This window comes from Synechococcus sp. MU1617, assembly GCF_020514235.1.
Classification (GTDB): domain Bacteria; phylum Cyanobacteriota; class Cyanobacteriia; order PCC-6307; family Cyanobiaceae; genus Parasynechococcus.
Genome location: NZ_VTLB01000002.1, coordinates 166,440 through 220,917, shown reverse-complemented (window position 1 = coordinate 220,917; position 54,478 = coordinate 166,440). Strand labels below are relative to the sequence as shown.

Here is a 54,478-nt window from a genome sequence, read left to right as displayed (position 1 = left end):
TTGGGGGGGGTCGCCTGGATGAGTGTGCCGATGGTGACGGGCTCCATTGGCCTGGTGGCCCTGGCACGTGAGTTGCCTCTCGAGCAGGTGAACATGGTGTTCCCCGTGATGGCAGCCGATCTGCTCGGGGCCGGCGGCGCGGCTCTCGTGTTTGTGGTGGTGTTTGCTTCGCTCACCTCCACCCTGGACTCGCTGCTGGCGTCCACCGCCGATCTGTTGGCGGAGGATGTGTACTTCCGCCTGTTGCGGCCCCAGGCCAGTGACTTGCAGCTCAAGCAGGCGGCGCGGCTGATGGTGGTGGGCTTGGCGGTTGTCACCCTGGCGCTGTCCTGGCCGCGGCTGGATTCGCTGGCGTCGGTGCTGTTCTTCACCGGTGCACTGGTGGCCTCCACGGTCTGGCCTGTGGCCTGCGGCCTGTACTGGCGCACGGCCAATCGCAGGGCTGCCATTGCGGCCATGCTCGCCGGCAGCGTTGTTGGCCTGCTCGCTTATGTGCTGATCGCGCCCTACTGCGCCGCTGTGTTTTCGGCGGCCGTGTCAGCAGTCGTGATGCTGATCGGCAGTCGCACTTGGCCGGAACGGTTTGACTTCACTTTGTTGCAGGAGGAGGGATGATTCAAAGTCTTCCTTTGACGGCCAGCGTTGTTGGCCTGTCTGGCTTTCAGTTTCTTCTGGTGGTCAGTCAGCTCGCTTTGGTGCTGTCTGTGCTCGTGTTGCTGCTGATTTGGTGGGTTGAGTGGAGGAATGGTCGAGTGTGGTGACGGCTGCAGTTGTTAGTAACGGTCTGAACATTTTTTCCGGATCTTTGCTTAAGAAGCTGTTTCTTCGTGGACGCAGGAGTGTGGTTGTTGTTACCGGTAAAAGATGTAGTTCCTGGCTTTAGCACTCGGTTTGGCAAACAGAGTGTTGATCCGATCCCGCTATGGCACAGGCCAATTCAGCAGTCGTGGACGCGACGTCGGTACAGATTCGGTTTCAGCCGATGGGTCCCGATGTCTACGGGCAGAACCAACCCCAGGAGCTGCTGGCCGCGATTGTCGAGGACGGAGAGCCGTTGCTGGATCTGGTGAATCAGCATGTGGTGTCGATCCAACCGTTTCGACCTGAGGCCTTGTTGCAGGTGTTCCGCTTGGCGGCGAAGTTCGAGAGCAATCCAGATCGGTATTGCCGCCACAACACGCCGCTGACGGGAAAGATTCTGATCAACGCGTTCTACGAGCCGAGCACCCGCACCCGCCTGTCATTTGACAGTGCTTGGCATCGTCTTGGCGGCAGTTCGATCAACATCACCGACAGGGCTACCACGGGGATTGCCAAGGGCGAGTCCCTTGAAGATGTCGCCCACATGTTCAACAACTACGGCGATTGCGTGGTGCTACGGGACAGCGATCCCGGTGCTGTTTATGCGATGACGTCAACCCTGCGGATTCCCATCATCAATGCGGGCAACGGCATTGATGAACATCCGACGCAGGCGATGGCGGATCTGTACACGATCTTCAAGTGGCGGCCCAAGCTCACTGAAGTTGAGGTGGCTCCGGCTGATCGCATCCGCATTGGAATCGTCGGAATTCCGTCGCGGATGCGAACGGTACGCTCACTGCTGAGGATCCTGGCCAAATTCCCCCAGACCGTGGATGAGGTGGTGGTGATTCACGCCCCCGGACTGGAGCCGGATCAGCCGCTATTCGACCCAGGGCAGTTGGAGGAGCTCGAAGCTTGTGGAATGAAGGTGCGCTGCAGCACCGATCTGCAGGCTGAAGTGCCCGATCTCGATGTCGTTTACATCAATGCCATCGCCTGGGTGGGCGACTCTTATGAAGTGCATGGCGGCGGATTTCGCCTCACCCGCGACATGCCGTTCAAGCCGGAAGCGATCGTGCTTCACCCCTTGGCGCGGGGAGCGGAACTGAGCACCTGCTTGGATGACACGCCCCACAACTGGTACTTCAGCCAGGCCAGGGGTGCCGTGTTCCTGCGGATGGCGCTGCTCACCTGCATGGTGAACCGGGCCGAACGCGTGATGGATGTGATCTGAGGCGGGCTGATGTGTGGAATCGGAGGTGTTTTCAACGCAGACCGTCATCAGACGGTGGACCGCCAGCTGCTGGTCAACATGGCGGCGATTCAGGCCCATCGCGGGCCCGACGGCTTCGGCGTCGAGGTGCTGGATCAGGCCGGGGTCGGCTTCTGCCATGCCCGCCTTTCGATCATTGATTTGAACGAGTCACGGGCCCGGCAGCCCTTCCTCACCGATGACGGTGAGGTGCTGATGGCGCACAACGGTGAGTTCTACGACTTTCAGCGCATCAGGGCGGACCTCACCGCCCAAGGGGTGCGATTTAGCAGCAAGAGCGATTCCGAGATCCTGCTGCGGCTGTACCAGCGCCAGGGATTGGAGGCGACTCTGCCCTTGTTGCGCGGTGAGTTCGCCTTCGCCTTGTTTGATCGAGCCGAAGACTGCCTTTACCTGGTGCGGGATCGCTTCGGCATCAAACCGCAGTACTGGGCGATGACGCCCGAGGGTCTGGTGTTCGGTTCCGAGTTGAAGGTGCTCTTCGCCCATCCGGCGGTGGAGCGACGCTTTACCTCGGAGGGCCTCTTTCACCAGTTGATGCAGACCATGGTTCCCGGCACCACGGCTTTTGCTGGGGTGCACCAGGTGAAGCCCGGCCATGTGCTGAAGGTGCAACGGGTGAGTGGGCGGCTGGAGGTGTCGGAGTCGACCTACTGGGATGTCGACTTTCCGCGTAAAGACGAGCGGGACTCCAACCGAACTGAGGCCGAGCACATCGCTGCCGTTCGTGCCGCGTTGCTGGAGGCCGTTGAGCTGCGCATGGTGGCCGACGTGCCCGTGGGTTGTTACCTCTCCGGCGGCATCGACAGCTGTTCGATCCTCGGCTTGGCGTCAGCCGTCAGCCAGGCACCGGTGAAGGCGTTCACGATCGGATTTGATGACGCCCGTTACGACGAGTCGCCGATCGCCCGGGAGATGGCCGAGGCCACGGGTGCTGAGCAGGATCTGATGCGTCTTTCGGGCCAGGAGCTCTATGGCCACATGGAGCGCACCATCTGGCACGCCGAGAGAACGATCTACAACACCTTGGCGGTCGCGAAGTTCTTGATGAGCCGCCATGTCAACGACGTGGACTACAAAGTTGTGATGACCGGTGAAGGCTCAGATGAGCTGTTCGGCGGCTATCCCGCCTTTCGCCGGGACATGTTCCTCCACGGTCTTGATGACCTGCCGCAGCAGGAGCGCGCCAGCTGGGAAAGCTTGCTGCAGCAGTCCAATGCCTTGGTGAAGGGGGCGATGTTGGCTGAAAACCAAGTGGATGACCCCGATCTCGACGCTGTGATCGGCTTCACCCCCAGTTGTCTGCAGCCGTGGCTGGCCTGCGCGCCCTTGGTGCCGGAGCTTTTGTCGGAGTCCCACGCTGCAGCCCTGAAGGGTTACTCCCCGGGCAAGGCGATTGCCGAGCAACTGGATGCGGATCAACTGGACGGGCGCCATGCCCTGGACAAGGCCCAGTACGTCTGGATCAAGACCATGCTGGAGGGCCAGATCCTCACCTGGGGTGGCGACCGGGTCGACATGGCCAATTCCATGGAGGCGCGACCGGCCTTCCTGGATCACCATCTGGCCGCGGTTGCGGTGCAGGTGCCGCCCGAACTTCGGATCAAGGGAAAAACCGAGAAATACGTGCTGCGGGAGGCCATGGCGGGCCTGTTGCCGGATGTGTTGTACCGGCGTGAGAAGTTCGCCTTCATGGCGCCGCCAGCCCATACGGAGCCTGAGAAGTGGGAGCAGATGAAGCAGCTCGCCGATGATTACCTCAGTGATGAGGCGATCGACGCCGCTGGTTTGTTGAGCAAGGCCGGCGTTCGCGCCTTGTTTGCGCGTCACGAGGACCCGGCCACCACCGATGCAGAGCGTGTGCAGATGGATGCGGTGATCAACCACCTGCTGGGTGTGCAGATGCTGCACCGCATGTTTGTGGCCGAAGACGTGCCCGCGTTGGCCCGCCGGGAGGCGGACCGACTGGGCTGGCGGGTGCTGATGCCCGTTTGAATTCTTTGGTCAGGATTAAATCGTTGCGCTAGCTACAAGGTTCCACGGGTTTTCGGGTGAGTATTGACCTCCGTTTGAAATGAAGGTCACGGCATTGCCCACGCTCATCTCGGCTTCTCCGACCACCCCTACCGGGATCGAGCCAAGCAAAGTTGTCGCACGTCCGAACCGTGACCGGCTGATCGGAACGATTGAACAGTTGGCCAGCATTGGCGCCAAGCCCGATGGCAGCGTCTGTCGACGTGGGTTTTCGCCTGAGGATGTGCAGGGTCGTGAGTTGCTGGCCCACTGGATGAAGCAGCTCGGCATGCAGGTGCGTGTTGATGCCGCTGGCAACTTGATCGGACGCCTGGAAGGCCTCGATCCCCACCGTCCTGCCTTGGTGACCGGGTCGCACCTCGACACGGTTCCCACCGGTGGACGCTTTGACGGTGCTCTGGGGGTGTTGGCCGGCCTGGAAGCTTGCCGTGCGCTTCAAGACCAGAGCATCCGCCTGCGGCATGGCATCGAGTTGATCGCCTTTGCCGACGAGGAGTCGACGATGGTGGGTTGCAAGGGTTTGACGGGGACGGCATCCGATTCCCCGGAGAGTTATGCCACTAGCAATGGCCAGCCGATTCAGGACAACCTGGCGCGCATCGGCGGGCATTGGCCGTCTTTGGCTTCGGCCCGACGCTCAGATGAGGCCTATGCCGCCTTCCTGGAATTGCATGTTGAGCAGGGCGGTGTTCTCGAGCAACGCGGTGATGCCATTGGTGTTGTGGAGGGTGTTGTCGGTCAGCGTCGGTTCAGCATCAAGGTGCAGGGCCAGGCCAACCACGCCGGCACGACACCGATGGGGCTGCGACAGGACGCCCTCGTGGCGGCCTCGCGTCTTGTTCTTGCCGTCGAGGCCATGGCCGCCCGTCATCCCGGAGATCCGGTGGCGACCGTGGGTCGACTGGAGGTTTGGCCCAATGCCGCCAACGTTGTTCCTGGCGCTGTCGCCCTAACGGTTGACCTGAGGGATGTGGATCCGACCGTTCTTGATCAGTTGGTGGAGGAGTTGATGCAGCAGGTGGAACGCATCGGTGCTGAAACGGGCTGTCCGATTGCGGTGGATCCTCAGTTCAGCGTTGATCCCACCCCTGCTGATGCTTTGGTGATGGCCACGATCACTGAGGCCGCAGCCGATCTCGGCCTGTCCCACAGCCATCTCCCCAGCCGAGCCAGCCACGATGCCCAGGAGGTCGGCCGTCGCTGGCCGATGGGCATGATTTTTGTGCCCAGCCGGGGTGGCTTGAGTCATTCCGCTGCAGAGTTCACCAGCGATGAGCAGTGCTGGGCGGGCACTGCGGTCCTGCTGGAAACGTTGCTGCGGCTCGACCGTCAGCTGCCGTGACCTTTTCGATCCTGGCCCGGGACCCCAGCAACGGTCGCTTTGGTGTGGCTGTGGCTACCTGTCATCTGGCTGTTGGATCCACCGTGCCCCACATCCGCGCAGGGGTTGGTGCTGTCGCCACCCAGGCCCACACCAATCCCTATCTGGGGATTTGTGGTTTGGAGCGCCTAGAGCAGAGTTCGGATGCTGAGAGCGTTCTGGCCAGCCTGCTTGCCGATGATCAGCACCGTGACCGGCGTCAGTTTCACCTGATTGACCTGGACGGTCGCACCGCCTGTTGGACGGGGCAGGATTGCGGCCCTTGGGCAGGGCATCGCCATCAGCGTGACCTGTCCGTTGCTGGCAATTGCTTGGTGGATGAGGCCGTGTTGGCGGCGATGGAGCAGGCCTTTCTCACCAGCGACCCCAGCTTGAAACTGGGCCGCCGCCTGATGATGGCTCTTCAAGCCGGGGAAGCGGCTGGCGGTGATCACCGTTCCAATCTCTGTACCTCAGCGGCGGTGCAGGTGAGCGGTGAAGCCGCCTTTCCACTGCTAGATCTGCGCGTTGATTTCCACGAGCGCGCCGTGGAGCAGTTGATGGAGGTGTACGAGCGCAGTCAGGACCTTTGGGCCCAGGAGTGGAGGGATGAACTGTCGGAATTGCCCATGCTCAACCGCTTGGTGGCTTGAGCATTCACATTCGCCAACGCCATTAAAGAAGCCCCGCACACACCGGTGTTGCAGGGCTTCTTTGAATTCAGTGGATTTCAGCTGGGGACGGAAGCTTCCCACTCCACCTTCAGGCCAGCCTGACGGGCGTCAGTGATCAGATCGTCGATGCAATCCATGCCAAAAGCGGCTTGTCCAGACAGCAGGGCATCCCATTCCTGAGCTGGAAAGTGCGTTTGCAGCCAGAACACGCCATGCACGCTGGAGGGGTTTACCTGCACGAGACCTTGGTCGAGGCGAGTAGTGATGAGATCCAACGTCATTGCTGAAGCTGGATCTATTACGCCCCAATCCGTGCAAATGGAATGTTCGAGTTGCTACGGATTGAGAAGTTGCCCTAGCGCGTGTAGCCCACACCGCGGTACACGAGTTGCACCGGAGCCCTATGGCCGTTGATCTGGCGGGCTTGGTACACGTTGCGGCGGTAGACCAGCTGCACTGAAGGCTTGCCCTCAGTGGCGTTGTTTTGCTGGTACTGATGCCCGCGATAAAGAAGGGTGGTCATTGGATGGTCCTCGAAGCAAGCTCAGGTCCCCGTTCCATGGCCTGAGACGAACTGCGCTTCGCGCGATGCGAAGTGAACGATCGGTAGCTGTTGCTACAGAAGTATTGAAGCCCCTGCAAATGCCTAAGTGGTGTTCGGGCGGATACTTGTTCAGAAAAGTTTTCGGTTTTGTTTATTTTTATCCGTAGGAATTAGTGGGCCTGGCTGATGTCAATCAGCTGATCAAGTGCAGCATTAAAGAAGCGTCGGCCTTGTTCCTGGAGCGTGGCGCCAAGCCTGTGCCAGTCCAGGCTCAGGCGATCGGGCCCTTGGGGCCCAAGGGCACTCACCACATAGTCGTGGTCATTGACGATCCAGTGCTGCAGCGCATCACCGTCGACCTCGAAGTGGCATTGCAGGCCAATGGCGTGGGCTCCAATCCGAAACACCTGTTCCGCACAGTGCAGCGAGGAACCCAGCAGCGTTGCATCAGCCGGCAGGTGGATGCGATCGCCATGCCAATGCAGCACCAAGCTGCTGCTTTGTTGCCCCTGCAACAGGGTCTCATCGCTCGGATCCGCGACCCAGTGGATCGCGCCGAGGCCCAATTCCTTCAGATGCTGTGGTGGTGCTCCAACTTGCAGGGGTTTCACGCAGCCCCCTCCAGCAACAGCCAGGAGCTGAGCCCCCAGGCAGATGCCCAGCACCGGCCGGCGCTGCTGGTGCCAGGCCGTCAACCAGTCCAGTTCCTTCCGCAACCAGTCCATGCCCGGTTGGTCGTGATCGTTCACGCTCATCGGTCCCCCCAGCACCAGCGCAATGCTGTTCGCATCCGTCCTGGGGTCCGGCAGGGGGTCGCCCCGGTCGGGCCTCAGGGTCTGGAGGGTCAGGCCCCGTTGCCGCGCCAGTTCTCCCACCAGTGCGGCGTCTTCGTGGTCAACGTGTTGGACCACCAACAGCGTGGGGCTCAAAGCAGCAGATAGCGCTGGGCCAGGGGCAGCACCTCGGCGGGCTCACAGGTGAGCAGTTCACCGTCGGCGAACACCTCATAGGTCTGCGGGTCCACGCTCACCTTGGGCAGTGCTGAATTCAGCTTGAGGGCGCTCTTGCCGACGCTGCGGGTCTCCTTCACCGCCATGCATGTGCGCTCCAGCCCTAGCTGGCGTTGGATGTCGGCGTCCATCGCTGCTTCGCTCACGAAGGTGAGGCAACTTGGGGCGAGGGCTTTGCCGAAGGCGCCAAACATCGGCCGGCCGTGCACGGGGCCAGGGGTGGGAATTGAGGCGTTGGCGTCGCCCATCTGGGCCCAGATGATGGAACCGCCCTTCACCACCAGTTCCGGGCGAATGCCGAAGAAGCCTGGCTTCCACAGCACGAGATCGGCGAGCTTGCCGGTTTCGATCGACCCCACTTCGGTGCTGATGCCGTGGGCCAACGCTGGGTTGATCGTCACCTTGGCGATGTAGCGCTTGAGGCGATGGTTGTCGTTGCGAGTGGAGTCTTCCGGCAGGGCACCACGCTGCACCTTCATCTTGTGGGCGGTCTGAAAGGTGCGGGTGATCACTTCGCCCACGCGGCCCATGGCCTGGGAGTCGCTGGCGATGATCGAGAAGGCACCCAGGTCGTGAAGGATGTCTTCGGCGGCGATCGTTTCGCGCCGGATCCGAGATTCGGCGAAGGCCACGTCCTCGGGGATCTTCGGATCGAGGTGGTGGCACACCATCAGCATGTCGAGGTGCTCCTCGAGCGTGTTGCGGGTGTAAGGCCGGGTGGGGTTGGTGCTGCTCGGCAGCACGTTGGCCTCGCCGCAGATCTTGATGATGTCCGGGGCATGGCCGCCGCCGGCACCTTCGGTGTGGAAGGTGTGAATCGTGCGTCCCTTGATGGCGGCGATCGTGTCTTCCACGAAGCCGGCCTCATTCAGGGTGTCGGTGTGGATGCACACCTGCACATCCATCCGATCGGCCACCGATAGACAGGCATCGATCGTGGCTGGCGTGGTGCCCCAGTCTTCATGCAGCTTCAGGCCGCAGGCGCCGGCGCGCACCTGTTCTTCCAGTGCTTCCGGGGTGCTGGCATTGCCCTTGCCGAAAAAGCCCAGGTTCACCGGCAGGCCTTCAGCGGCCTGGAGCATCCGCCCGATGTGGAAGGCGCCGGGGGTGCAGGTGGTGGCATTTGTGCCGGTGGCTGGTCCGGTGCCGCCGCCCATCAGCGTGGTGACGCCGCTGGCCAGAGCCGTTTCGATCTGCTGGGGGCAGATGAAGTGGATATGCGTGTCGATGCCACCGGCCGTGAGGATGTGTCCTTCCCCGGCGATGGCTTCGGTGCCTGGACCCACCACGATTGTCACCCCTTCTTGGGTGTCGGGGTTACCGGCTTTGCCGATGCCGACGATCCGGCCGTCCTTGAGGCCGACATCGGCTTTGACGATGCCCCACCAGTCGAGGATCAGGGCATTGGTGATCACCGTGTCGACGGCGCCCTCGGCTCGAGGGGTCTGGGATTGGCCCATGCCGTCGCGGATCACCTTGCCACCGCCGAACTTCACCTCATCGCCGTAGACGGTGTAGTCCTTCTCGACTTCCAGGATCAGATCGGTGTCGGCCAGACGAACCCGGTCGCCTGTGGTGGGTCCGTAGGTCTCGGCGTAGGCCTGGCGGGAGATGCGGTAGGGCATGGGTCAGGCGTCGAGGGGTCCGTTGATCTGGCCGTTGAAGCCGATGACGCGTCTCGCACCGGCGAAGGGAATCAGGTGCACGTCACGGCTGTCGCCGGGTTCGAAGCGGATGGCGGTGCCGGCGGGGATGTCGAGCCGTTGACCGCGGGCTGCGGCCCGGTCGAACTGCAGGGCGGCGTTGGCTTCGGCGAAATGGAAATGGGAGCCCACCTGCACCGGCCGGTCGCCGCTGTTGGAGACGCTCAGCGTGGTGACGGGTCGGCCTGCATTCAGCTCCAGTTCACCCGGTTCGGGAAGCAGTTCGCCTGGAATGAGAGGTGCCATGGGTTCTGCCTCAGCGAATCGGGTCGTGCAGGGTGACGAGCTTTGTGCCATCGGGGAAGACGGCTTCGATCTGCACCTCATGGATGAGCTCAGGCACGCCTTCCATCACCTGGTCCTGACGCAGCCAGGTGGTGCCTTCCTGCATCAGCTCCGCCACGCTCTTGCCGTCACGGGCGCCTTCCAACACCAGAAAACTGAGCCAGGCCACTGCTTCGGGATGGTTGAGCTTGAGGCCACGGTTCAAGCGCCGCTCGGCAAGCAGTGCCGCGGTCACGATCAGGAGCTTGTCCTTTTCCTGGGGACTGAGATGCATGGCGAAGCTCGGTCTCCTTCAGTGTGTCTCCGCAGCAGCCCTGAAAGCGTTCACAGTGGACGTTTGTCGGCGCAGAGGCTCTTCCTGCAGGGGCCAGAACCTGGGGATGCGAGGCCGTTTCAGCCCCCGGAGCATTCGCGTTCGCTCCCAGATTCGACTGAACCAGAAGCGGGCATCACGGCTCGATTCGCCGGAATAGCGGGCGATCAGGCCCTGATTGAGGGCACCGCAGCGCATCGTCCCCGTCAGTCCCTCTCGGTCGGCCCGCGCTCCCTCCAGCAGCGTTGCTGTTGTTTCGGTGCCCATGGTCATCGGCGCCGCCCAAACCAGTGTTCCGAACACCGGGGCTCCTCCCAACCCGTGCGGGCTGTCCAGGCTGGCGTCGCCGAGTTCCACACGATCCGCCAGCTCCCAGGTTGAGCTGCTGGCCGCGAGGCGCTGAATGGTGAGGCTCGACCGCCAACGTCCCTGCTGCAGGGTTTCAGCAGCGGCGGTTCGGCCCAAGCGCACGATCTCTGCACTGAGGAAGGAGGCGTCTTGGGGCAGGGTCACCGTCAGCTGCTGCTCGAACAAGGCATCGGCGTACAACACCAGTTCCTGCGGCAGCCATTCGAGATCACTGCCGCTGGCCAGCGAGCAGCGCACCTGTTGATGGGCAAAGCAACCCTCGGGTTGCAGGCGGCTGCGGCCGATGGATCCATAAACCTTTTGCGCCGCCACGCTGGTGATTAGGCAGCGGCTGTTGGCTTCAAGCTTGATATCCAGGCTGAGTTGATCGCCGCCCACCAGGCCTCCAGCGGTGTGTAGCACCGGCAGCTCACAGCGTCCGTCATCACCGCGTTCACTGCGGAGCAACTTGAATGGAGCTGTGCAGCCCCCCTGGTGTTTGGTGCTGCCGTTGGTGGCATGAAACTGCAGGTTGCAGTGGCCGTGCCAAGGATCAAGACGTTGCATGGCCTCACGCTCCGCCGCCATCGGCTTCAACTCTGTAGCAATGCACACCAAAGTGCTGGTGATTGATCGGCACGCTTTCGTTATGGATCTGGAGAGGAGGTGCTCGTGACGGATGCGATGGTCGTGCTGGAGCAGCGCCTGCAGAACAGCAGTGCCACGGCAACCCTGCAGTTGCCGTTGACGGCCGAAGAGCGCACGGTGCTGCGTGGTCGTCGCACCACTTCCTGCGGTTGTCCGGTGCTGCTTCAGTTGCCTCGTGTGGGATCGCTGCAGCCGGGTGATCTGCTAGGGGATCAGTCTGGGTCGACCGTTGTGGAGGTGACGGCAGCGCCGGAGGCGTTGCTGCGGGTGCAGGGCTCGCATCCCTTGGAGCTGTTGCAGGCGGCTTATCACCTGGGCAATCGACATGTCGCCCTGGAGCTGCATGAGCAGGAGCTGTTGCTGCCTGAGGATTCCGTGCTCGCCACGATGCTGGAAGGGCGTGGATTGACGGTCAGCCGCTGTCTGCAGCCGTTTGCCCCTGAGGGCGGCGCCTACGGAGGCCATCAGCACGGATGACCTCCCTGGCGTTGTTGCAATTGGTCAGCCCGGCCCTGCCCGTGGGTGCCTTCAGCTATTCAGAGGGCCTGGAGGTGTTGATTCAGGCGGGATCCATCGCCGATGAGCAGGCCATTCAGGCTTGGTTGGAGGCTGAACTGCAACGGGGCGCGGTGCGGCTGGAAGCCGCGGCGTTAAGGCCGTTTGCGGAGGTTTTGGTGGGGTGGTCCACTCAGGCCGATGCGGCGGCCAAGGTGCGCCTGATCGATCTGGATGGTTGGCTGTTGGCCACCCGTGAAGCAGCGGAGCTGCGAGCCCAGCAGCGTCAGATGGGGATGTCGCTGCTGCAGTTGATGTCTGACATGGGGCACGACTTGCCTGAACCCGTTGCCCTTAGCTGGCCAGCGGCCTGGGCCTGGGCCGCTGTGTGCTTGTCGGTTTCAGCAGGAGACATGGTTGAGGGATACCTCTACGGCTGGGTTGCCAATCAGCTCAGTGCTTCGGTCCGGCTGCTGCCGTTGGGTCCGTCCCGAGCACAGGTGCTGCAACAACGGCTGTTGCCGCTGATTGCCTCGCAAGCGCAGCTGCTTCAGGCGGCCGATCCGCAGCAGCTCTGGAGCAGCGGTGTGGGTGCGGGCATGGCGCAGCTTGCCCATGCTGAGCTGTATTCACGCCTGTTTCGAAGCTGATGAGCAGCAAACTGCGCCTGGGGGTGGCGGGTCCTGTGGGATCCGGCAAGACCGCACTGGTGGAGGCGCTCTGTCGCCGCTTGCGCGACGACCTGCAGCTCGCGGTGGTCACCAATGACATCTATACCCAGGAGGATGCCCAGTTCCTCACCCGTGCCGGTGCCCTGGATCCAGAGCGGATCCGTGGAGTGGAGACGGGTGGTTGCCCCCACACGGCGATCCGCGAAGACTGCTCGATCAATAGAGCCGCTGTGGCAGAGCTGGAGGCGCAATTCCCTGACCTGGATCTTGTTCTGGTTGAAAGCGGTGGCGACAACCTGGCGGCGAGCTTCAGTCCTGAACTGGTGGATCTCTGCATCTATGTGATCGACGTGGCAGCTGGCGACAAGATTCCCCGTAAAGGGGGGCCTGGCATCACCCGCTCTGATCTGCTGGTGATCAACAAGATTGATCTGGCTCCCCAGGTTGGTGCCGATCTTTCGGTGATGGAACAGGACACCCTGCGAATGCGTGGAGACCGGCCCTGGTGTTTCACCAATCTCCACAGCGGCGAAGGTTTGGAGCAGGTGGTGGGCTTCTTGTTGCAACAGCTACCGAATCGTTGATCCGCAGCCGCTGGTCTCGCCATTTGGTTCTGATTGATACCAAAGCAAGGGCGTGCTGATTCGTACCTTCCGTCAGCTGCCGTCAGGCACATCCCTGTGTTGTGGAACACCATGAGCTCTTCACTTTCTAAGCGTCTGTTTGCCGGCATGGCCGCGGCGTCGCTGGGTCTTGCCGTGACCGCTTGCGGTGGCGATGACAAGGCTGCCAACGTTGATTACGACGACAGCGTCACCGTCGGCATCCTGCACTCGCTGACCGGCACCATGGCCATCTCCGAGTCCACCCTGGTGGACACCGAGAAAATGGCGATCGATGAGATCAATGCCGCCGGTGGCGTCGAGGTTGACGGTAAGAAGTACAAGATCGAGTACATCGTCGAGGACGGTGCCTCCGACTGGCCCACCTTCGCTGAGAAGTCCAAGAAGCTGATCGACCAGGATCAGGTGCCCGTCGTCTTCGGTGGTTGGACCTCCGCCAGCCGCAAGGCGATGCTGCCTGTGTACGAGTCGAAGGACGCCTTCCTCTACTACCCGATTCAGTACGAGGGTCAGGAGTGTTCCAACAACATCTTCTACACCGGTGCAACTCCGAACCAGCAGTCGGAGCCTGCCACCAAGTTCATGTATGAGAAGTCGCCTGCTGCTGGCAAGCCCTTCTTCCTCGTGGGTTCGGACTACGTCTTCCCCCGCACCTCCAACACCATCACCAAGGAACAGCTCAAGTCCCTGGGTGGCGAAGTGGTCGGTGAGGACTATCTGCCCCTGGGCAACACCGAGGTTGCTCCGATCATCGCCAAGATCAAGAAGGCCCTGCCTGACGGCGGTGTGATCATCAACACCCTGAACGGTGACCAGAACGTTGCCTTCTTCAAGCAGATCCAGGACGCCGGCATCACCCCCGATAACGGCTACTACGTGATGAGCTACTCCATTGCGGAAGAGGAGATCAGCACCATCGGTTCTGAGTTCCTTGAGGGCCACTACGGCGCTTGGAACTACATGATGTCGATCGACACCCCGGCATCCAAGAAGTTCGCTGCTGACTTCAAGGCCAAGTACGGCGCCGATAGGCAGGTCGCTGACCCTCAGGAGTCGGCTTACAACATGGTTTACCTCTGGAAGAAGGCTGTCGAGAAGGCCAACAGCTTCGACGACGACAAGGTGCGTGAGGCCCTGGTCGGCATCGAGTTCGACGCGCCTCAGGGTCCTGTGACCGTGATGCCTAACCACCACCTGTCCCAGACCGTGCGCATTGGCCAGATCACTGCTGACGGTCAGTTCGAGATCCTCGAATCCACCGATGGTCCTGTGGCGCCTCAGGCCTGGAACCAGTTCGAGCCCAGCTCCAAGGGCTTCGCTTGCGACTGGACCGATGCCGCCAAGGGCGAGAAGTACAAGCTCTGATCTTTTGATCACAGCCTGATTGCTCTCCAGGGAGGAGCCCGGTGACGGGCTCCTCCTTTCGTCGTTTCATTGAACGCTTCGTTTCACACGTCCGTGCAACTGCTTCTCGAAAGCCTGTTCAACGGTGTTGCCATCGGCTCGGTGCTGCTGATGGCCGCCCTCGGACTGGCCATTGTCTTTGGCCTCATGGGCGTGATCAACCTCGCCCATGGCGAGCTGATCATGCTTGGGGCCTACACCACCTACGTGGTGCAGCTGATCTTCAAGCTTCCTGCTCTGCAGCCGGTTTACTACGCCTACGTGCTGGTGGCGCTTCCCCTGGCCTTCATCGTCAGTGGTGTGGTCGGCATCCTGCTGGAACGCACCGTGATTCGCCGGCTCTACGGCAACCCGCTGGAGACGTTGTTGGCGACATGGGGTGTCAGCTTGATTCTTCAGCAGTTTGTGCGGAGTGTTCCCCTGGCTCATGCCGCCGGCCTGATCCTGGCGCTGGTGCTGGGCTTTGGCCTCCCGCTGCTGCTTCCCTCCTCTCTCCTGGCGGGGCCTCGAGCACGCTTGGTGCGTGCGGGGAGTTGGGCTGTTTCCGCCCTGGGAGGCGTGCTGTTGGCGGGTGGCCTGGCTTCACAAATCAGCCGCATCGCCCGAGCCACCTCCCGCAACGTGGATGTGACGGCACCCAAATGGATGCGCGGTGGGATCGAATTCATAGACATCACCTTTCCTGTGCCGCGTCTGGTGATCATCGTGATCACGATCGTTGCTGTGGTTGGGGTGACGTGGTTCCTCAACAAAAGCGTGTGGGGCATGCGTATTCGTGCCGTTACCCAGAACCGTTCGATGAGTGATTGCCTGGGGATCCCCACCGACACCGTTGATGTGCTCACCTTTGGCATCGGCTCCGGTCTGGCCGGGGTGGCGGGGGTGGCTGTTTCCCTGCTGGGTTCGGTGGGCCCCAACGTGGGCGGGTCTTACATCGTGGGCTGCTTCATGGTGGTGGTGCTCGGTGGCGTCGGAAACCTGTTGGGCACCGTGCTCGCTTCCTTTGCCATCGGCTTGCTCACCGACTTGATCGGTGCTGGCCGACTGCTGACGATCTGGCCTGACATGCCGGCTCCCCTGGCCGGTGCGGTGAATTTCTTTGCCACCACGAGCATGGCTCAAGTGATGGTGTTCGCTCTGATCGTGGTGTTCCTTCAATTCCGTCCCGCGGGTCTATTCCCGCAGAAGGGACGCATGGTGGAGGCTTGATCTGATGTTCCAAGCATTTCAACAACGTCGTTGGTCCTTGATCATCCTTTGGGTGGTGATCGTTGCGGCCATCGTTGCTGCGCCTGCTGTTCTGCCGGTGTTTCGGCTGAATTTGTTGGGTCGCTTCCTCTCCCTGGCGATCGTTGCCCTGGGCATCGACTTGATCTGGGGCTTCACCGGTTTGCTCAGCCTTGGCCAGGGCATCTTTTTTGCCCTTGGCGGCTACGTGGCAGCCATGTATCTGCAGCTGAACAGCTCGGGTGATCTTCCCAACGGCATTCCCGAGTTCTTCAGCCTCTACGGCTTGGATCGTTTGCCCGCCTTCTGGGAACCGTTCCATTCCCCGTTGTTCACCCTGGTGGCGATCTGGCTGGTTCCAGCCGTCTTGGCCGCTGTGCTCGGCAACCTGGTGTTCCGCAACCGGATCAAGGGGGTCTACTTCTCGATCCTCACCCAGGCTGCCCTGCTCGTTTTCTTCAATTTCTTCAACGGACAGCAGAAGCTGATTAATGGCACCAACGGTCTTAAAACCGATGTAACCCAGCTGTTCGGACAGATGGTGGGTTCCCCGGAGATGCAGCGGGGTTTCTTCTGGTTGACCTCTGTGGTGGTGATCCTGGCCTGGCTGTTTCTGCGCTGGGTGGTGCGGGGCCGGTTCGGTGATGTGTTGATCGCCATTCGCGATGACGAACCTCGGCTGCGCTTTGCGGGTTACAACCCAACTCTGTTCAAGACGATCGTCTTCGCCATCGCTGGTGGTTTGGCAGGAATTGGTGGTGCGCTTTACACCGTTCAGTCGGGCATCGTTTCGCCGCAGTACATGACTGTTCCCTTCTCGATTGAGATGGTGATCTGGGTTGCAGTGGGTGGTCGAGGCACGCTTGTGGGAGCCATTCTTGGCGCCGTAGTCATCAACTACGCCAAGAGTTTGGTGAGCGAAGCGCTCCCCCAGAGTTGGCTGTTCATCCAAGGGGGCCTGTTCATCCTCGTGGTGACCGCCTTGCCTGAGGGCGTCATTGGTTGGTTCCGAGGTGATGGCCCTCGCAATTGGCTCAACCGATTCGGTATTGCCCGTCGGAGTGAGACCTATCCACGTCTCGATCTTGAAGGTCAGGAAGAGGTTCAGTCATGAGTACAGCTTTATTGGAGTTGCGCCAAATCACCGTCAGTTTTGATGGCTTTTTGGCGCTCCGCGATCTCAACCTCAGCCTTCAGCCTGGGGAGCTGCGCGCTGTGATCGGTCCGAATGGCGCCGGCAAGACCACGTTCCTCGATGTGATTACCGGCAAGACCGCTCCCACTGAAGGGGATGTGGTGTTCAAGGGACGCTCTCTGGTGGGAAAACGGGAGCACCGCATCGCGCGCTTCGGCATCGGCCGCAAGTTTCAGAGCCCTCGTGTTTTTGAGAAGCTCAGCGTTCAGGAGAACTTGGCTCTGGCGGTGAGCCAGCCGAAGCAGCCCTGGTCATTGCTGGTGAGGGGCCTGAATGGGCAGCAGCGAGACCGTGTTCATCACTTGATGAGCATTGTCAATCTGCAGAACCGTGCCGATTGGGCTGCTGGGTCGTTGTCCCATGGCCAGAAACAGTGGCTTGAGATCGCCATGCTGGTGGGCCAGGATCCCGACCTGTTGCTGGTGGATGAGCCGGTGGCTGGGCTCACGGACGAGGAGACCGATTTGACGGCGGATCTGCTCAAGTCGTTGGCGGGGGATCACACCGTGTTGGTGATTGAGCACGACATGGAATTCATTCGACGACTTGAAAGTCCGGTGACGGTGCTGCACCAGGGTCATGTTCTTTGTGAGGGCACGATGGATCAGGTGCAGGCCGATCCCCGGGTGATTGAGGTTTATCTCGGCACCACTGAGGAGGAGACGCCATGACGAATTTGCTGGAGATCCAAGGCCTCAACACTTTTTACGGTGAAAGTCACATTCTTCGGGATGTTGATCTCAGCGTGAAATCGGGCGAGATGGTGTGTTTGATCGGTCGCAATGGTGTGGGTAAAACCACCCTGTTGAAATCACTGATCGGTCTGTTGCGCCCTCGCTCCGGAACCATGGCGCTCGACGGTTCTCAACTGGATCGTCAGGCTCCCCATCAGCGCGCTCGGGCCGGGATTGGCTACGTGCCGCAAGGTCGCGAGATCATTCCCCAGCTCACAGTGGAAGAAAACTTGCTTTTGGGGATGGAGGCGTTGCCGGGTGGATTGGCGCGGAATCGCCACATCGATCCATTCGTATATGAGCTGTTTCCGATTCTTCAGGAGTTTCTACCGCGCAAGGGCGGGGATTTGAGTGGGGGTCAGCAACAACAATTGGCCATTGCCCGTGCGTTGCTCGGCAAGCCAAAGTTGCTGCTGTTGGATGAGCCCACCGAGGGCATTCAGCCCAACATTGTTCAAGACATTGAAGCTGCTGTTCGGCGAATCATCGCCGACACTGGGATTGGGGTGTTGCTGGTGGAGCAACATCTCCATTTCGTTCGCCAGGCTGACCGCTACTACGCCATGCAACGTGGCGGCATTGTTGCTAGTGGTTCAACCAGCGAACTCAGTCAGACGGTTGTTGACCAGTTCCTGAGCGTTTAGGGCTTCGCTCTTGATGGCTTCTCCTGGGTCAGTTCAGCTGGCCCAGAGGGATTCGGTCGCAGGCTCTTCATTCGTGGCGTAGTCGCTCACATCGGCACGAACGTGCAGCATCTGCCCTGTCATCGACATTTTCCAGATTTCCAAGCGCGCATCCTTGGGCGCTTGGAACCAAAAAACCTCCGTGGGCATCACCACCTTCTCTCGATAGAAGTGGTTGGCACCAATGCATTTCACGATCACCATCCGGCTGGTGTCGTTTTGGTAAACGCACTCAATCATTTTGAGCATCTTGAATGCTGCCAATCTCATGTCCCCTTGGCAAGTGAAGTGTTTGATTGATCACCGAATCAGGACGCCTTTAGATTTGGTACAGATGAGTTGATACAGAGTTGATTGCTTTTGTATCGATCATCACGATTCCGGTCGCCCCTTGGTGGGTTGGGTGCCGCTCAGGGTTTTGAAGATCAAACATCGCGACTCTTTCGTTTCGATTGAAACAAATCTTTTTTGCCGCTGTTTGCATGATTGTTTTGTCGATATGGGGGATTGCGGGATGGAAGAATCAGTCAGCCTGAGTGTGACTCAGCAATTCGATGTCGAGCGGATGAATCGCGCGATTGAATCAACCCTCGATCCACAACAGCTGCAAGTGTTGGCCAAACAATTGCTTCAGGCATGGCATTCCCAGCGCGCTGCAACAGCTTGGGTGACCCGCCAGCGCGATCAGTTGAGCTGAGGCTTGACGCGTTGGCTTTATGCAGCGAGCTCAGAGGTCAAACGTTGCGGGTTGTGGTTCGGCCGTTTCAGGGATGTGCGATCTGCCTGGCCTGCTGCTGCCAGATCAGCTTGAAGGGCTGAATTGCAACTGCGCAGTCGCGACCAGCTGGGCAGTTGATGGGCAATCGGCGCTTGCATCAGTTTTGCCAGGCCGGGGCGTAGGAGGCCGGCGAAGTTTTGAACAGCCAGTTCTTCGCCGTGGCGGTCGTAAGGCAACCGATTGATCGCTGAATCAAGGCCGAATTGCCGCACGCGATCCTCGCCAACTCGCCGGTAAAGCACTTCAAGTGTCGGCAGTTGATCCATCGACATCACGCAACCTTCGTGTTCCATCAGGCCGCGCAACACCGTGCCGAAAATTTCGCCTGCCATGCGTTGCAGGCCTTCGCTGGGTTGCTGACCCAGCTCCTTGTGTTTGTGGTCGAACAACCCCAGATCAACTTGAGCAATTCGGCTGGAGGCCACATGGCGATACACCTCAGACAGCAGGCCCACCTCCAGTCCCCAGTCCGACGGGATCCGCAGATTCATCGCCAGATCGGTGGTGAAGGCGAATTCGCCAGCCAGGGGATAGCGGAATGACTGGAGATACGCCAAGTAGGGCAGGGGGCCGAAAACCTGTTCCAGGCTGGCCAGCAGTGGGCCGACAAAGAGACGGGTTGCTCGGCCCTGAAGCGCTTGGGTCTCGAGGGAAAGACGGCTGTAGAACGCCTTCACGTAGGCAATGCCGTGGGATCGATCCAGCAGGGGGCGGAGCATGCGCTCTGGATATGCCGATCCAAAGGTTCTGATGTCGGCATCGAACAGGCCAACCACCTCAGCGTCTTGGCATGCCACCCCGAGCCCCTGCCAGACGGCCCAGCCCTTGCCCGGTGGTCCGGTCACGTCGAGCCCCAGTTCACCGACGGATTCGAGCAAGTCCCGGACGGCGGGGCCGTTGGTCCAGTGCACCCGAACGGGGAAGGGCATCCCTTCGAAAAACTTTTCTGCCGCTTTGACGTCTTCGGCGCTGGTGGCCGCCAACGCCACCACCAGCTCGTTGAGCCCCTTCAGACCTGAAAGTGTGTCTCGAATCAGGCCTAAGGCTGGTCGGCTGAATTCCTCCATCAGGCAGGGGATCAGCAGGGTGGTGGGTCGCTGACTCAGTTCCCGGTTGAAGGCAACCGCATCGAGATTGCCCAAGCTGTAGTCATGGACGGTGCTGATCAGGCCCTGCTGAAAATCCATGTGGTGTTCGATGCAACAACAGAGGTCAGAGTCCTGCCCCATACCTGAACGGTGTTGAGGAGGAAGGCGATGCAGCCCCCGCGCGACGAAACGCTGCGGACCCTGCTTGGCGATTTGTACCCGAATGATTCTTCCGGGGATGGCCAGGAGTTGTCGTCGCAATTGCTGCAGATCTTGAGCCAATCGTCAGGAGATGGCGATATGGCAGAACCCATGGACCGCTGGGCAGGCAGCGATGTGGTCTTGATCACCTACGCCGACACCATTGCTGACGCGGGTGTGCCTGGTCTTCAAGCGCTGAAGTCGTTTGTGAATCGCCATCTGCACCCCTTCGCAGCGGTGGTTCATGTGCTGCCGTTCATGCAATCCACCAGTGATGGTGGTTTTGCGGTGGCCAGCCACACCAAGCTCGAGCCTCGTTTCGGCGATTGGAGCGACCTCGCTGCTTTGGCGCAGGGCCGACGGCTGATGGCCGACCTCGTTCTCAATCACGTGTCGGCCTCTCACCCCTGGGTGCAGCAGTTCATGCGGGATGAACAGCCCGGCCGCTCCTGTGTGCTGGAGGCCGCGCCTGATCCGTGCTGGGCGGATGTTGTTCGTCCGCGCAGTTCCAATCTGTTCACGCAATTGAGGGGGCCTAAGGGCGCGCGCCAGGTCTGGACCACCTTTGGTCCCGATCAGGTGGATCTCAACTGGCGTTCTGCGGAGGTGCTGCTTGGCTTTGCCCGCCTGATGCAGCGCATGGCTGGGCATGGGGTGCGTTGGATCCGTCTGGATGCCGTGGGTTTCGTCTGGAAGGAACCCCACACCTCATGCATCCATCTGCCGCAGGCCCATCAACTGGTGAAGGTGCTGCGCCTGCTGCTCGATCAGGTGGGACCCGATGGCGTTGTGGTCACCGAGACCAACGTGCCGGAGCAGGAAAACCTCTCCTATTTGAGGAGTGGTGATGAAGCGCATCTGGCCTACAACTTTCCCTTGCCGCCCTTGCTGCTTGAGGCCAGCGTCAGTGGCCGTGCCGACCTTCTCAATGCCTGGCTGAGTCGTTGGCCCGACCTGCCTCCGCAAACAGGGCTGCTCAATTTCACCGCCTGTCACGACGGCATCGGCTTGAGGCCCCTGGAGGGCCTGATGCCCCAGAAGCGCTTGCTCCAGCTGTTGATCGGTTGTGAACAGCGGGGTGGACTGGTCAGCCACAGGATGCTGAGCTCCGGCGACGAAGTTCCCTACGAGATCAACATCAGCTGGTGGAGTGCCATGGCGGATGGGGGGATTGATCCCACTTATCTCCAACGGGAGCGGTTCCTGCTCACCCAACTGTTGATCCTGGCCTTGCCCGGGGTCCCCGCCTTCTATCTGCCGGCGTTGCTGGCGGCTCCCAATGATCTGACCCGCTTTCGCCGCACGGGCCATCGACGGGATCTCAATCGGCCCCAGTTCACGGCCCAAGCCTTGGAGCGACGCCTGGCGGATCCCGATGCCGATGCATCAGCCCTGCTCCCTGTGCTGAGGCGGGCTCTGGCTGAGCGGGCTGTGCATCCGGCCTTGCACCCGGATGCCCCGATGACGGTGCTGAGTGCGGATCGCAGTGATCGCGTCATCATGCAGCGTTGCCGCGGTGGGGAAACGCTGGTGGCCGTTCACAACATCACGGCAGCGCGCCTCAGCTTGCGCCTCAGTCGCTTGGGTGGCGATCTGAACCAGCCCTGGGCCGATTGCCTGAGCGGTCATGTGTTCGCACCACATCAGTTGCATTCGCTAGAGCCTTATGCGGTGCATTGGTTGGTTCAGCCATGACCGCGAGTGTGGAGACGGCGTGGTGGGTGGTGACCGATCTCGACGGCACGTTGCTGGATCACGGCTACGACTGGTCGCCGGCTAAGGATCTGATCCGCCAGCTGCAACAGCAGCGGATTCCAGTGATTCCGTGCACCAGCAAAACGGCGGAGGAAGTGCGCGGCTTTCGTGCAGAGGCGGGGCTTCATGACCCGTACATCGTTGAAAACGGTGGCGCCGTGCACGGTGAAACCCCAGCAGGGGAGCCCTGGGAGCTGCTATTGGGCCCGGAGTGGACGGAGCTCAAGCCCCAGTTGCAGCTCCTGCAGAGTGAGTTGGGCGAGCCCCTGCGTCCGTTGGATGAACTCAGTGAGGAGGAGGGTCAGCGGTTGTTGGGGCTCGGCGGCGAAGCCTTGCGCCAGGCGCAGCGGCGGTGCTGCAGCGTGCCTTTTGTTCCGCCCTCGGCGGAGGGGCGTCGCCGGCTTGAGGCCCTGGTGCAGCGGATAGGCCTGACGGTGGTGCAGGGCAACCGCATGGGTCATCTGCTGGGCCCAGGCATCAGCAAAGGCAAGGCCTTGGCCACCCTGAAGCGTCATCTGGGTGCTGAGCACGTGAAGGTCTTGGCCTTGGGGGATTCCCCCAACGATCTGCCGTTGCTCGAGGTGGCCGACATCGCTGTCGTTGTGCCCGGGCCCGACGGACCCCATTCCGAGTTGAGTTCAGGGATCGCTGCCGGGCGTTTCCAGCTGGCGGCAGCTCCCCATGCCAGCGGATGGGATGAGGCTGTGCGCCGGATTCTTCGGATCTAGGCCATCGCTGGTCTTTGGCTCAATGGAGTAAGGATTGCCAAAGTTCCACTGCAGTCGTCGTTGCCGCCATGGGCTGACCGTTGTGCGATGCGATCGGTCGACAGCTCAAACTGTTGATTAGAACGGCCTGATCATCGGCTTCGAACTCTGCTGCCAGCTCGGTTTCCACCGCGATGCCCTGGGCCAGTGCACGGCCTCGCATCACTCCTGGAAGACAGCCGCTGCTGAGAGCCGGTGTCAGCCACTGTCCGCGACGCCGGACCAGCAGATTGGCCGCCGTTCCGCAGCACAGGGACCCAGCCGTGTTCAAGAGCAGCGCGTCGTCGGCAGCTTGGCCCTGGGCTTCCCGGCGGGCCTGGATCGATTGCCCGTAGGCGAAGGTCTTGCAATGGCTCAATCGACTGGAGGCATTGCGGCGCTCATGGCGACTGGTGATGGTGGTGACGGCTGAAAACGTTGGTGCGCAGGCCTGGAGCGTGAGCCAAAAGCGGTGGTGTCCTGGGGCCGGAAGCCCGATTCCGCGCTGGGGTGTGCTGCCACGGCTCCAGTTGAGGCGCAGGGCTCCATCGGCTTCGCTCAGCTGGCTCCGCTGAATTGCGCCTTCAATCAGAGGCCCCAGTGCATCTCGCTGCGGTGGCGGGTCCATGCCCAGCAGGGCCGCACTGTCACTCCATCGCTGCAGGTGCTCCTGCAGGAGTTGCGGCTCACCGTTGTGAATCAGCACGGTTTCAAAGAGGCCATCGGCTAGGAGCAGGGCTCGGTCGTCGAGGGGAAGCTGCAGGCTTGCTGCTGTTCCCCACTGGCCGTCGATCCAGGCGACTGAGGCGGTCATGTCAGCGCCTCCAGCAACGGCTGCAGCTTCCACATCAACTCCTCCGTTTCGCCGAGGGGATCCGAGTCGGCGACAATTCCGCAGCCGGCATGGGCCCGCAGGGTGTCACCTTGGCGCAGCAAAGAGCGGATCAAGATGTTGCTGTCGAAGCTGCCATCCCAGTCGATCCGCAGCAGGGATCCGCAGTAAGGACCGCGGCTGGTGGGCTCGAGCTCATGCAGACGTTGGCAGGCCCGCAGTTTCGGTGCTCCGCTAATCGACCCCCCAGGCCAACTGGCTTCCAGGAGATCGACCCAGCTCAATCCGGCCTTCAGCTGTCCCTCCACAACCGAGGTGAGGTGATGCACGGAGGCATAACTTTCGAGTCCCACCAGTTGGGGAACCTGGATCGAACCCGGCTGGCAGGCCCGACCGAGGTCATTCCGCAGCAGGTCGACGATCATCACGTTCTCGGCCCGGTCCTTGTCACTGCACACGAGTTCCACGGCGAGGTTCGCATCCTGTTCAGGGTTGCCATGGCGCGGCCTGGTGCCTTTGATCGGCCGGGTTTGTACGGCTCCCTGGGCACTCACCTGCAGAAACCGCTCCGGGGACGATGACAGCAACGCCTCGTTCTGGTTGCTGATGATCAGCCCTGCAAAGGGAGCAGGGCAGGCATCTCTAAGGGTGAGAAACAGCTCCAAGGCACTGCTTCTCTGTGGCCAGGCTGTGCTGCAACAGGCCGTGAGATTGGCTTGGAAGAGGTCGCCTGCTGCGATCAGATCTCGGATGCGTTGCACACCTGCGGCGTATTGATCTGCTGAGGTGTGGTGATGCCAAGCCCCTAGGGGGATCGATGGGGGCTCGCCTTTGGGCTGCTCAGTGCTGGAGGCCAGCTGTTGGCTTAGGTGTTCCAGAGCAGCCGTGCTGCTGGCTTCGATCCACAGCTTGCGCTTTTGGAGATCAAAGCGAAGCACCGGATCGTGGCGAGCGATCCAAAGCGTGGCCATGCCATCGCTGGCCCAGGGGTTTCCCGGTTCCACCCAAGCAGCGGCTTCATAGCTCAGCCAGCCGCACCAATGGCCTGGGTCAAGCCCCCGCAGAGCCTCGAAGGGATTGCTGGCTCCGGGCTCACCAGGCAGGCCGCGGCAGCAGACGATCTCCTTCGGCTCGGCCGCCAGGGTGGCCCATCGCCCCAGGCTGCTGCCGTCACCATCCAGCCAGATCAGGCCTTGCTCGCCGTAGGCATGGGCCAGTTGGCGGGCGATGGCTTCCGGCTCCTGCCAGGCCAGTTCAAGCCGTTGTGGGCGGATCATGCCTGCGTGGAACTGCAGAGATCAGGCCGTCCTGCCTCGCGGAGTGCTGCATCACGGATGCGGCAGCTGTCGCAGACGCCGCAGGGGTGCGTGCCGCCGCTGTAACAGCTCCAGGTTGTTTCGATCGGAACACCCAGGCGAAGGGCTTCTTCAACGATGCGCACCTTGCTCCACTGCACCAGGGGTGCCCAGAGTTGGGCGCCATGGCCCTCACGACCGGCTTTGCTGGCCAGGTCTGCCAGGGTCTGGAAGGCGTTGAGGTAGTCGGGCCGGCAGTCGGGATAACCCGAGTAGTCGACAGCATTCACCCCCAGCACCAACCGCTCGGCCCCGCGTGCTTCCGCCAGGCTTAGGCCCACCGAGATGAACACGGTGTTGCGCCCGGGTACGTAGGTGGGAGGGATGCTGCCCTCCTCAACGCCATGGGTTGGGATTGAGATGCTGGCGTCAGTGAGGGCTGAGCCCCCCCAGCTGGCCAAATTCACGGCGATGCAGTGATGCTCTGCTACGCCAAGTTGCTGGGCGATGGCAGCGGCGGCGTCCAATTCGCGGCGATGGCGCTGGCCGTAGTCGAAGGACAGGCCGATGACGCGGTCACCTTGCTCAAGGGCAAGGGCCGCAGCGGTGGCGGAATCCAACCCGCCGGAGAGCAGCGCGATCGAAGTGCGTTGACTCATCTCAGGACCGTGAGTTCATGTAGGGCGCAGTAGTCCTGTTCATCCAGGTCGGTGCCCTTGGCTTGCTCAAGCAGGGACAGCAAACCGCTGAGCCCTTGGTCTTGGAGGCCGGCGGTTGCCGCTTCCTCCAGGAACAGACGCAGGTCTTTGCGCAGCAAGGCGGTGCTGAAGTTCGGATCGGCGTAGGTGTGATCCAGCATCCGTTGCAGCTTCTTATCGAAGGTTGGGGCGTAGAGCGCTGACGGCCGCAGGATGGCCATGAACGTCTCCACAGGAACGCCGGCCCGCTGAATCAGCTGCAGGGAGAGGGAGAAGCTGTGGGTGAGGCTGGCGATCAACTGATTGAGGGCCAGCTTGGTGGCAGCTCCACTGCCAACGGGGCCTACGAGCAGGGGCTCTTGGCAGAGATGGGAGAGGAGTGGCTGTTGTGCTTCGAAGACCTGCGCTTCACCGCCAGCCATCACCAGCAGTGATCCATTCAGCGCTTGCGGTTTGCTGCCGAGCACCGGGGCTTCCAGATAGCGTCCTCCCTGCTGAGCAGCTTGTTGGGCCAGTGCCTGACTTTCCGTGACTCCCACGGTTCCCATCGTGATCAAGGTGGAGCCATCGAGGCGGCCGATGTCTTTCAAGACGGCTGCCGTGATGGGGCCGTCGCGCAACACCGTGATCAGTCTGTCGCAACAACGGGCGGCCTCCGATGGGCTGTTCAGGGCTTGGGCGCCTGCTTCGATTAAGCCCCTGCAGCGTCCCTGGGTTCTGTTCCAGACGTAAAGCGAAACGCCTCGCTGGAGGAGGCGTTGGCCAATGGATTCACCGAGCAGTCCGGTGCCCAGCAGAGCAACGCTTGGCATTACTTATGCACTGAAGACATCAAGCTGGATCGCTTGGTCGATCTCGAAGTAATCGAAGTGGTTGTTGGCGAGCAAGGTGCGAAGCAGATCCCGTTGATCCGACCCTGGTGCGTTGTTGAAGTCCACGCTGGCGAAAAGATGATCGCGGTTGTCGAGACTGGTGAAGTCGTCGACGGCCGCAAACTTGCCTTGGTCGCGGCGAATTCTGCGGCGCATGATTTGCGTGGTTGCTTGGCGATCTTTGCTGTTGCCGCTCAAGCTTCCGATCAGCGGGTCGTCAAAGGCATCGGCACTAAGGCTGTCGATGTTCTCCAAGGTGATCACCCGTGAACCAAGTGATCTCGATCCTGCACGCGGCGTGCCGGTTGGGTTGCCTTGGGTGTTGCTTCTTCCCTGTGTCGTCCCTGTGATCAAATCCTCGATGGCGCTGCTGCTCAAACTGCTGTTTTGGCTTTTCAGCAACCCAGCAACTCCGGCGACATGGGGTGTCGCCATCGAGGTGCCGCTGTAGCGGCCATAGCGATTGCCAGGCAGGGTGGATGTGATGCCGACGCCGGGTGCGGTGACGTAATCAAGGGGGCGTGATCCAGCGCGATTGGAGAATCCCGCGATGCGCCCATCCCGTTGGACAGCCCCCACAGCGATGCCATGTTCGATGGCATGGGCACCCGGGTATTCCGGTGAGGCGCCTCCCGCGTTCCCTGCGGCCATCACCACGACGGTGCCGCGGCGGGAGGCATGGCGGATTGCATCGGCCATGGCTTGGCTGTAGCCCGTTCCGCCGAGGGAGAGGTTGATCACATCGGCGCCATTGTTCGTGGCCCAGCGAACGCCTCGAATCGCATCGGAGAGATACCCCGCTCCGTTCTCATCGAGGACGCGGATGGGCATGATCGTTGCCTCGTGCGCGACTCCGGTGATGCCGCGGCCGTCATTCGACGCAGCGATTGTGCCAGCCACATGGGTTCCATGTCCGTTGGCGTCTTCGGCGATCGAATCGCCATCGACGAAGTCGTAGCCAGCCCGAATGCGCCCTTTGAATTCGCTGTGGCTGTAGTCGATGCCGGTGTCGACCACGGCGATGGTCACGCCCTTGCCGGTCGTGCTGCGTCCGTTGCTGTTGGTCGCCCAGGCCTCTGGCGCGCCAATCATGTCGAGGTTCCAGAGCTCGCCTCCGAGGGAAGCTTGATCGTTAAGGGGGCGATTCAGCAGGGCCTCAAAGGCACCTTTGGCATTCACCTGGCCATAGCCATCCACACGGCTGAATTTGCGCTGGAGTTGAGCTTGAGGCCTGGGTTCTGCAGGTCTTAAGAGTTGGGCGGAGAGGGTGTAACTCCCCCGAAAAGTTCCCTGGGCACTGCCCACATCGAGGTAAAAGCGTCCGCCTTGCAAGACTTTGAACTGGACGCTCGGGTCGAGGCTGGTGGGGGTGTCGTCGATCTCCGCCAGGGTTCGCCCACGGCTATCCCGCAGCCGCAGGTGTGGGTCCAGCAGCGATTGCCCCTTCAGATCAACCCGGTAACTGCTTCCGCTGTCCAGGTTGATGCCAAACCAATCGCGATCACCGTGCCTTTCCAGAGTCCCTTGGCTGCGGCCACCAACATTCAGCTGGCCTGACCGATCAGGGGTTGCACCAAAATCATCCTGCCAGCGACGGCGGCGGAAGTTGCGTCTGCGGCGGATGGAGGAGGACATGGCTGAGGAGTTAAACGAACAACTCCAGGAGCGGCAAGGGATGATCCCCACCACCCTATGAATTCATTGTGGCTCAGGTGCCGCGAGGCTTGCCAAGTGAAGGCTGTGGGCTGACTGAGCGTTTTCTGGGCGTTCTGGCGGTGATCACCTCACCCCCAGCCATTTGTGGGCTTGCAGACTCAGGCGCCAGGCGGGGTTATGGCGCACGTGCTCAATCGCGAGTTGCTGGCCTTCCGGGTTGCCCCAGCCGGGTTGGAGATACTGCAGAGCCTCGACCTGGCCAGCCTGCGCCATCGCATCAGCGAACTGCAGATCTTCAGGAGCATGCACAACCACCTTCAGTTCCTGCATGCGGTCCAGCAGCTCCTGACGCGGGGGCTGGTGTCGCTTGGGCGAGAGGGTGATCCAGTCGAAGCGTCCGCTCAGTGGATCCACCCCACTGGTTTCCAGGTGGAGGGGGAGGCCACATCGCGCATCGAGGGCCTGGGTGAGGGGCTGCAGATCGTGATGCAACGGCTCTCCACCGGTGATCACAACGAAGCTGGCCCCGGCTTTGGCAGCCATCTGGGCAGCGTCAGCCAAGGCATCGATGGGCTGCTCAGGGTGCCCCTGGCTGGGCCATGAGTGCTTCGTGTCGCACCAGGAACAACCCACCGTGCAGCCGGCGAGGCGAATGAAAAAGGCACTGCGTCCGGCATGGTGGCCTTCTCCCTGCAGGGAATGGAACGTTTCCACCACCGGGAGACGCTGGGAGTCAGCCATCGACGCGGTTCATGGGATTGCAATATCCCCCTGTTGACGCAGGGCCTGAGCCGGCGAATCGGGAAGGCGTTGTTGGGCTGCCTCGATCAATCCCCGGAACAAGGGGTGGGGTTGTCCAGGGCGGGAGAGGAATTCTGGGTGGTACTGACAGGCCGTGAAGAAGGGATGCCCTTTCAGTTCAATCAACTCCACCAGACGACCGTCCGGGGACGTGCCGCTCACCACGTATCCGGATTCCAGGAACAGATTGCGATAGGAATTGTTGAATTCGTAGCGGTGGCGGTGGCGTTCGTAGACCACCTCGTCCCCGTAAAGCCTTTGGGCCAGGGTTCCCGGCGCAATCCTGCAGGGGTAGACCCCCAGGCGCATCGTGCCGCCGAGGTCCACCACGTCCTGCTGTTCCGGCAGCAGGTGAATCACGGGATGCGGCGTGTTTTCGTTCAATTCAGCACTGGTGGCACCGGTAAGGCCGGCCTGGTTGCGAGCCCACTCGATCACAGCGGTTTGCATCCCAAGGCAGAGCCCCAGGAAGGGCACGCGTTGTTCCCTGGCCCAGCGAATCGCTGCAATCTTTCCATCGACGCCACGGTTGCCGAAGCCACCGGGCACGACCACGGCGTCCATCCCGCGCAGGAGTGCATCGGCACCGTCGGCTTCAATCTGTTCGGCGCAGACCCAGTGCAGGTCGAGGGAGGCATCCTGGGCAATGCAGGCATGCTGCAACGCTTCGACAACCGACAGATAGGCGTCGTTCAGTTGCACGTACTTGCCCACCAGGGCAACCTTCACCGACGGTCCGGGGTTGCGCAGCTTGTTGACCAGTTGTTCCCATGCCGCCATGTCGCTGTCATGGTCAGTCAGGTTCAGCACGTCCAGAACTTCACGGCACAGACCCTCCTGTTCGAGGATCAGCGGGACGGCATAGATGCTGTCGGCATCTAAGGAGGGAATGACGGCGCGGGTGGGCACCCCGCAGAAGCCGCCGATTTTCCGCTTGAGATCGTCGCTGATGTCGCGATCACTGCGGCAGATGAGCACATCCGGCTGAATGCCGATGGAGCGGAGTTCCTTGACTGAGTGCTGGGTTGGCTTGGTTTTGAGTTCGCCGGAGGTGCCGATGAAGGGCAGCAGGGTGACGTGGATGTAGGCCAAATCGTTGCGACCCACGTCCTCCCGGAATTCCCGGATGGCTTCAAGGAAGGGCAGTGATTCGATGTCACCGACGGTGCCGCCGATTTCGGTGATCACCACATCGGCATTGCTATTGGATGCAACGCGGTGGATGCGCTCGCGGATTTCGCCGGTGATGTGGGGAATCACCTGAACGGTGCCGCCGTTGTAGTCGCCGCGGCGTTCCTTGTTGATCACCGATTGGTAGATCGAGCCGGTGGTCACGCTGTTCAGGCGTGACATCGCGGTGTCGGTGAAGCGCTCGTAATGGCCCAGGTCGAGATCGGTTTCGGCGCCGTCTTCGGTGACAAAGACCTCACCATGCTGGAACGGGCTCATCGTCCCGGGATCCACATTCAGGTAGGGATCCAGCTTGAGGATCGAAACGTTGTAGCCCCGCGACTTCAGCAGCCGGCCGAGGCTTGCCGCCACGATCCCCTTGCCAATGCTGGACACCACACCACCGGTGATGAAGACGAATTTGGCCATGACCTGCCGGGCGATTCTTCAAATTAGCTGGCGTCGGTCATGGTCTCCAGGGCCCACGCGCGTGATGCGTTAGTTCTCAAGCAGGCTGCGCAACATCCAGGCGGTTTTTTCATGCACCTGGAGGCGTTGGGTCAAGAGGTCTGCACTGGGTTGATCATCGGCCGCATCAGCAAGGGCGAACACGCTGCGCGCTGTTCGTGCCACCGCTTCATGGCCGGCCACCAGCTCGCGCACCATGTCCAAGGCCGGAGGATGTTGCTCGGCTTCCGGGATGGAGGACAAGCCCGCCAAGGTGCTGCCGCCATGGGGGGCCATCAGGCCGAGGGCTCGGATCCTTTCGGCAATTTCATCCAGTGCGGTCCAAAGCTCGGTGTACTGCTCCATGAACATCAGGTGCAGCGTGTTGAACATCGGCCCGGTGACATTCCAGTGAAAACCGTGGGTTTTCCCGTACAGCACGTAGGTGTCCGCCAAAAGTCGCCCGAGTCCATCGGCGATGGTGTCGCGCTGCTCTTGGGAAAGACCGATGTCAATGTCCATGGCGTGGTGGGGAGAGTTGGACGGTTGGTTCAGGAATCAAGGCTCTGGATGTAATCCCGGACTTTGCTGCGTCGTTGGGGTTGTCGCAGCTTGAGCAGGGCGCGGGTTTCGATCTGACGAACGCGTTCCCTTGAAAGTTTCAGCTCTTCTCCGATCTGTGCCAGGGTCTGGGGAGTGTCGTCTTCCAAGCCGAAGCGCCTGCGCAGGACAGCGGCCTCCCGACTGGTGAGTTCATCGAGGAGATCCTCCAGATCGTTATGCAACTCGTCGTGGGTGAGGGTTTGCTCGGGGGTGGCATGGCCGTCCTCGATCAGATCTCCGAGCTGGGTGTCCTGATCGCGGCCGACGCGGGTGTCCAGAGACACTGAGCGGGGCACCCGGGCCAGGGTCTGGCGCACGGTGTCTTCACTGATCCCGAGCTCGCGCGCCAGATCCGCGATCGAGGCGATGCGCCCTTCGTTGCTCGCAATCTCCTGCTGGGCCCGTTTGATCCGGTTCAGTTTTTCGGTGACATGAACGGGCAAACGGATGGTGCGGCTCTGGGTGGCGATCGCCCGGGTGATCCCCTGACGGATCCACCAGTAGGCGTAGGTGCTGAACCGGAAACCGCGGGTGGGGTCGAACTTTTCCACGGCCCGCTCCAGCCCGAGCGTTCCTTCCTGGACCAGATCCAGGATTTCCATGCCGCGCTGTTGGTACTTCTTGGCTACCGCCACCACCAGGCGCAGGTTGGCCTGAATCATGTGATCTTTGGCCCGTCGACCGTTGCGGAGGGCCAGCTTCAGATCTTTGGCTTCAAGCTGGGCCTGTTTCGCCCAGGCCTGGTAGCCCAGGTCAATCCGCTGCTGCAACTCGGGTAAGGGCAGTCCTGCCGCTCGGGCCCATTCCTGCTTGGTTGGCCAGTGGCTGTGCTGGTTCGCTTCGCGGCGTTGCAGTTCTTCGAGACGATGCAGTTCACCGATGGCGGCATCGCTTTCGGCCAGCTCCCGTTGCTGGAGCAGTAGGGCTTCGCGGCGCTGCACCAGACGGGCCAGGGTGACCTCCTCCTCATTGGTGAGCAGGTCGACCCGGCCGATGTCCTGGAGATAAAGCCGCAGCAGATCCGTCGTACCGCTGCTGCGGCGCTCACGGGTCCCCCCAGTCCGTCGGGGCTTGCTGGGCAAAAGCTGGCCTTGGTGAAGTCCAACTTCAGGGTTCCTCGCCGTTGACCGCGGTGCGACAAATGCGCTGATTCCCTTCGGGATCTGCTCAGCTCAGCTTCTGTGGTCAGTCCTCCTGGTCGGGCTCGACCCAGGTGCTGGCCACATGCAGTTCCTCCAGCTGCTTGTCGGCCACGCCCCCTGGAGCATTGGTCATCAGGCAGCGGGCCTGCTGGGTCTTGGGGAAGGCAATGGTGTCGCGGATGGATTCCTCGCCGGCCAGCAGCATCACCATTCGGTCCACACCGAAGGCCAGGCCGCCGTGGGGAGGTGCGCCTACATCGAGAGCGTCCATCAGGAAGCCGAATTGCTCCTGGGCTTCCTCGAGGGGCAAGCCAACCGTCTGCAACACCTGGCGCTGCAGAGCGGAGTCATGGATGCGCAGGGAGCCGCCGCCGAGCTCAAGGCCATTGAGCACAAGGTCGTAGGCCTGGGCCCTGGCTCCTGGCAGGGTGTCGCCCCATTTCGACGCATCACTGCCGAGATCCTCGGCGTTGGGAGCGCAGAAGGGGTGGTGCAGGGCCTCGTAACGGTTCTCGTCGCTGTTGAACTCGAACATCGGGAAGTCCACCACCCAGAGGAAGTTCCACTGGTCGTTGTCCCGGTCGGTCTTGACCATGCCCAGCTCCTTGGCCAGGTATTGGCGCACCCGGTCGAGGGCTTTGTTCACCGTGGCGGTGTCGCCGGCGCCGAACAGCAGCAAGGTGCCGGGTTCCGCGCCGGTGCGGCTGAGCAGTTCCTGCTTCTGCTCATCGCTGAGGTTGTCCTTGATGGCGCCGATCGTGTCGATCTCACCGCCATCGCGCACGCGGATGAAGGCCAGGCCACCGGCACCGGCTTTCTGGGCTTCGCTGAACACATCTCCGCCGGGTTTGATCCGCACGTTGCTCACCGCGTCGTTGCCACCGGGGACAGCGATGCACTTCACTGCGCCGCCGGACCTCACGGCACCGCTGAACACTTTGAAGCCCATGTCCTTGACGATGTCGCTCACGTTGGTGAGCTCCATGCCGTAGCGGGTGTCGGGCCGGTCGGTGCCGTACCGCTCCATGGCGTCATGCCAGGTCATGCGGGGGAAGGGCCGCGGCAGTTCGATGCCCTTTACGGCCTTCCATATGGCGCAAATCAGGGATTCGTTCAGCTCCAGGATCTGCTCCTGATCCATGAAGCTCATCTCGATGTCCAGCTGGGTGAATTCCGGCTGGCGGTCGGCGCGCAGGTCTTCGTCGCGGAAACAGCGGGCCACCTGGTAGTAGCGCTCGATGCCGCCCACCATCAGCAGCTGCTTGAACAACTGGGGGGACTGGGGCAAGGCAAACCACTCGCCGCCGCAGACCCGGCTGGGCAGCACGTAGTCGCGGGCACCTTCCGGTGTGGAGCGAGTCAGCACTGGGGTTTCCACTTCGATGAAGCCGGCGTCCTCCAGGAAGCGACGGGCGGCCTGGATGGTTTGGGCCCGCATCCGCAGGTTGTCGTTCATGCGCTTGCGGCGCAGATCCAAATAGCGATGGCGCAGCCGCAGCTCTTCGCGGGTGTTTTCCTCGTCGTGCACCGATACGGGGAAGGGCAGGTTGCCCTTCACGCTGTTCAGCACGGTGATGCCGCTCGCGAGCACTTCCACGGCACCCGTGGCCAGCTTGTCGTTCAGCGATTCGCCAGGCCGGGCCCGCACTTTTCCCTCAACTTGCAGCACGGTTTCGCTGCGCAAATGCTCGGCGACGGCGAAGGCTTCGGCGCCCAGATCCGGATCCACCGTGATCTGCACCGTGCCGCTGCGGTCCCGCAGGTCGATGAAAATCACCCCACCGTGATCACGGCGTCGATCCACCCAGCCGCACAGTTGCACCTGCTGATCGATGTTCTGTTCGCGCAGGTCGCCGCAACCGTTGCTGCGCATGGGATGTCTCAATTGGAGAAGTGCGAGTTTCCCACAGCAGCGGTGAGCCTCAGGCTCGTTTGTAGAAGGGCTTGCGAACGACCGTTGCCGGTTGGGCCTTGCCGCGGATCTCCACGCTCAGTTCGGTGCCGAGCTTGGCAAGGGATTTGGGCACGTAGGCCAGGGCGATCGCTTCTTCCAGGGTGGGGGACCAGGTGCCGCTGGTGACGATGCCGACTGTCTCCCCGTTATGCATGACGGAATAGTCGTGGCGGGCGATGGCGCGGCCCTGCAGCTTGAGCCCCACCAGGCGTTTGGCGGGGCCGGATTCCGCCGCCTGCTCCAGTGCCTGCCGGCCGACGAAATCCATGGGCATTTCCAGGTGCACGAGCCAACCCAACCCCGCCTCGAAGGGGTTGGTTTCATCGTTCATGTCCTGGCCGTAGAGGTGCATGGCGGCCTCTAGCCGCAAGGTGTCCCGCGCCCCCAGGCCGCAGGGTGCGACACCGCGATCCAACAAAAGCTGCCAGAGCTTTTGTCCGTCGTCGGCGTTGAGCAGCAGTTCTGCACCGTCTTCGCCGGTGTAGCCCGTGCGAGCACTGAACACCGGCTGGCTCAGGCCGTTGAGGCTGAGCATCCGGTGGCCGAAACGGGGCAAGCCGCTGAGGTCTTCACCACTCAGCTCCTGCAGCAATCCCATGGCGTCAGGGCCCTGGAGAGCGAGCAGCACCCCTCCGTTTTTGATGTCGGTCACCGTTATGCCAGCGGGTTCCATCTGTGCACGGATCCAGGCGGTGTCGCTGTCGGCGCAGGCGGCATTGATCACCAGCACCAGCGCGCCCCGTTCGGCATCGATGGCACCGCAGTCGTAAACGATGAGGTCGTCGCGAATGCCGCCGCGCTCGTTCAGCAGAACGGAGTAGCAGGCTTCGCCTGGACCGATCCGGTGCAGGTCGCTGGGGATCAGCCGTTGCAGCGCATCCTTGGGATTGGCGCCTTCGAGGCGCAGCACACCCATGTGGGAGATGTCGAACATTCCGACCCGTTCGCGAACGGCCTTGTGTTCTTGGATCAGGCCGCTGAACTGAACCGGCATCTCCCAGCCCGCAAAAGGCACCATGCGGCCCCCGGCGCTGCGGCAGGACTCGAACAGGGGAGTGCGCTGCAGAGACATGGGGGCGGCGGATGGGAAGCGCATTCTTATGGAGGGCTTCACGATCCGGAAGTGAACCCGGAAATTTGCCCCTTTCCATGGTCCGTTTGGCAGACCGTCACTAGCTTGAGCCCGTTCCCGAGGCACCTGTTTGGCCACCAGCTCCTGCTGTCGCAGTTGTCAGTACTGCACCTTGCCGGCAGGTGCGAAGGGGTGGTGCCGACTGCGCCGGTTGGAGGTGCATGCCGAGCTGGCGGATCTGATGGTCTGTCACCACTGGACCCCCCGTTCTCCCAAGCTTCCGGCTCTGCACAGCAGCGGCGTTGGTGAGCGTCAGCTGGAACTGGATCGCAGCCTGACGTGAGTCTGGATCCATTCATGGCTCTGCCCTTGTTGATGGCCTCCACCGGATGATCGCGGGATACTGCAGCCAACCCACGTTGTTGCCTTGTCCGCCTCAGCTTCGCTGACTCCTCTGGAACTCATCCAGGAACAGCCTGAGGTGGATTGCCTGACCCTTCCCACCGGCACAACCTTGTTCAGCGCCGGCGAGCCGGTGCAGTTCATCCATGTGATTGAACGGGGATGGGTGGAACTGAGCAGTGGTCCGTCGAACCGCATCCGCTTTGGTCCCAGTGAGCTGTTTTTCTATGAGGATCTAATTGATCCCACCGAGTGTCACAGCCGTGATGCCACAGCGGTGACGCCCGTTTCGCTGTTCCGCCTGAGCCGCACCAATTTTTTGACGCTCATCCACCGGCACCCAACGTTGGTGCTGCAATTGCTCAGCAAACAGCACAACCGTTTGCGGCAGCAGCGCACTGATGCGCGTCACTTCTATTGATCGGCACCCAAGAGGAGGAGCAGGCTGCGGGTCACCTTGGCGGCCAGCACGGAGCTAATACCACTGGTGTCGAGTTGTGGGGCCAGTTCCACCACATCGGCCGCCACCAGGCGATGCTCCCGGAGCACCTCGATCAGGCTGGCGAAATCAGACCAGTGGTAACCACCGGGTTCAGGGGTGCCCGTACCCGGCAGAACTGACGGGTCAAACCAGTCCAGGTCGACGGTGAGATAGACGGGTTTTCCCGTCAAGGGAGCGAGGGCCTGTTGAAGGGCATCGATGCTGGGCATCAACCGGCCGCTCTCGTGCAGTTCGGTGAATTCCTCCCGCGTGCCACTGCGGATCGCGAGTTGAAACAGCGTCTGGCTGGGAAGAATTTCCAAACAGCGGCGCATGGCGCAGGCATGGCTGTGGCGGGCACCCAGCCAGCTGTCCCTAAGGTCGGCATGGGCATCCAGCTGCACCAGCACCAGGTCGGGGTGGCGTTGTGCCACGGCCTCCACGGCACCGGAGCTGATCGAATGCTCTCCGCCCAGCATCAGGGGCCTCAGACCCAGACTGAGCACAGCTTCGGTCGCCTGCTTCACCTTTGTGAGAACGGGCTCAGGGTTGCCGAAGGGAATCTCAACGGCACCGAGATCAGCAAAGTCAAGATCCTCCAGATCCAGGTTGAGTTGCGGGCAATAGGTCTCCAGCCCAGCACTCACCTCTCGAATGGCGGCGGGGCCGAAGCGCGTGCCAGGCCGAAAAGAGGTGGTTCCGTCGTACGGCACACCAAAGAGGCCAACACGGCAGTCGGCAGGGTTGCGCCGGGAGCCCATAAAAATGGTCCCGTCGCTGTCGAACAGCCCATTCGGCGGATGGATCGTCATGACTGCAACTCCCGTTCGATGAAGGCGGGGATGGCGTCCATGGCTCCCCGCTGCCAGCGCGGTGACCAGATCTCGCAGCCTGGGGCAATGGCCTTGCTGCGCTCGGGATCTGCAGTGCGGTAGCGGGGTGTTCCCATTGCGGCGAAGGTCCAGCTCCACCAGCCGCTGGGATACATCGGCACCCAGCCATAGAGCGGGTCGGCGTGGTCAAACACCTCGCGCAACAGACGCACCATGGCGATGTGGACATCGCGGAAGGCTTCGGGAGATTCGCTCTGCGTGCCGAACACTCCCCCGGGCTTGAGCAGACGTCGGCAGTTCTCGAAGAAGGCGCGGTTGAACAGGCCTTCGGCCGGTCCGGCGGGGTCAGAGCCATCCACCAAGACAACGTCGTAGCTCTGGTCGTCAGCCTCAGCTGCCCAGGCGATGCCATCTCCCACCGTGAGCTGGAACCTCGGATCGGACCAGGCGGATCCACCGATGTCGGGGAGATGCTCCCGGCTGAGCTCCACCACCCGGCCGTCAATTTCCACCATGTCCAGCTGCTGGACGTCTGGGTGGCGCAGGCATTCCCGCGCGGTGCCGCCGTCTCCACCGCCGATCACAAGGATCCGTTCGATCGCGCGGGCACTGCACAGCGCTGGGTGCACCAAGGCCTCGTGGTAGTGGCGTTCCTGCTGTTCCGCCGTCATCCAGCAGCCATCCAGCAGCAGCCCTCGCCCGTAGCGCTCACTGCGAATCACGCTGATCCGCTGGAACCGACTGGTCTCCTCGACCAGCACCTCTCCCTTCAAGCCGTAGCGGACGCCGCGGTGCTCTTCGTCAATCCAGTTGCTCATGGGGTGATGAGGCATCTATCCAGCTAAGGACCCGGGGGGCCTGTTCCCAAACACCAGATGTAGTGCCTGTGGGATTGACGAGCACAAAATGTGGCGGTTAAATGTGCTTGGTTGGGGAGCTGCCGTGGAAGAGGGCAGCTCCAAAGCCTTTGTCGTGAGATCAAGGCTTTTGTTTTACGGATAGGGCTCAGGGCTCAGGGCTCAGGGCTCAGGTGGGTGTTTTCTCTTCGAAGCGTCTGCACGGTGAGAGCATCCTGTTGCTCTTGACCCAGGAGATGTCTGGTGCAGGACCTGGTGGTTAACGAGCGGTTGATCATTCCCTCAAGGGAGCTGCGCTGGCGGTTCAGCCGTTCATCCGGTCCAGGCGGGCAGGGGGTCAACACCACTGATTCTCGTGTTGAGTTGCTTCTGGATCTGGTGAACTGCTCCTGTCTGGGGCCATTCCGTCGTGCCCGTCTGCTGGAGCATTTCCAGGCCCGGTTGGTGGAGGGTTGCCTTCGGGTTGTGGTCGCTGAAGAACGCTCCCAATGGCAGAACCGTCAGAAGGCACTGCATCGCATGGGGGAGCTGCTGCGGGAGGGCTTGCAGCCACCGCCGCGCGCTCGCAAAGCCACCCGGCCGAAACGCGGTGCGGTGAAGCGACGTTTGGACACGAAGAAAAAGCGTGGGGACCTCAAGCGTCAACGGCGCAGCCGGCCTTCCCTGGACGATTAATTGGATCCAGAGGTGGAGGAGTGTTCCGCTCGGATCGCCGCTTTGGCCTGTTTCCAGAGGGCTTCCAATTCGTTGATGCTGTGGCCCTGCAAATCCCCTTTCAGGGCGGCTTCAACGCGGGAGAAACGGTCGAGGAAGCGTTGATTCGTGCCGGCGAGGCCCTCCTCGGGTTCGATGCTGCACCAACGGGCCACATTCACCAGGGTGAACAGCAGATCGCCCAGTTCCTCCTGGGCATGGCTTTTGTCGCCGCTGGCCACCGCCTCCTTGAGTTCGTCCAGCTCCTCATGGACCTTTTCCCAGACGCCGGCCATGTCATCCCACTCGAAGCCGGCTTTGGCTGCTTTTTTTGAGATGGTCATCGCTCCAGCCAGGGCCGGCAGCCCGCGCACCTTGGTTTTGAGCCTGTCGCTCAGTGGACTGGTGGAGCCAGCCAGGGCCTCCGCCTGCTCCTCCAGCTTGATGGCGTCCCAGCTGCGTCGAACGTCGTCACTTGTCTTGGCTTCGGCGTCCCCGAACACATGTGGGTGACGGCGGATCAGCTTGTTGCTGATGCCATCGGCGATCGCATTGAGATCAAACCGTTGCTCTTCTCCAGCGATCTGGGCGTGCAGCACCACCTGCAGGAGAAGGTCGCCGAGTTCTTCCTTGAGGTGCTGGTCATCACCTTGACGGATGGCATCAGCCACTTCGTGGGCCTCTTCCAGCACGTAGGGCACCAGTGAGGCATGGGTTTGCTCCAGGTCCCAGGGACAACCCGTTGTTGGATCCCTGAGTTGTGCCACGACTTCGACCAGTCGTTGCACTGCAGCAGAAGGAGCGTTGGCCATGCCGGGGCAACAACAGGGGCAACGCCCACCTTCTCATCGCTGTCGTTTTGTCGACCATTCCTGGGGCCAGGGGTCGCCATCGAGGATCAGGTGGATCCATGCGCTGCCCTCCAAGCCCACCAGACACGCGATGAACTCCCGTGGGTGCTGCTGGATCAGCCGTTGAATCGCCGTCAGGAGCATCGCTGGCGAGAGTGCCGGAACCGCCAGGGTGACGATCAGGCCCCAGGTGAGCAGCACCCCCAGGCGCGCGGTTGTTCCCAGCAGGGGGCCATGGGACCAGAGCGAGCGATGGGGAATCAGGAGGCGGTAGGGCCACCAGAGAAAGCCGAGGGCTCCCCAGCGCCGCAGCGCATTGGAGCGGGTATCTAGGTCAGGGGATAGCCACAGACCGCCGGCCAGGCAGCTCGCTGCAGTGATCAAGGCTGCAGCCCATCCCAGCACCAAGCCGACGGCGATCCCGAGCGGGAGACTCAGGATCCAGATGCTTTGGTCGTGTCGGCGACCCGTTGCCAAGCCTTCGGAGCTTTCGTGCGCCCCCAAACTGACGCGTTAGGGCAGAATCTGCTCGGTGGGGCGATTAGCTCAGCGGTAGAGCACCTCCCTTACAAGGAGATTGTCACTGGTTCGATCCCAGTATCGCCCATCTCAAAATCCAGTGCTGCTCTGGGTTTCTTAGAGATTTCTTCTTCAGCTCGCCAACGCTTGCTCGTCAGAGCTCTCGCTTGCTGGCTGGGAACCGAACTCGCCGCGCAAGACGCCTTCCGCCTTTCGCATCATTTTGAGGCAGGTTTCCCTGTCAGCAGCGGCGTAGGCAGCGTCCATGCATTTCACGTACTGCTCCTCAGGTGTCACTAGCCGTTTGCCGTTGAGCGGAGTATCGATCCGATGCGTATGGCTTGCCGTAGCTGGAAGTACTCAACCCCAAACACGGTTTGAAGTGAGGTTTGAGACGATTTTTCAAACGCTGTGGTCTGCAGGACAGGGAGGTGTGCAAAGGTGGGAGTACGCCAAAGAGCCTGATTGAAGGCCCACTGCGCGAGAACCGATAACTCGATTCCATGAACCGAAGATCCAGCACTCCCCCTAGGGAGTGGCGAAAGGCTGGCAGCAATGCCAGCCGAATTGACCTCAGTGGCTATGCCTCGGCCCAACATCGTCGTTTTTTGAGAGAGGAAGCAGATCAGGCTCGAAGAGAGCAGATTCGCCACTGACGATTTCTCCAACAGCAGCTGCTGCTGTGTCAATCCAAATGCAGGGGTGAGGCTTCTCCTCTGTTCCCCTTAAGGGGCAGCCCTAGATCTGGATCAGATGCAGGAGGTCTCATGTTGTTTGACCTGTATGCCCTGCTGATCGTGGCGACGATCACTGTTGCGATCGTTGGTGTGATGACGTTGCTCGACGCCGAAGCCACAAGCCTCCGGCGGAAAGCATTAGCGGTTGCTTCTAACGCAGCCACTGTTGGCGAACGAGTTCAAAGGTTGCCGACCCTCCCAGGCAGGCCGCTGCAGCGATTAATCCTGCCAAGGGAGGCACAGGCAGAGGCAGCTTCAGGGCTGAGAACACAAATCCGAGTAGGAAACCGCCCGTGAGGGTAGAGATCAAGATGCCGATGGACATGACTCATGGGTGTCTGCGCGCATGTTGATGTGGTTCGTCGTTGTGCGCCGTCAACCGTTGCCGCCGTCATCCATGCCGCCTCGGATCAGGCTCTGCGTCAACCACAGCAGACCGATGAAACCGGCTGTGACGATCAGCAAATACAAGGCTCAAGCTGAGAGTCGGGAGTTAAAAACTACTCAGCGCGCGAAAGAGCCATCCTTGAACTGTTGGCCTCTGAAGGCATGTGCTGATGCAACTGCTCCTGGCTGTAGTGGTCCCTGTGGTTTTGCTGGCGGGTCTCACCGCACTTCTGTCGACCGGCCGGCTGTCTTTCTCTCGCAACGCTGCATGGTTGTTGGCACGTCAGAACAGCATTTGGATGTCTGGAATTGTTGCCCTCGCTGTCGCTGCAGCGGTGCTCGCTCTGCAGCGCTAAGCCGTCTCGCCCATACGTCTCCACAAGCTTGACCCATCCCCCAAGGACGGAGCGGGATGGGTTGCCTGTCATCAGGAGGCTTTGATCAGCGGCTGCTGGAGCGTTTACGAACGACCCGGGGGGCTTCACGCTCAGTTTTGGCATCCTCTTCAGAAACCGTCTTGTCTTCGCCGGCCGCTTCTCCCTTCTCGGGCTCGTCGTCGGGTTCCTGCGCTTCAATCACGCCGAGCACCATGGCGGCTTCCAGCTGATCGCTCATGTCACCGATGGTGAGCAGAGCTTTCAAGACCAGCTGGGCGCGAGGCGCTTTGGGCAGGCCTGGACGGAGCTTCTTGGTCGTGTTCCACAGCTCCAGGGCCACTTCCTTCAGCAGTTCCTTGTCAGCAGCCATTCGATTCGAACGTGAATCGCACCATTCTCGTCATCGGGGGGTGATCCCCCTCCCGAATCAGAAGCAGAAGGGCAGGAATTGGGTGCGGCAAGCGGCATAGCCATCCACCAGGGGGCCCAGCCCGATCTGGTGAACGATGCCTGCGCCGGTGAGCCCTTCGGTGATGATTCCGATAACGATGCCGACCATGGCGGCACGGCCGTTAAAGAGTTCGGCCTTTTTGAGCTGCTCCATGTGGATGTCGCGGGCGGCGACGCCTTGGAACCAAGAATCGTTGGCCTGCGGGGATTTCATCGAACTCAAGCTGTTGTTACAAAGCTTAATCCGAAAAATCAGTTTTTCAGCAGTATGCGTTCCCCTGGTGTTGGATCGGTCCAGCGGCAGCTGGCCGGCAGCTGGGCTCCTGTGCTGGCCACCGACCCTTTCATTTGCAGGGCCCGACTCAGGGCGCCGCCAAAGCGCACGTCGCCGCCGGAGGTGCTGGCGAGCACCGTGCTCGGTTGGAAGCGTTCCACCAGTTGCGGCACCACCGAACAGCCTTTGACAAACGCTCCAAGCGCGGGCAGCCCCAGATCCACCATCGGCGTGATCACCGCATCCAGCGGTTGCGGCTCCAGCGCTGGATCGAGAAAGCCATGGGGTTCCAGATAAAGCGAACCGGCCGGATGCTCGAGTAGATAGCCGTTTTCCACCATCGGCACCGGTGCACCAGCACTGGCGCGCACCTGTAGCCCCTGGTGGGTGGTGCTCTCTCCTGGAGAGAGGGCCTTCACGTTGGTGAAGCCCAAGCGTTCCACCACCCGTGCTGCGGCCACCGAGCCAATGACGGGGAGGTCCTTGGGCAGCAACGCCAAGGTTTCCGGATGGGCGTGGTCCGCGAGCCCCTGGGTGAGCAACAGCAGGTTCAGCTTTTCGGGCACTTTGCGCTCGTAGGGCAGCTCCCCTTTCAGCAGCCATTCACCCGGGGGGAAACTCAGGCTGCCGCGCAGCCAGGGATCCACCAGAACGCGGAGATCATCGAATTCGAGCAACCAGCCATTAGCTCCGTAGTAGGTGGCGGCCAGGGTCATGACGGGCTTTGCTGCCGCTCGCGGCAGTCGCTGCAGAGACCGAAGAATTCAAGCGTGTGAAACAGGAGATCGAAGCCTTTGCGCCCGTCCTCGGGCACCTCCAGGTCGTGAATTGGGCAGTGGTCGAGCGCTTGGGTCTTGCCGCAATCGACGCAGGTGAGGTGGTGGCGATCCCGCTCCAGCGGCGCGTAGAGCGCTTCTCCATTGGGCAGGTGGCGGCAGCGCACTAGCCCCCGTTGCTGCAGTTGCCGCAGATTGCGATACACCGTGGCCAGTCCCATGGCTTGGGAGGGCTCCAGGCTGCGGTGCAGTTGCTGACCGCTCATCTCATCACCACAGGCCTGGAGGCTCGCCAACAACATCTTTTGGCGGGCATTGATCTGGGTTGAAGGGCGAGTGGCCATGGTTTTAAAGGGCAACCAACCAGCGGCCACTCAAGCTGACCATGAGCAGCACCATGCTGCCCGTGACCCAGGCCCGGCGGTCGAGATCCAGCAATCGGCGGCTCAAAATCGCAGCACCAACCCATCCAATCCCCACCACAATGGTTTGGCAGAAGCCGATCACATGGGGGTCGGCGGACCAGTGCGGCCAACCTTGCGGCAAGACGGTGCCCGCCTCGGCCATACCAATCGGCAGATGACGAGCGAGGAGAAGAGCCCAGAGCAGCGGCAATCCGGCGTACAGCCAACGCCGGTTGAGCCACAAACCAGCGGCTGCTGGTAGAGCAAGGGCCAGCGCAGCAAAGCTGAGCCTGGCCAGGAGGGGACCTTCATGCAATGAGGACGGTGCAAGGGGCAGCCATCCCAGCAGACGTTGCCAGTGGTGCAGGCATATGCCTCCAGCCAGCACAAGGATCAGGCCCCGCTCTCCGTCCGGGGCCTGCATGGTGCGTTGCAGATCAGCGGCTGGCGGCCGCAATCGCAACTGCACGGAGCGGTTGGGACAGGCTTGGGTGCAGGTCATGCAGAGCACGCAGTTGCGGTTGTCGCTGAGGTGGGCGGGATGGGTGCCCAGGGGACAGCCTTCGCTGGCCAGTCCCTCGCCGTCGGCGGGTCCACCCTTGAAGCAGGCGTAACTGCTGCAGCTGCCACTGCAGGTGCCGGCTTCGGCGCGGAGTTCAAGGATCGAGAGCTTGGCGAACAGTCCGTTCATGCCCCCGACGGGACAGAGGTAACGGCACCAGAAGCGTTTTTCAAACACCGTTGAACCGATCACGGCGCCAGCTGTGATGAGCAACAGCAGACAGCTGCTCAGCCAGGCGGTGTTCTCGAGGTTCCAGACCTCTTCCCACAGGAGAATCGCGGCAAAACCGGCGGCGAGCAAAGGAGCCCCCCAGCGGTCTGTGTCCCCATGGGGCCAGCTTTTCTTGTGCCATGGGGTCAGCTTTTGGGCGATCTGTCCCCAGACCATGAAGGGGCAGATGGCGCACCAGAGGCGGCCCACTAGCGGGTAACTCAGCAGGATCAACGGCCACCACCAGGCCCAGAACAGGGTCAGCATCGGATTGGCTGCGCGGTCTTGCGGGCCAAGCCAGAGCGCCAGGTTCACGGCCACGAACAGCCAGCTCACTAGGCCGAACAGCAGCGTGTTCCAGAGCGCCGGTGCGCGCATCCAATCCCGCAGCTGTGGCTTCCAGCGCCAGATGTCAAAACGGGCCCGCCGTTTTTTTTCTTCGGTCCAGAAGACCTCTTCAGGGAGGAGTGGTGGCAGCTCGCCCTGGCTTTGCTGACGTGCTTGACGCAGGGCGCGATCCACCATCGCTTCCAATTCGCGCAGGTTGTTGGCGAAATCGTGGTTCTGAAGCCGTCGCACCACGCTGTCCGGCAGGGCTGGTGGTTGGCCCCAGCCAAGGCCAGGGCTCTGCAGTCTCAGCCGGTAACGCAGCCAGTCCCCCAGGTCGGTTCGGCGCACCCGCAAAGGGGGGACGCGGATGGTTCGCACCTGGCCGTCGAGAGCTGGGATGGCGGCTTCGCTGGTGAACAACACGCGTCCTTGGAACCCTGGCGCTTCGCCACGGGCCATCGCGATCAAGCGCTGTTGGACCGCATCGTCGACGCGGTCCATGCCGCTCATCAGCAGGGTGCTGGATCCGAGCTCATCAAGCAGGTTGAGGCCGCTGCCCTGCAGATCACTGGCCTCCATTCGCACCAGCAGACGGCGCCGATCCGCTGATCCGTAGTGCACCAGGGCGGCGAGATTGTCTTTTTCCAGGCCAGGTTCGCCGCTGATCAGCACCGGTTGGCGTTGCGGGTCTCTGGCGGCCTCCAGCACCTCAGTGCGCAGCCGTTGGGCGTAGCGACTGGATCCCACCACACCGCGTCGGGCCCGTCCCAGAACGAAGGGAGCCAGCCGCTGCAATCCAGCGCTGGATTCAGCCACCGATCAGCTGCTCGCTCAAGCTCCAGAGCCGCTGCCGTTCGGTGGGTTGGCTTGCTGCTGGGGCAACTCGGCAGAGCGTCGGTGCACCCCGAAATCCGCCGAACTGTTCAGGGCCGTAGTGCTCGCCACCCTGCGCCGTTGCAGCGGTGGCGGCATGCAGTTGCGGCAGAGCACCCATGCTGGCGCTTTGAAACAAGGGATCCATCAGCCGATAGGCCAGGGCCTCGAAGCGGTTGCCGACGCTGGCGATCGCGGTGGGTTGGAGTTCCGTGCGCGCGACGCCGGGATGGGCTGCCAGGGAGCGGATGGGGCTGTCCTGCTCGCGCAGGCGTGCATCCAGCTCGAGCGCAAACATCACGTTGGCGAGTTTGCTTTGGCCATAGGCCCCATAGCGGTCGTAGCCCTTGCTCCAACTTGGGTCATCCCAGCGGATCTTGCCGAAGTACTGCGCCCCGGAGGTCACCGTCACCACGCGGGGATCGGGCCGGTTCTGCAGCAGCGGCAGCAGGGCCTGGGTCAGGGCCATATGCCCCAGGTGATTCACCCCGAACTGCAGTTCATGCCCCTGGGCGGTGGTGCGGCGCGGCGGTGCCATCACACCTGCGTTGTTGATCAGCAGGTCAAGGCAGCCGTAGCGCTCGCCAACCATGGTCGCCGCCCTTTGCACGCTGGTCAGGTCCGCCAGATCCAGGTCAACCAGATCCACCGCTCCCCCGTTCCGGTCTTGCAGCAAATCCTTTTTGGCCGTCTCGGCTTTGCGGGGACTGCGGCACGCCAGCACCACAGTGGCCCCGCAGCGTTTCAAGGCGCGCGCGGTTTCCAGGCCCAAACCGCTGTTGGCCCCAGTGATCAGGGCAATGCGCCCTTGCTGGTTCGGGATGTCAGCCGCGGACCAACCCATCGCGTTATGTGAGCCGGGGCTCAGTCCTCAGGGAAGAGCAGCTCGGCCAGTTCATCGGCGTCCACGTCGTAGACGCGGGCCAGGCTGGTTTCGATGGCGCTTGTCACTTCGCCGGGCAGGAAGCGCATCGAGTTGAGGGCGTCCTCGGCGATGTCATCGGTGAGCAGCTTTTCGTCGCTGTCCAGTTTTTCGTCGTTGATCACCGCCATCACCCAGCTCTGGTAGGCGTAGACCAGATCGGAGAACTCGAGTTCGGGATCGTTCAGGTCCAGGGCCATGGTGCGAATAGCCAGTCGCCCCAGTCTGACCTTTCGCAGGAGAAGATGAACAGCATGGATTCCGCTGATGCCACTGGCCTGCAGGCCACACTGTTTGATTTCTCAATTGCTGAGTTGGTGCGGCAACACCGGGAGAGCTTCCAACCCCTGTGGACGGCAGAAAGTTGGGTGAAGCTGCTGATCTGGTTGTCGCTGAATTGCGGCAGCTCCGGAGATGAAGCCGGCATGGCCCGTTTCGTCGAGGCGCTTGGACCAAGCCTCACCACCCGGATGCGGCGGGTGTTCTTTGAGCGGGAGCTGGAGGCCCTCGATCTTCAGGTGATGGCCGATCCGGCTGAGCAGCAGGTGCTGGTGTTGCCGATGGGTCCCGGTGTCCCCCTCGATCTGGAGCGCGCTGCCACGGTGATGGAGCAGGTTCAGTTGCAAGGCCATGTGGTGGCTGACCGGGAGCGCTGGCAGCAGCTGGATGCTGTGGTGGTGATTCCTCGCTTGGAGGCTGCTGCATGAACCTGATCGGGCGCTACAGCAATCCCGGCTTCGCGTCGGTTGCTGATGCGGTGCGTGAGTTCTTCGAGCGCCGTGTGGATTTGCAGCGGCCTGGCGTGGCTTTCGGGCCCGAGGGTGAGGGGGAACCGGCGAAACAGAGCACCGACATCAGCCTGGTGGCGATAGATCGCTCGGAACCCGAATCCTTCGCCCTATCGCAACTGATCCTTCGTGGGGTGACGGCAGGTTTGGAGCGCTATCTGCAGGAGCGGCCATTGTTCCGACAGTGCTGCCCGCAGCAGAGCCTGTTTGTGAATCCGATCTTCAACCTCCAGCACTACGCCCCCGGGGAAGGGTTCAAACGTTGGCATTGCGATTGGACCATCAGCCATGAGGCCACCGAACCGGTGCACCGGGTGTTGGCTTGGATCCTTTATTGCAATGACGTTGATGAGGCCGGAACCGAGTTTCACTGGCAGGACCACCACGAACCGGCTGAGCGGGGCAAGTTAGTGATCTTTCCGGCTGGTCCGTCCCATATTCACCGCGGTCGGGTCAACGAGAGCGCCAGCAAGCTGATCGCCACTGGTTGGATCAATGCCGGACGCCAGGAGGACTACTTAAGCCGTCTTGCCAGCTGAATCGCTGTCTGCTTCGGCCTGGAGCTGATTGGTGGGGCTGCCCAGCCGGTGGGTTTGCTCTTTGGCTGGGGGCCATTCCATCGGATACACCTGGCGCTGAGGGAAGGGAATGCCAATGCCGTTCTTCTCAAAAGCCGTCCAGATGGCTTGGCGCAAGTCACTCCCTACACCAAATGCTTCAAGGGGGTTGCGCACCCAGAAGAGCAGCTTGTAGTTGATTGAGGAATCGGCGAAATCCACCGTGAACGCAGCTGGCGGCGGGTATGGCAGCACCTTCTTGTGCTGACGTGCGACCTCCTCCAACACCGCGATCACTTGACTGGGTTCGTGGTGATAAGCCGCTCCCACCACCACCACGTCGCGGCGTGAGGTTTCTTCAGCGGTGTATGACTCCGCCTCTTGGGTGAAAAAGTTTTGATTGGGGATCAGCAGTTCCGCTCCATCGCGGCCGCGGCGTAATTGGGTGGCGCGTAGCCCCAGCTTCCGCACGGTGCAGGGGTCGCCGTTGATCATCAGGATTTCGCCGGGTCGCACCGATCCCTCAAACAACAACCAGAGGCTGCTGATGAAGTTGGAGATGATCTCCTTAATTCCGAAACCGATGCCCACGGAGAGGCCCCCGGCCACCGCCACCAGGGCGGTGCCGTTGATGCCGATGTAGTACGCGACACCCATCACGCCGATGGCGATCAACGAGTAACGAAGAATCACCTCCAGCGCCACGCGGCTTTGGGGCTTCATGCCGAAGAAGCTGCCCCCGAGCCAAGAAACGAACGCTGCCGGACGGCTGGCCAGGGCGATGACCAGATAAACGATCACTAGGGCGGTGAACAATTTGCCGATGGTGAGCGTTACCCCGAACACATCACCGAGGGAAATTAGCGACAGAGATTCTCGGCTTCCCAGCATCTGAAAAAAGGTGAGGATCGAAACCACCAGCAGTACGGGCCGGAAAAGCGACTTGTCGATTTCTTCCACAGGAACTTTGGGGAAGCGGCCGAGGATCAGCTGTTTTGTGGGCTCCACGCAGCGCCACAGGACCCAGAGGAGCGCCAGATACTGCAGAAAGCCTGCTGTGATACCAGACAGGGTCAAAAGTGTGGCGATGAGCAACAACGCCGCTGGCACAATCAGATGGGTAAGACTCGCGGTTAGGGGGCTGTTGAGCTTGCGCTTAAGCCGAGATTCACTGCTATAAGCTGCAACAAATAATCCCACTTGGAGTAGCACCGATCCACGCTGCAAATAGCCCAGCCAAGTGGTTGCTTCCGATGTCAGAGCTGAAATCATGGCTCTTCTCCGCGAAGGCTTTTGATGATGTCTTTGGTGGATTCTTCCGGGGTGCGGACGTCATAAATGGTGTCCATTAGGGCCTCAGAGATCTCTCGATACCGAGCTGGATCTCGGAACACACGAGCTTTGGATTGGCCCTTTGCGGCTTTTTCTTTGATCGACTCCTGCGCGTACATCACCAACGCCGCCGTTCCGCCAGGAATTTTAGAAGCCACGATTTTTGCTGCTTTCCGATTCACCGGCAGAGAATTTCGTCCGGCAAGGGCGTAGGTCTTTTGCGCCCAGGGCTTGGTGATGAAATCAATCATCACCAGGGCTTTCTCCCGCTGCGTTCTGCTTGAGTTTCGCCCCAGCGACCACACCTGAAGTTTGGTGGCTGCTTTGAGCTTCGTTGATGGCCCTTTGGGTAGCGGCGCGAGGGCAAGTTTGTCGTTCATTTGATCGCGCAATTCCCGCAGGCTGCTGCTCCAGCAGGTGATCCAGTCGAGCTCGCCAGAGATCAGTGCCTTTCTGAGGCTGCGTTGGTTGTTCAAAAAACGGATGTTCTGCTGATAGCTCGCGGATTCCAGCCAATGAAGCCATTGGGTGACCTTGGATTGTCGATCCAGATCGGGAGGACGCTTCGCCAGAGCTGCTTCCATCGCTTCGCCAGCATCAAAGGCTTCGGCACTCCAAAACAGGTCTTTCAGTTGCAATGCCATGCCGAAGTTGGTGCTTTCGCTTTCTTGTTCCATCTCCTCCAGGGTTGCTGGAGGAACCTCCAGCCGTTCTTTGTTGAAACACGCCAATTGCACAAACTGATTCACGGGTCGACCCACAAGCTGGCCGTCTCCAGCGGTGACGAGGTCGAACAAGTAACTCGGCGTGTCAGACCGATCCTCTGGAGAGATTTTGATGGGATCGGTCAGCTTGCGCCGGTAGAGCTCCAAGGCCGTGTCGCTATCGGTAATCAACAGGTCTGGACCAAATCCGCTTTGGGTTTGATCCGCAATTTCGTCAACGAAGTTGGCTTGTGTTGACAACGTCAGCTGAGGCCTAATCGAGGAGTCGACACTTCTGATGTGATCGATCGCGTCCTCGGTGACCTCGCGCAGCCTCTCGTAATCCTGGCTGGAGATGGTCTCCGCGCTGTTTACTGTTCGAACCACTTTGATAACAACCGGTGGACGCCAGTTGCTGCAGCCTGCACTGATCACTGCCAGTGCGATGCCCATGGCCAGATGCTGGATCCGGATCGCGGCCATCCCATCCCTTCGATGGATCGATGCTAGGGACGTTGGCCATCGCGGGCAGGGCTTTGCGAGCATGGCCGGCTGAACCGCTGAGCTTTCCGTGCCCGAACTGGCCAAGACCTACGACCCGGTTGGCACGGAGGCCCGTTGGCAGCAGGCCTGGGAGGACCAGGGGGCGTTTCATCCCGACCCGAAGGCTCCCGGTGAACCGTTCTCGGTCGTGATCCCGCCGCCGAACGTGACCGGCAGCCTGCACATGGGCCATGCCTTCAACACGGCCCTGATTGACACGATCGTGCGTTATCAGCGCTTGGCAGGAAAGAACGTGCTCTGCCTTCCGGGCACCGACCACGCCTCGATCGCGGTGCAGACGATCCTCGAGAAGCAGCTGAAACAGGAGGGCAAGACCCGCCACGACCTCGGCCGCGATGCCTTTCTGGAGCGGGCTTGGGAGTGGAAGGCCGAAAGCGGTGGCCGCATCGTGGGCCAGCTGCGGCGGCTGGGGTATTCCGTTGATTGGAAGCGCCAGCGCTTCACCTTGGATGAGGGCCTGAGTGAGGCAGTGAAAGAGGCGTTCGTGCGGCTGCACGAGCAGGGGCTGATTTACCGCGGTGAGTACCTCGTGAACTGGTGCCCCGCCTCCGGTTCGGCGGTGAGTGATCTGGAGGTGGAGATGAAGGAGGTGGACGGCCACCTCTGGCATTTCCGCTACCCGCTCAGCAGCGGTGACGGCCATCTGGAGGTGGCCACCACCCGGCCCGAAACCATGTTGGGCGACACGGCGGTGGCGGTGAACCCCACCGATGACCGCTATGCCCATCTGGTGGGCCAGACCCTCACCCTGCCCTTTGTAGGGCGGGAGATTCCGATCGTGGCCGACGACCACGTGGAGAAAGATTTCGGCACCGGTTGCGTCAAGGTGACGCCGGCCCACGACCCCAACGATTTCGCCATCGGCCAGCGCCACGGTCTGCCCCAGATCACGGTGATGCGCAAAAACGGCACGATGAATAAAGAGGCCGGTCAGTTCGAGGGGCTCGATCGCTTTGAGGCCCGCAAGGCCGTGGTGGCCGGCTTGGAGGAGCTGGGCCTGCTGGTGAAGGTTGAGGACTACCGCCACAGCGTTCCCTATTCCGACCGCGGCAAGGTGCCGGTGGAGCCGCTGCTCTCCACCCAGTGGTTTGTCAAAACCGAGCCTTTGGCGGCTCGCTGCCGTGAGGCCCTCGAGAAGCAGGATCCCCGCTTCATTCCCGAGCGCTGGGAGAAGGTCTATCGCGACTGGCTCACCGACATCCGCGACTGGTGCATCAGCCGCCAGCTCTGGTGGGGCCATCGCATCCCTGCCTGGTTCGTGATCAGCGAGACCGAAGGCAAATACACCGACACCACGCCCTATGTGGTGGCCCGCAACGAAGCCGAAGCCCTGGAGAAGGCAAAGGCGGAGTACGGCGCGGCGGCGGAGATCGAGCAGGACGAAGACGTGCTCGACACCTGGTTTTCCAGTGGCTTGTGGCCCTTCTCCACCCTCGGTTGGCCTGATGCCGATAGCGCTGACCTGCAGCGCTGGTACCCCACCAGCACCCTGGTGACGGGCTTCGACATCATCTTTTTCTGGGTTGCCCGGATGACGATGATGGCCGGCGCTTTCACCGGCGAGATGCCCTTTCAGGACGTCTACATCCACGGTCTGGTGCGGGATGAGCAGAACCGCAAGATGAGCAAGAGCGCCGGTAACGGCATCGATCCGCTGCTGCTGATCGAGCGCTACGGCACCGATGCTCTGCGCTTCGCCCTGGTGCGGGAAGTGGCCGGTGCGGGGCAGGACATCCGCCTGGACTACGACCGCAAGAAAGACACCTCCGCCACGGTGGAGGCCTCGCGCAACTTCGCCAACAAGCTGTGGAACGCCACCCGCTTCGCGCTGATGAACCTGGGCGGAGAAACGCCGGCCCAACTCGGCGACCCCGATCCCTCAGCGCTGCAGCTGGCGGACCGTTGGATCCTCTCCCGCCTGGCCCGGGTGAACCGGGAGACGGCCGAGCGCTACAGCAGCTACGGCCTCGGTGAAGCGGCCAAGGGGCTTTACGAGTTCGCCTGGAACGACGTCTGCGACTGGTATCTGGAACTGAGCAAGCGCCGGCTCAACCCCAGTGAGAACCCCTCAGCCGAGGCCCTTGCTGATCAGCGGGTGGCCAAGCAGGTGCTGGCCAAGGTGATCAGCCAGATGCACCTGATGCTGCATCCGCTGATGCCCCACCTCACCGAAGAGCTCTGGCACAGCGTCACTGGCGAGCCGGAGACCACCTTCCTGGCGTTGCAGCCCTGGCCGGTTCTAGATGAAAGCGCTTTGGATGATGCGTTGGAAGCCTCCTTCGCTGAGCTGATCGGTGCCATTCGTGTGGTGCGCAATCTGCGCGCGGTGGCGGGTCTCAAGCCCTCCCAGTCGGTGCCGGTGCGTTTCGTCACCGGCCGCGGCGAGCTGGCGGCTGTGCTGAGCAAGGGCATGGCCGATATCACGGCGTTGACGCGGGCGGAGTCGGTGGCAGTGATGGCGCCGGCGGAGGCCGATGCGGCTCCGGTGGCCAAGGCACTGGCGGGAGTGAGCGGTGAGCTCCAGGTGCTGCTGCCGATCGAAGGCCTCGTTGATCTCGATGCGCTCAAGGGGCGCCTGGAAAAAGACATCGCCAAGGCCGAGAAGGAGATCAAGGGGCTGGCGGGCCGCTTGGGGAACCCCAACTTCGCCGATAAGGCTCCGCCGGAGGTGGTGGCGGAATGCCAGGCCAACCTGGATGAGAAGCAGGCCCAGGCGGATCTGGCGCGTAAGCGCCTGGCGGATCTGAGCTGATTCGGTGATTCAGGTTCAGGGGCTGAGCAAGATCTACCGGGTTGCCGAGAAGCAGCCCGGGTTGGCCGGCACCCTGCGCCATTTCGTACGCCGCCGCACCAGGGATGTGATGGCGGTGCAGGACGTCTCCTTTCGGATCGAGCCCGGCGAGATGGTGGGCTTTCTCGGCGCCAACGGCGCCGGTAAAACCACCACCTTGAAGATGCTCTGCGGCTTGATCCACCCCAGCGCCGGGGAGGTGCAGGTGGCGGGGTACCGGCCGCAGCGCCGTCAGGCGGAGTTCCTGCGGCGGATCACCCTGGTGATGGGGCAGAAGCAGCAGCTGCTCTGGGACCTGCCGCCGATGGATTCACTGCGGGTGAATGCTGCTGTGTATGGCATCCCCGATGCCGTGGCTCGGCGGCGGATCAGTGAGCTGGCCGATCTGCTGGAGCTGGGGGAGGAGCTGACCCGGCCGGTGCGCAAGCTTTCCCTGGGTCAGCGGATGAAGGCCGAATTGCTGGCGGCGCTGCTGCACGAGCCGGAGGTGCTGTTCCTCGATGAACCGACCCTGGGGCTGGATGTGAATGCCCAGGCCCGGGTGCGCCAGTTCCTGGCGGACTACAACCGCCGCACGGGGGCAACGGTGTTGCTCACCAGCCACTACATGGCTGACATCACGGCGCTGTGTCCCCGGGTGCTGCTGATTCACCAGGGGCGGTTGTTCCACGACGGCCCCCTCGAGGCGCTGGCTGATCAATTGGCGCCGGAGCGGGAGGTGCGGTTGGAGTTGGAATCCCCGGTGGAAGCTGATGCGTTGGTGGGGTTGGGGCGTCTGGAGCAGTTGGAGGGCTGTGATGTGCGGCTGTTGGTGCCCCGCGACCAGCTCACCGCCGTGGTGGCGCAGCTGCTGGACCGCTTCCCCGTGCGTGATCTGGATGTGACCGATCCGCCGATTGAAGAGTTGATCGGTGGGTTGTTCCGGCAGGGGCGCGTCTGATGCAGATCTTCGGGCTGAACCGCCGGATCATTCGGGTGTTGCTGGGCTCCCAGTACGCCCACATGCTCGAGTACCGCGCTGAGATCGCCCTCTGGGCCCTCTCCGGGGTGCTGCCGTTCATCATGCTCAGCGTCTGGAGCGGCAGCGACGCGCGCTCAGGGCTGGGGCTGGATGGTGTGGCCCTTGATCGCTATTTTCTCAGCGCTTTTCTGGTGCGCCAGTTCTCGGTGGTGTGGGTGGTCTATGCCTTCGAGGAAGACGCTCTTCTCGGCCGTCTTTCGCCCTACCTGCTGCAACCGTTGCACCCGCTCTGGCGTTATGTGGCGGCCCATCTCGGTGAGCAGCTCACCCGTCTGCCCTTCGCGGCGCTGATCGCGGCGGTGTTCTTTGCGGTGCAGCCTCAGGCCTTCTGGGTGCCGACGTTGGGGGGCTTTCTGCTGGCCTGGTTGGCCACCTGGATGGCCTTTGCCATTGCCTTCCTGTTTCAGAGCGTGATTGCGGCCCTCTGCTTCTGGAGTGAGAAGGCCAGCGCCCTGGAGCGGCTCCAGTTCATTCCCTTCCTGTTCCTTTCCGGTCTCTTGGCACCGCTCACGGCGTTTCCGCCGGCGGTGCGGGCTGTGGCCCAGTGGACGCCCTTCCCTTACCTGATCGATTTTCCGGCTCGGGTGCTGGCGGGCCAGCCGGTGGATCTGTTGGCGGGCTTCGGGGCGCAACTGGCCTGGATCG

59 protein-coding genes and 1 tRNA gene (2 of these 60 only partly in view) are annotated in these 54,478 nt (G+C 61.7%); 26 read left to right on the top strand and 34 right to left on the bottom strand.

Translation table 11 applies throughout. The features are described 5' to 3' along the window. The 5 genes from FZZ90_RS05005 to FZZ90_RS04985 all read left to right on the top strand — a co-directional run. Positions 1-615, top strand: partial view of a sodium:solute symporter family protein gene (locus tag FZZ90_RS05005; protein ID WP_226424650.1) — the 3' portion only. Its footprint begins 816 nt before the window's first position; only the last 615 of its 1,431 coding nucleotides appear in the window; its start codon lies beyond the left edge, outside the window; the stop codon is at positions 613-615. Positions 616-922: 307 nt separating this feature from the next. Continuing rightward, a complete protein-coding gene (locus FZZ90_RS05000; RefSeq protein ID WP_226424649.1) occupies positions 923-2,038 on the top strand; it encodes an aspartate carbamoyltransferase in 1,116 nt (371 codons plus the stop codon). Between the two features lie 9 nt (positions 2,039-2,047). Next, complete coding sequence (gene asnB / locus FZZ90_RS04995; protein ID WP_226424648.1) at positions 2,048-4,072, top strand: asparagine synthase (glutamine-hydrolyzing); 2,025 nt, start codon at positions 2,048-2,050, stop codon at positions 4,070-4,072. Between the two features lie 79 nt (positions 4,073-4,151). Next, positions 4,152-5,453, top strand: coding sequence for a Zn-dependent hydrolase (locus tag FZZ90_RS04990; RefSeq protein WP_226424647.1), 1,302 nt, complete (start codon positions 4,152-4,154; stop codon positions 5,451-5,453). Continuing rightward, positions 5,450-6,124 (top strand): DUF1028 domain-containing protein, encoded by a 675-nt coding sequence (locus FZZ90_RS04985; RefSeq protein ID WP_226424646.1) that lies wholly within the window; start codon positions 5,450-5,452, stop codon positions 6,122-6,124. Before FZZ90_RS04990 ends, FZZ90_RS04985 begins: the two co-directional genes overlap by 4 nt. A gap of 77 nt (positions 6,125-6,201) precedes the next feature. Here FZZ90_RS04985 and FZZ90_RS04980 read toward each other — a convergent pair whose 3' ends face one another. The 7 genes from FZZ90_RS04980 to FZZ90_RS04950 form a co-directional block, all read right to left on the bottom strand. Next, on the bottom strand, positions 6,202-6,426 hold the full coding sequence (locus FZZ90_RS04980; RefSeq protein ID WP_370631030.1) for a hypothetical protein: 225 nt from the start codon (positions 6,424-6,426) through the stop codon (positions 6,202-6,204). A gap of 74 nt (positions 6,427-6,500) precedes the next feature. Further along, entirely contained in the window at positions 6,501-6,668 is a 168-nt protein-coding gene (locus FZZ90_RS04975) for a DUF4278 domain-containing protein (RefSeq protein WP_226424645.1), read from the bottom strand. Between the two features lie 191 nt (positions 6,669-6,859). Further along, positions 6,860-7,600, bottom strand: coding sequence for a type 1 glutamine amidotransferase (locus FZZ90_RS04970; protein ID WP_226424644.1), 741 nt, complete (start codon positions 7,598-7,600; stop codon positions 6,860-6,862). Between the two features lie 14 nt (positions 7,601-7,614). Then, complete coding sequence (gene ureC, locus FZZ90_RS04965; RefSeq protein ID WP_226424643.1) at positions 7,615-9,324, bottom strand: urease subunit alpha; 1,710 nt, start codon at positions 9,322-9,324, stop codon at positions 7,615-7,617. A gap of 3 nt (positions 9,325-9,327) precedes the next feature. Next, a complete protein-coding gene (locus tag FZZ90_RS04960) occupies positions 9,328-9,648 on the bottom strand; it encodes an urease subunit beta (protein ID WP_186469687.1) in 321 nt (106 codons plus the stop codon). Between the two features lie 10 nt (positions 9,649-9,658). Continuing rightward, positions 9,659-9,961 (bottom strand): urease subunit gamma, encoded by a 303-nt coding sequence (locus FZZ90_RS04955; RefSeq protein ID WP_226424642.1) that lies wholly within the window; start codon positions 9,959-9,961, stop codon positions 9,659-9,661. 18 nt (positions 9,962-9,979) lie between these two features. Beyond that, positions 9,980-10,915 carry an urease accessory protein UreD gene (locus FZZ90_RS04950; RefSeq protein WP_226425020.1) on the bottom strand — a complete coding sequence of 312 codons (936 nt, stop codon included), beginning with the start codon at positions 10,913-10,915 and terminating at the stop codon, positions 9,980-9,982. 105 nt (positions 10,916-11,020) lie between these two features. Between FZZ90_RS04950 and ureE the strand changes: the two genes are divergently transcribed. The 8 genes from ureE (at position 11,021) to urtE (ending at position 17,989) form a co-directional block, all read left to right on the top strand. After that, positions 11,021-11,473: an urease accessory protein UreE gene (gene ureE / locus FZZ90_RS04945; protein ID WP_370631038.1), complete on the top strand. Its 453-nt coding sequence runs from the start codon at positions 11,021-11,023 to the stop codon at positions 11,471-11,473. Beyond that, a complete protein-coding gene (locus tag FZZ90_RS04940) occupies positions 11,470-12,141 on the top strand; it encodes an urease accessory protein UreF (protein ID WP_226424641.1) in 672 nt (223 codons plus the stop codon). Before ureE ends, FZZ90_RS04940 begins: the two co-directional genes overlap by 4 nt. Next, complete coding sequence (gene ureG, locus FZZ90_RS04935; protein WP_226424640.1) at positions 12,141-12,746, top strand: urease accessory protein UreG; 606 nt, start codon at positions 12,141-12,143, stop codon at positions 12,744-12,746. Before FZZ90_RS04940 ends, ureG begins: the two co-directional genes overlap by 1 nt. A 111-nt stretch (positions 12,747-12,857) precedes the next feature. Then, on the top strand, positions 12,858-14,150 hold the full coding sequence (urtA, locus tag FZZ90_RS04930; protein WP_226424639.1) for an urea ABC transporter substrate-binding protein: 1,293 nt from the start codon (positions 12,858-12,860) through the stop codon (positions 14,148-14,150). Between the two features lie 93 nt (positions 14,151-14,243). After that, entirely contained in the window at positions 14,244-15,398 is a 1,155-nt protein-coding gene (locus tag FZZ90_RS04925) for a branched-chain amino acid ABC transporter permease (protein ID WP_226424638.1), read from the top strand. 4 nt (positions 15,399-15,402) lie between these two features. Next, a complete protein-coding gene (gene urtC, locus FZZ90_RS04920) occupies positions 15,403-16,530 on the top strand; it encodes an urea ABC transporter permease subunit UrtC (protein WP_226424637.1) in 1,128 nt (375 codons plus the stop codon). Next, positions 16,527-17,282, top strand: a complete 756-nt coding sequence (urtD, locus tag FZZ90_RS04915) for an urea ABC transporter ATP-binding protein UrtD (RefSeq protein ID WP_226424636.1) — start codon at positions 16,527-16,529, stop codon at positions 17,280-17,282. The genes urtC and urtD overlap by 4 nt, the downstream gene beginning before the upstream one ends. Beyond that, positions 17,279-17,989, top strand: a complete 711-nt coding sequence (gene urtE / locus FZZ90_RS04910; RefSeq protein ID WP_226424635.1) for an urea ABC transporter ATP-binding subunit UrtE — start codon at positions 17,279-17,281, stop codon at positions 17,987-17,989. Before urtD ends, urtE begins: the two co-directional genes overlap by 4 nt. 33 nt (positions 17,990-18,022) lie before the next feature. Here urtE and FZZ90_RS04905 read toward each other — a convergent pair whose 3' ends face one another. Continuing rightward, the gene (locus FZZ90_RS04905) at positions 18,023-18,268 is read right to left on the bottom strand and encodes a DUF1830 domain-containing protein (protein ID WP_226424634.1); all 246 of its coding nucleotides are present in this window, start codon (positions 18,266-18,268) and stop codon (positions 18,023-18,025) included. 154 nt (positions 18,269-18,422) lie between these two features. On the opposite strand from FZZ90_RS04905, the gene FZZ90_RS12875 reads away from it, so the two are divergent. Then, positions 18,423-18,725, top strand: a complete 303-nt coding sequence (locus FZZ90_RS12875) for a hypothetical protein (protein WP_368506428.1) — start codon at positions 18,423-18,425, stop codon at positions 18,723-18,725. 17 nt (positions 18,726-18,742) lie between these two features. Here the strand turns inward: FZZ90_RS12875 and FZZ90_RS04895 are convergent, their stop codons facing one another. Then, positions 18,743-19,993, bottom strand: coding sequence for a glycosyl transferase (locus tag FZZ90_RS04895; RefSeq protein ID WP_226425017.1), 1,251 nt, complete (start codon positions 19,991-19,993; stop codon positions 18,743-18,745). 69 nt (positions 19,994-20,062) lie between these two features. Between FZZ90_RS04895 and FZZ90_RS04890 the strand changes: the two genes are divergently transcribed. Both FZZ90_RS04890 and FZZ90_RS04885 read left to right on the top strand, forming a co-directional pair. Next, positions 20,063-21,790 (top strand): alpha-amylase family glycosyl hydrolase, encoded by a 1,728-nt coding sequence (locus FZZ90_RS04890; RefSeq protein WP_226424633.1) that lies wholly within the window; start codon positions 20,063-20,065, stop codon positions 21,788-21,790. Beyond that, positions 21,787-22,578: an HAD-IIB family hydrolase gene (locus tag FZZ90_RS04885; RefSeq protein ID WP_226424632.1), complete on the top strand. Its 792-nt coding sequence runs from the start codon at positions 21,787-21,789 to the stop codon at positions 22,576-22,578. The genes FZZ90_RS04890 and FZZ90_RS04885 overlap by 4 nt, the downstream gene beginning before the upstream one ends. A gap of 19 nt (positions 22,579-22,597) precedes the next feature. On the opposite strand, the gene FZZ90_RS04880 is transcribed toward FZZ90_RS04885, so the two are convergent. From FZZ90_RS04880 to gcvT, 11 genes are all read right to left on the bottom strand, one after another. Beyond that, positions 22,598-23,410, bottom strand: coding sequence for an aminotransferase class IV (locus tag FZZ90_RS04880; RefSeq protein WP_226424631.1), 813 nt, complete (start codon positions 23,408-23,410; stop codon positions 22,598-22,600). After that, positions 23,407-24,705 carry an anthranilate synthase component I family protein gene (locus tag FZZ90_RS04875; protein WP_226424630.1) on the bottom strand — a complete coding sequence of 433 codons (1,299 nt, stop codon included), beginning with the start codon at positions 24,703-24,705 and terminating at the stop codon, positions 23,407-23,409. Before FZZ90_RS04875 ends, FZZ90_RS04880 begins: the two co-directional genes overlap by 4 nt. Further along, positions 24,702-25,382, bottom strand: a complete 681-nt coding sequence (queC, locus tag FZZ90_RS04870; protein WP_226424629.1) for a 7-cyano-7-deazaguanine synthase QueC — start codon at positions 25,380-25,382, stop codon at positions 24,702-24,704. Before queC ends, FZZ90_RS04875 begins: the two co-directional genes overlap by 4 nt. Then, positions 25,379-26,233 (bottom strand): NAD(P)-dependent oxidoreductase, encoded by an 855-nt coding sequence (locus FZZ90_RS04865; protein ID WP_226424628.1) that lies wholly within the window; start codon positions 26,231-26,233, stop codon positions 25,379-25,381. Before FZZ90_RS04865 ends, queC begins: the two co-directional genes overlap by 4 nt. Positions 26,234-26,236: 3 nt before the next feature. Continuing rightward, positions 26,237-27,928 (bottom strand): S8 family peptidase, encoded by a 1,692-nt coding sequence (locus FZZ90_RS04860; protein ID WP_226424627.1) that lies wholly within the window; start codon positions 27,926-27,928, stop codon positions 26,237-26,239. A gap of 144 nt (positions 27,929-28,072) precedes the next feature. Further along, positions 28,073-28,690 (bottom strand): 7-carboxy-7-deazaguanine synthase QueE, encoded by a 618-nt coding sequence (locus tag FZZ90_RS04855; protein WP_226424626.1) that lies wholly within the window; start codon positions 28,688-28,690, stop codon positions 28,073-28,075. A gap of 9 nt (positions 28,691-28,699) precedes the next feature. After that, positions 28,700-30,349, bottom strand: a complete 1,650-nt coding sequence (locus tag FZZ90_RS04850; RefSeq protein ID WP_226424625.1) for a CTP synthase — start codon at positions 30,347-30,349, stop codon at positions 28,700-28,702. Positions 30,350-30,418: 69 nt separating this feature from the next. After that, the gene (locus FZZ90_RS04845) at positions 30,419-30,889 is read right to left on the bottom strand and encodes a Dps family protein (RefSeq protein WP_226424624.1); all 471 of its coding nucleotides are present in this window, start codon (positions 30,887-30,889) and stop codon (positions 30,419-30,421) included. Positions 30,890-30,918: 29 nt separating this feature from the next. After that, positions 30,919-32,052, bottom strand: coding sequence for an RpoD/SigA family RNA polymerase sigma factor (locus FZZ90_RS04840; RefSeq protein ID WP_226424623.1), 1,134 nt, complete (start codon positions 32,050-32,052; stop codon positions 30,919-30,921). Positions 32,053-32,155: 103 nt separating this feature from the next. Continuing rightward, the gene (gene aspS, locus FZZ90_RS04835) at positions 32,156-33,985 is read right to left on the bottom strand and encodes an aspartate--tRNA ligase (RefSeq protein WP_226424622.1); all 1,830 of its coding nucleotides are present in this window, start codon (positions 33,983-33,985) and stop codon (positions 32,156-32,158) included. A 49-nt stretch (positions 33,986-34,034) separates the two neighbouring features. Continuing rightward, positions 34,035-35,138 (bottom strand): glycine cleavage system aminomethyltransferase GcvT, encoded by a 1,104-nt coding sequence (gene gcvT, locus FZZ90_RS04830; protein ID WP_226424621.1) that lies wholly within the window; start codon positions 35,136-35,138, stop codon positions 34,035-34,037. A gap of 130 nt (positions 35,139-35,268) precedes the next feature. On the opposite strand from gcvT, the gene FZZ90_RS04825 reads away from it, so the two are divergent. Then, positions 35,269-35,481 (top strand): hypothetical protein, encoded by a 213-nt coding sequence (locus FZZ90_RS04825; RefSeq protein ID WP_226424620.1) that lies wholly within the window; start codon positions 35,269-35,271, stop codon positions 35,479-35,481. Between the two features lie 84 nt (positions 35,482-35,565). Beyond that, positions 35,566-35,961, top strand: a complete 396-nt coding sequence (locus FZZ90_RS04820) for a cyclic nucleotide-binding domain-containing protein (RefSeq protein WP_226424619.1) — start codon at positions 35,566-35,568, stop codon at positions 35,959-35,961. Here FZZ90_RS04820 and speB read toward each other — a convergent pair. Further along, positions 35,955-36,833, bottom strand: coding sequence for an agmatinase (gene speB / locus FZZ90_RS04815; RefSeq protein ID WP_226424618.1), 879 nt, complete (start codon positions 36,831-36,833; stop codon positions 35,955-35,957). The two genes, FZZ90_RS04820 and speB, sit on opposite strands and share 7 nt — an antisense overlap. After that, on the bottom strand, positions 36,830-37,672 hold the full coding sequence (speE, locus tag FZZ90_RS04810; RefSeq protein WP_226424617.1) for a polyamine aminopropyltransferase: 843 nt from the start codon (positions 37,670-37,672) through the stop codon (positions 36,830-36,832). Before speE ends, speB begins: the two co-directional genes overlap by 4 nt. Before the next feature lie 282 nt (positions 37,673-37,954). Here speE and arfB point away from each other — a divergent pair, with 282 nt between their 5' ends. Beyond that, the gene (gene arfB, locus FZZ90_RS04805; RefSeq protein ID WP_226424616.1) at positions 37,955-38,386 is read left to right on the top strand and encodes an alternative ribosome rescue aminoacyl-tRNA hydrolase ArfB; all 432 of its coding nucleotides are present in this window, start codon (positions 37,955-37,957) and stop codon (positions 38,384-38,386) included. Here the strand turns inward: arfB and mazG are convergent. Together mazG and FZZ90_RS04795 are read right to left on the bottom strand one after the other, a co-directional pair. Further along, positions 38,383-39,216: a nucleoside triphosphate pyrophosphohydrolase gene (mazG, locus tag FZZ90_RS04800; protein ID WP_226424615.1), complete on the bottom strand. Its 834-nt coding sequence runs from the start codon at positions 39,214-39,216 to the stop codon at positions 38,383-38,385. The two genes, arfB and mazG, sit on opposite strands and share 4 nt — an antisense overlap. 33 nt (positions 39,217-39,249) lie before the next feature. Then, positions 39,250-39,732 carry a metal-binding protein gene (locus FZZ90_RS04795; RefSeq protein WP_226424614.1) on the bottom strand — a complete coding sequence of 161 codons (483 nt, stop codon included), beginning with the start codon at positions 39,730-39,732 and terminating at the stop codon, positions 39,250-39,252. A gap of 58 nt (positions 39,733-39,790) precedes the next feature. On the opposite strand from FZZ90_RS04795, the gene FZZ90_RS04790 reads away from it, so the two are divergent. Further along, a tRNA-Val gene (locus FZZ90_RS04790) sits at positions 39,791-39,862 on the top strand. An 800-nt stretch (positions 39,863-40,662) separates the two neighbouring features. Here FZZ90_RS04790 and FZZ90_RS04785 read toward each other — a convergent pair. Further along, entirely contained in the window at positions 40,663-40,836 is a 174-nt protein-coding gene (locus tag FZZ90_RS04785; RefSeq protein WP_226424613.1) for a hypothetical protein, read from the bottom strand. Between the two features lie 232 nt (positions 40,837-41,068). On the opposite strand from FZZ90_RS04785, the gene FZZ90_RS04780 reads away from it, so the two are divergent. Further along, a complete protein-coding gene (locus tag FZZ90_RS04780; RefSeq protein ID WP_226424612.1) occupies positions 41,069-41,254 on the top strand; it encodes a hypothetical protein in 186 nt (61 codons plus the stop codon). Between the two features lie 85 nt (positions 41,255-41,339). Here the strand turns inward: FZZ90_RS04780 and FZZ90_RS04775 are convergent, their stop codons facing one another. From FZZ90_RS04775 to FZZ90_RS04745, 7 genes are read right to left on the bottom strand one after another with little or no spacing between them, the layout of a single operon-like run. After that, on the bottom strand, positions 41,340-41,645 hold the full coding sequence (locus tag FZZ90_RS04775) for a TIGR03894 family protein (protein ID WP_226424611.1): 306 nt from the start codon (positions 41,643-41,645) through the stop codon (positions 41,340-41,342). Positions 41,646-41,702: 57 nt separating this feature from the next. After that, positions 41,703-41,939: a chlorophyll a/b-binding protein gene (locus FZZ90_RS04770; protein WP_226424610.1), complete on the bottom strand. Its 237-nt coding sequence runs from the start codon at positions 41,937-41,939 to the stop codon at positions 41,703-41,705. A gap of 38 nt (positions 41,940-41,977) precedes the next feature. Beyond that, entirely contained in the window at positions 41,978-42,715 is a 738-nt protein-coding gene (locus FZZ90_RS04765; RefSeq protein ID WP_226424609.1) for an MBL fold metallo-hydrolase, read from the bottom strand. Beyond that, the gene (locus FZZ90_RS04760; RefSeq protein ID WP_226425016.1) at positions 42,712-43,119 is read right to left on the bottom strand and encodes a transcriptional repressor; all 408 of its coding nucleotides are present in this window, start codon (positions 43,117-43,119) and stop codon (positions 42,712-42,714) included. Before FZZ90_RS04760 ends, FZZ90_RS04765 begins: the two co-directional genes overlap by 4 nt. Positions 43,120-43,123: 4 nt before the next feature. Beyond that, positions 43,124-45,097: a 4Fe-4S binding protein gene (locus tag FZZ90_RS04755; protein WP_226424608.1), complete on the bottom strand. Its 1,974-nt coding sequence runs from the start codon at positions 45,095-45,097 to the stop codon at positions 43,124-43,126. After that, positions 45,090-45,998, bottom strand: coding sequence for an oxidoreductase (locus tag FZZ90_RS04750; protein WP_226424607.1), 909 nt, complete (start codon positions 45,996-45,998; stop codon positions 45,090-45,092). The genes FZZ90_RS04755 and FZZ90_RS04750 overlap by 8 nt, the downstream gene beginning before the upstream one ends. Before the next feature lie 20 nt (positions 45,999-46,018). Further along, entirely contained in the window at positions 46,019-46,276 is a 258-nt protein-coding gene (locus FZZ90_RS04745) for a hypothetical protein (protein WP_226424606.1), read from the bottom strand. Positions 46,277-46,330: 54 nt separating this feature from the next. On the opposite strand from FZZ90_RS04745, the gene FZZ90_RS04740 reads away from it, so the two are divergent. Both FZZ90_RS04740 and FZZ90_RS04735 read left to right on the top strand, forming a co-directional pair. Further along, positions 46,331-46,783: a protein phosphatase gene (locus FZZ90_RS04740; RefSeq protein WP_226424605.1), complete on the top strand. Its 453-nt coding sequence runs from the start codon at positions 46,331-46,333 to the stop codon at positions 46,781-46,783. Continuing rightward, positions 46,780-47,403 carry a 2OG-Fe(II) oxygenase gene (locus FZZ90_RS04735; protein ID WP_226424604.1) on the top strand — a complete coding sequence of 208 codons (624 nt, stop codon included), beginning with the start codon at positions 46,780-46,782 and terminating at the stop codon, positions 47,401-47,403. Before FZZ90_RS04740 ends, FZZ90_RS04735 begins: the two co-directional genes overlap by 4 nt. Here the strand turns inward: FZZ90_RS04735 and FZZ90_RS04730 are convergent. Then, on the bottom strand, positions 47,383-48,693 hold the full coding sequence (locus FZZ90_RS04730) for a mechanosensitive ion channel family protein (RefSeq protein ID WP_226424603.1): 1,311 nt from the start codon (positions 48,691-48,693) through the stop codon (positions 47,383-47,385). The genes FZZ90_RS04735 and FZZ90_RS04730 overlap by 21 nt on opposite strands. After that, a complete protein-coding gene (locus FZZ90_RS04725) occupies positions 48,690-49,940 on the bottom strand; it encodes an extracellular solute-binding protein (RefSeq protein ID WP_226424602.1) in 1,251 nt (416 codons plus the stop codon). Before FZZ90_RS04725 ends, FZZ90_RS04730 begins: the two co-directional genes overlap by 4 nt. 88 nt (positions 49,941-50,028) lie before the next feature. Here FZZ90_RS04725 and FZZ90_RS04720 point away from each other — a divergent pair, with 88 nt between their 5' ends. The 3 genes in view from FZZ90_RS04720 to FZZ90_RS04710 are tightly spaced (at most 4 nt apart) and all read left to right on the top strand, a layout consistent with a single transcriptional unit that may run on beyond the window. Further along, positions 50,029-52,773, top strand: a complete 2,745-nt coding sequence (locus FZZ90_RS04720) for a valine--tRNA ligase (RefSeq protein ID WP_226424601.1) — start codon at positions 50,029-50,031, stop codon at positions 52,771-52,773. Positions 52,774-52,777: 4 nt separating this feature from the next. Beyond that, positions 52,778-53,752 (top strand): ATP-binding cassette domain-containing protein, encoded by a 975-nt coding sequence (locus FZZ90_RS04715; RefSeq protein WP_226424600.1) that lies wholly within the window; start codon positions 52,778-52,780, stop codon positions 53,750-53,752. Then, positions 53,752-54,478 carry the 5' portion of an ABC-2 family transporter protein gene (locus tag FZZ90_RS04710; RefSeq protein WP_226424599.1) on the top strand. 71 nt of this gene lie beyond the right edge of the window, so the window shows 727 of its 798 coding nt (coding positions 1-727); the start codon lies at positions 53,752-53,754; its stop codon lies off the right edge, out of view. Before FZZ90_RS04715 ends, FZZ90_RS04710 begins: the two co-directional genes overlap by 1 nt.

What these genes read in the sequence shown, in the direction of transcription:
- FZZ90_RS05000 (WP_226424649.1), top strand. Translation starts at nt 923, where the DNA reads ATGGCACAGGCCAATTCAGCAGTCGTGGACGCGACGTCGGTACAGATT.
- asnB (WP_226424648.1), top strand. Translation starts at nt 2,048, where the DNA reads ATGTGTGGAATCGGAGGTGTTTTCAACGCAGACCGTCATCAGACGGTG.
- FZZ90_RS04990 (WP_226424647.1), top strand. Translation starts at nt 4,152, where the DNA reads ATGAAGGTCACGGCATTGCCCACGCTCATCTCGGCTTCTCCGACCACC.
- FZZ90_RS04980 (WP_370631030.1), bottom strand. Translation starts at nt 6,426, where the DNA reads ATGACGTTGGATCTCATCACTACTCGCCTCGACCAAGGTCTCGTGCAG.
- FZZ90_RS04975 (WP_226424645.1), bottom strand. Translation starts at nt 6,668, where the DNA reads ATGACCACCCTTCTTTATCGCGGGCATCAGTACCAGCAAAACAACGCC.
- ureC (WP_226424643.1), bottom strand. Translation starts at nt 9,324, where the DNA reads ATGCCCTACCGCATCTCCCGCCAGGCCTACGCCGAGACCTACGGACCC.
- FZZ90_RS04960 (WP_186469687.1), bottom strand. Translation starts at nt 9,648, where the DNA reads ATGGCACCTCTCATTCCAGGCGAACTGCTTCCCGAACCGGGTGAACTG.
- FZZ90_RS04955 (WP_226424642.1), bottom strand. Translation starts at nt 9,961, where the DNA reads ATGCATCTCAGTCCCCAGGAAAAGGACAAGCTCCTGATCGTGACCGCG.
- FZZ90_RS04950 (WP_226425020.1), bottom strand. Translation starts at nt 10,915, where the DNA reads ATGCAACGTCTTGATCCTTGGCACGGCCACTGCAACCTGCAGTTTCAT.
- FZZ90_RS04940 (WP_226424641.1), top strand. Translation starts at nt 11,470, where the DNA reads ATGACCTCCCTGGCGTTGTTGCAATTGGTCAGCCCGGCCCTGCCCGTG.
- ureG (WP_226424640.1), top strand. Translation starts at nt 12,141, where the DNA reads ATGAGCAGCAAACTGCGCCTGGGGGTGGCGGGTCCTGTGGGATCCGGC.
- urtA (WP_226424639.1), top strand. Translation starts at nt 12,858, where the DNA reads ATGAGCTCTTCACTTTCTAAGCGTCTGTTTGCCGGCATGGCCGCGGCG.
- urtC (WP_226424637.1), top strand. Translation starts at nt 15,403, where the DNA reads ATGTTCCAAGCATTTCAACAACGTCGTTGGTCCTTGATCATCCTTTGG.
- urtD (WP_226424636.1), top strand. Translation starts at nt 16,527, where the DNA reads ATGAGTACAGCTTTATTGGAGTTGCGCCAAATCACCGTCAGTTTTGAT.
- urtE (WP_226424635.1), top strand. Translation starts at nt 17,279, where the DNA reads ATGACGAATTTGCTGGAGATCCAAGGCCTCAACACTTTTTACGGTGAA.
- FZZ90_RS04905 (WP_226424634.1), bottom strand. Translation starts at nt 18,268, where the DNA reads ATGATTGAGTGCGTTTACCAAAACGACACCAGCCGGATGGTGATCGTG.
- FZZ90_RS04895 (WP_226425017.1), bottom strand. Translation starts at nt 19,993, where the DNA reads ATGGATTTTCAGCAGGGCCTGATCAGCACCGTCCATGACTACAGCTTG.
- FZZ90_RS04890 (WP_226424633.1), top strand. Translation starts at nt 20,063, where the DNA reads ATGCAGCCCCCGCGCGACGAAACGCTGCGGACCCTGCTTGGCGATTTG.
- FZZ90_RS04885 (WP_226424632.1), top strand. Translation starts at nt 21,787, where the DNA reads ATGACCGCGAGTGTGGAGACGGCGTGGTGGGTGGTGACCGATCTCGAC.
- FZZ90_RS04880 (WP_226424631.1), bottom strand. Translation starts at nt 23,410, where the DNA reads ATGACCGCCTCAGTCGCCTGGATCGACGGCCAGTGGGGAACAGCAGCA.
- FZZ90_RS04875 (WP_226424630.1), bottom strand. Translation starts at nt 24,705, where the DNA reads ATGATCCGCCCACAACGGCTTGAACTGGCCTGGCAGGAGCCGGAAGCC.
- queC (WP_226424629.1), bottom strand. Translation starts at nt 25,382, where the DNA reads ATGAGTCAACGCACTTCGATCGCGCTGCTCTCCGGCGGGTTGGATTCC.
- FZZ90_RS04865 (WP_226424628.1), bottom strand. Translation starts at nt 26,233, where the DNA reads ATGCCAAGCGTTGCTCTGCTGGGCACCGGACTGCTCGGTGAATCCATT.
- FZZ90_RS04860 (WP_226424627.1), bottom strand. Translation starts at nt 27,928, where the DNA reads ATGTCCTCCTCCATCCGCCGCAGACGCAACTTCCGCCGCCGTCGCTGG.
- FZZ90_RS04855 (WP_226424626.1), bottom strand. Translation starts at nt 28,690, where the DNA reads ATGGCTGACTCCCAGCGTCTCCCGGTGGTGGAAACGTTCCATTCCCTG.
- FZZ90_RS04850 (WP_226424625.1), bottom strand. Translation starts at nt 30,349, where the DNA reads ATGGCCAAATTCGTCTTCATCACCGGTGGTGTGGTGTCCAGCATTGGC.
- FZZ90_RS04845 (WP_226424624.1), bottom strand. Translation starts at nt 30,889, where the DNA reads ATGGACATTGACATCGGTCTTTCCCAAGAGCAGCGCGACACCATCGCC.
- aspS (WP_226424622.1), bottom strand. Translation starts at nt 33,985, where the DNA reads ATGCGCAGCAACGGTTGCGGCGACCTGCGCGAACAGAACATCGATCAG.
- gcvT (WP_226424621.1), bottom strand. Translation starts at nt 35,138, where the DNA reads ATGTCTCTGCAGCGCACTCCCCTGTTCGAGTCCTGCCGCAGCGCCGGG.
- speB (WP_226424618.1), bottom strand. Translation starts at nt 36,833, where the DNA reads ATGACGATCCATCCGCCGAATGGGCTGTTCGACAGCGACGGGACCATT.
- speE (WP_226424617.1), bottom strand. Translation starts at nt 37,672, where the DNA reads ATGAGCAACTGGATTGACGAAGAGCACCGCGGCGTCCGCTACGGCTTG.
- mazG (WP_226424615.1), bottom strand. Translation starts at nt 39,216, where the DNA reads ATGGCCAACGCTCCTTCTGCTGCAGTGCAACGACTGGTCGAAGTCGTG.
- FZZ90_RS04785 (WP_226424613.1), bottom strand. Translation starts at nt 40,836, where the DNA reads ATGTCCATCGGCATCTTGATCTCTACCCTCACGGGCGGTTTCCTACTC.
- FZZ90_RS04780 (WP_226424612.1), top strand. Translation starts at nt 41,069, where the DNA reads ATGCAACTGCTCCTGGCTGTAGTGGTCCCTGTGGTTTTGCTGGCGGGT.
- FZZ90_RS04775 (WP_226424611.1), bottom strand. Translation starts at nt 41,645, where the DNA reads ATGGCTGCTGACAAGGAACTGCTGAAGGAAGTGGCCCTGGAGCTGTGG.
- FZZ90_RS04770 (WP_226424610.1), bottom strand. Translation starts at nt 41,939, where the DNA reads ATGAAATCCCCGCAGGCCAACGATTCTTGGTTCCAAGGCGTCGCCGCC.
- FZZ90_RS04765 (WP_226424609.1), bottom strand. Translation starts at nt 42,715, where the DNA reads ATGACCCTGGCCGCCACCTACTACGGAGCTAATGGCTGGTTGCTCGAA.
- FZZ90_RS04760 (WP_226425016.1), bottom strand. Translation starts at nt 43,119, where the DNA reads ATGGCCACTCGCCCTTCAACCCAGATCAATGCCCGCCAAAAGATGTTG.
- FZZ90_RS04750 (WP_226424607.1), bottom strand. Translation starts at nt 45,998, where the DNA reads ATGGGTTGGTCCGCGGCTGACATCCCGAACCAGCAAGGGCGCATTGCC.
- FZZ90_RS04745 (WP_226424606.1), bottom strand. Translation starts at nt 46,276, where the DNA reads ATGGCCCTGGACCTGAACGATCCCGAACTCGAGTTCTCCGATCTGGTC.
- FZZ90_RS04740 (WP_226424605.1), top strand. Translation starts at nt 46,331, where the DNA reads ATGGATTCCGCTGATGCCACTGGCCTGCAGGCCACACTGTTTGATTTC.
- FZZ90_RS04735 (WP_226424604.1), top strand. Translation starts at nt 46,780, where the DNA reads ATGAACCTGATCGGGCGCTACAGCAATCCCGGCTTCGCGTCGGTTGCT.
- FZZ90_RS04730 (WP_226424603.1), bottom strand. Translation starts at nt 48,693, where the DNA reads ATGATTTCAGCTCTGACATCGGAAGCAACCACTTGGCTGGGCTATTTG.
- FZZ90_RS04725 (WP_226424602.1), bottom strand. Translation starts at nt 49,940, where the DNA reads ATGGCCGCGATCCGGATCCAGCATCTGGCCATGGGCATCGCACTGGCA.